The organism is Corynebacterium sputi DSM 45148 (genome assembly GCF_000427865.1).
GTDB lineage: Bacteria > Actinomycetota > Actinomycetes > Mycobacteriales > Mycobacteriaceae > Corynebacterium > Corynebacterium sputi.
Genome location: NZ_ATYV01000020.1, coordinates 1 through 57,671, shown reverse-complemented (window position 1 = coordinate 57,671; position 57,671 = coordinate 1). Strand labels below are relative to the sequence as shown.

Genomic DNA, 57,671 nt, shown 5'->3' with positions numbered 1-57,671 from the left:
TAAGGAATGGCTATGGGAAGAAATACGAAAATCACCGCGATTGCAGGTATCGCACTGACCGTGCTGGTTGGCTGCGGCTCTGATGAGCAGGAGGAGACGGTGGTGGATTTGTCTGCCGCTCCGGAGCAGATCAGCTGGGTGGATGTGCACGGTGTGCAGCTGCCGGTCTCTGATGCGCACGGGCCCGAGCAGCACAACCTCGCCGGTGGCGTGGGTGTGCAGGGTTTCGAGCAGTCCCCGCAGGGGGCGTGCTTGGCTGCGATGAACCACCCGCTGCGTGCGGTAGCTGCCTCTGACCAGAGCTGGGGTGAGGCAGCACGATTGGCCTTCGCACCTGGGGCTGGCCGGGATATCTACTCAGTGAACCGAGCGCAGATCAGCATCGATGGTTTTGATGCTGAGGCGATACCAACCATGCGTGGCTGCCTCATTGCGCAGGACTACTCCGCCGAGCAGGCAACGGTGGAGGTCTTCACGCAGTACCCGGATGATTCGCTGGCGCAGAACACCTACGACATGACCTGGTCTGGACAGGATTGGCAGATCGTGTTGCCAGAATCCGGCCAGGGCCAGGTAGTGGCCATCGAGGAGCTTCCGCAGGCAATGCTGGAGGTCACCCCATGAATGAGTCGACTACCTGGTTGAGCAAGTCTCGTGTGATCGCGTTGATTTTCGTAGCCGTGCTGGTGGTGGCGGGCCTGGTGCTGTTCTTCGCTCGCGGGTCGGAGGATTCGCCTACCGCTGCCCCTGCCACACACCCCGATGGTGAGGACTCGGTTCAGGCTGAACAGTGGGCAGGCAAAACCGCTGATCGCTGGGGAACGATGGTGTACTTCCCGGTTGATTCTCGAGGTCAGATCCTCTCGGAGAGGCTCACCAAACGCGATCCGGCTGATCCGTCTGCCCAGCTCATCGCCCCGGAAGGTGTGGTGATGCAGTACACCGATGTCGGCAGCACCGGAATGCCGGTGCCGTTTTCTACCACTGACGGTCCCACCGGGTTTGACGGCACGTTGCCCACCGGCTTTTCCCAGTCCGGTGCCGGCGCGGGCCTTGCCGCCGCGCACTGGGTTGCCACGATGTGGACTGAAGACACCGATGTGGTGGATGACTACGCGGCAATGGCTGACGGGTTCTCCCAGAAGAATATTGAGCGCCGCAAGCGCATGGCCCGTGGTGAGACCGGCGGAAACCTTTCTGACGAAATGCTTAGTATGCCGGCAGCAGAGGCATACAAAATTACCGCGTGGGATGGCGATTATGCCCGAGTGACTGCGTATTTTCGAGATCATAAGGACGATGTTGACTTCTACCTGACCTATGACATGGATTTGCGGTACAGCAATGGTCAGTGGATTCCTTTGCATTCTGATACCTCCACCAGTGGAGAGGCCGGAATTGCTCGGTCGCTGGATCCGGGTGCTGTGCGATGGGCATTGCGATGAGAAGGTTCCTCGCAGCGCTCATTGGCGGATTATTGCTCATGCTGGCGGTAGCAGCACCAGCATCTGCTATTCCCCAGAACGATTTGCTCAACCCCAATTCGACCACCTCCACATCAACCACTGATGACGAGGAAAGCACCTCCTCTAGTGCCGATGATGAGGATTCGTCGGACTCTGATGATGCCGCTGCAACCTCAGAGGACGAGGAAGAGGAGGACGACAGAAACGCGGCAGAAAAACTGCGGGATTGGGCTGTCGGCGGCGTTGGAGATGCGGTTTCCTCTGTAGCCGGTAGTGCCTTTGCCAATATGGTCGGCTCCTTCGCGGAATCCTCACTGCAAATGCTTATTAGCTTGATGACGTTTTGGGCGCAGATGCCCTCCAATGTATTCATTTCCGCAGCCGAGCCCGATGGAAACTCGCTGATCAGCCAGGTTCATGAGTACACCAGTTTCATCCAGATTGGCCTGGGTATTGCCTCGGTGATGTTCGTGGGTCTGAAGTTCGGTCTGGGACGCGCCCGTGACCTGGAGGAGACAACCCAGGACTCGATGATGACGATCGGTCGCATCATGTTCACCTCCGCGATGTGGGTGCCCATCGTGGTGCTGGCCACCCAGGCAGGAGATGCGTTCTCCGCGTGGGTGATTGAAGAGTCCTCCAGCAGCGCCTCAGAGGCGGCCAGGGGATTTGTCACCGGTGTGGTCGAAGAGAACTGGTCGGTCTCCACAGCCTGGATGTATGCAGCCACGGCCTCCTCCGGCGGGTGGACTGCCATCGTGCTTCTGGTGGCCATCCTGGTGATTATCACCTCGGTGATCCAGCTGGTCCTGTTGTACGTGCGCATGGGATTTTTGATCATTCTCGCTGCGATCATGCCGGTGATCGCCGCTGCCGGTGGCTTGGAAAACGGCAAGGAAGCATGGGGCAAGGCCAAAGCCTGGACCATTGCGTTGATCCTGTTCAAACCCGCTGCGGCGCTGGTCTATGCCATCGCGTTTTGGACTATCGGCAACATCGAAGAGGACGACACTGAGGCTGTCTTAGGCGCTTTGATCATCATGTCCATGGCGGTGTTGGTGTTGCCATCGTTGGTGGCACTGATTGCTCCGCCAGCAGCTCAAGCACCCCAGGGCGGCTCAGGAATGAAGGTTGCCGCCGGTATGGCCGCAGCCGGTGCAATGGTCGCTACCAAGGGAAAGATGGGCGGCGGCGCAGGAGGGCCGTCCTCCCGGCATATGGCCGGCAGTTCCATGGGTGGCGGCGCATCCGGCGGTGGTGGTGGTGGAGGAGGTGGCGGTGGTGGCCCGGTGCCCACTGCGCCGAACTCCGGTGGGGGAGCAGCGGCTATGTCCGCATCCGGCGGTGGTGGCGGTGGCGGTGGTGGTGGTGTGTCACCGACAAATGCCGCAGCAGGCGGTGGAGCAGCAGCTTCTGCTCCAGCAGCCGGAGGCGGAGGAGGTGGCGGTGGTGCAGGTGGTGGCTCTGCCGGAGGCTCCAGCGGCGGCGGCAGTGGCCGGGTGAGCTCCGGTGGATCTGATTCGTCCTCGTCCGCGGCCTCTGGCCAGGGCGCGGCGGTCTCTGCCGGAGCGGGAAGTACAAGCGGCGGCGGTGGTGCAGGACTGTCCAGCGCACCGGGCTCTTCCGGGTCCGCAGCGGTGTCTACCCCACACGCGGCAGCAGGAGCGGCCGCTCACACGCCGTCTCCGCCGGTGAATCGACTGGCCCACGCAAACCGACCTCCAGGAACAGGTGACATTCCACGATGAGCAATCTACGCACAGTTCGCACGTATGGCGGATGGACCGTTCCTCGGTCAGAGGGAATGTTCGGTCTGACCGGACCGATGACGTATTCCTTCCTCGGCTGGATTATCGGCGTGATTCTTTCATTCGCCATTTTTGGGGTTTGGGCAGCGCTGCTGATATTGGTTGCCGGTTTCGTTGTCGGCGTCGCTCTTATTATTCGCCCGCAGGGGCGCACATTATACGAATGGGTGTATTTGGCTATGGCTTTTCACAGGGCAAAGAAAAAGGGAAAGACTACGTACCGCTCCGGTCCGTTCTCGGCAATTCCTGGAGGCAACTACAAACTTCCCGGCGCACTGTCGAAGTTTGAAATGTTTGAGGGAACCACCGTTGGTGCCCAACCGTTCGGCATGATCTACAACCCCGGCGCTGGTGAATACACCATCGTTTTCCGAGTGTGGCCGCAGGGAGATGAGCTCGTCGACGGCGACACCGCCGATGCCTGGGTGGATATGTGGGGAGCTTTCCTGGCAAACCTTGGCAATGAGGGTGATATCGCCGGGGCGGTGGCCACTATCGAGACGTTCCCCGATACCGGGGTGACGGTGCGCTCAGAGGTGGCCAGTTTGGTCCATGATGACGCGCCGTACTTGGCGCAGGAAATTCTGGTGCAGGCTGCTGAGCAGCAGTCCACTCAAGGGTTGGACTTTGAAGCGCGGATGTCGCTGACTTTTCGGCCCTCCACGTCCAAGCGCTCTGATCCGCTGGAGATGAGCACCGAAATTGGCCGGCGCATTCCGATCTTGCAGAAGAAGATGGGTGCGGCTGGACTGCGCTCGGAGGCGATGAACCCTGATGAGATCATCCGATTCGTCAAGCGCGCCTACGACCCTTCCACTCAGTTGGATGTGGAGTTGGCTGATACCACCGCTGAGGGCCACCAGATCTCGTGGGACGATGCTGGCCCGGCAGCGGCGAGCCAGTCAGTGAACTACTACAACCATGATGGTGCGATCTCCACGACCTGGGAGATGCGCGAGCCGCCGCGAGGCTATGTCACCTCCGGAATCCTTGCTGGTCTGGTCTCTAAGACCCCGGACATCACCCGTAAGCGGATCTCGGTGATTTACCGTCCGCATACCGCTGGTGAGGCTGCCTCCATCGTGGACAAGGACGCTATTGATGCACGCCAGGGCACCAAACAGGAGCGCCAGCGCAAGGGTGTGGCCTCTGCTCGTAAAGAGCAGCGAGAGGTCGCCGCTGAGATCGCCCGTCAGGCAGAAGCGCTCGGTCACGGATTGTCTCGATTCGGTGTGCTGATCACGGTCACGGTGCCGGCACCTGATTCGGCTCAAGACAAGAACATGTTCCGTGAGTCGGAATTGCCCAACGTTGAGGCCATTGTGAAGTCACTGACCCAGCAGGCGCGGTTGACCATTCGGCGTCGGTTTGCCAACCAGCAGTTCTCCTTCGGTGCAGGGCTCGGGATCGGTTTGCTGATCCCGGAGCACCAGGACGCAGCCACGATGGTGCAGGGGTAGTGCCATGAGCCAGCCGAGAAAGACTGCGAAAAAGCCCGTGCAGCGCCCTGGTGCTCGTAAGAATCCCCCGCGCAAGCCCACCCATCAGGGCAAGCGGCCTGCACAGAAGCGAGGATCTTCTGCGCAGGGGCCGAAGAAGGCGCACAAGCCGGTTAAGCAGAAGAAGCAGAAGAAGACGGCCCAGCCGCAGCTGTTGTCTGATCAGCGGCGCGAGGAGCTCTACGAGCTCGCCTCTGGTCGGGGTTTTAAGGCAGTGAATGCTCGGGCTGCATTGCGCCGAGATGAGCACGCACGCAACCGTATTGAGGAAGAAAAGCTCGGTGAAACCTGGCGGCCTAAGCGACCGCTGAGTGCGCGTGGGCGCGATGGCGACGGCGGTGGTGAAGACTTCGCGGTCGGCTCGACCATCGAGGCTCGTGCCACCACCGATGTGCTGGCCGGTTTTTACCCGTGGGCATTGGGTGCAGGCTCGCCGGTGGTGGGAACCCCAGTGGGCCAGCACCTGCTCACCGGAGCTTCGGTGCACTTCGATGCGACCAACTGGATGGTGCGCGGTGGCTTTATTACCGCGCCGATTGTTCTGGTTCTTGCTCTAAATGGCTTTGGTAAGTCCTCGCTGATCAGGCGGATGCAGACCGGTGCTGTGGCACAAAAGCGCACCTCTTTGGTCCTCGGTGATGCCAAGCCGGATTTTCGCGATCAGACTGAGGCGTTCGGCGGACAGATCGTGCAGCTCGGCCATGGGCTCGGGCACCTGAACCCCCTGGACGTTGGCGCACTGGGACGGGTGGTTCCGCAGCTGGAGGCTGCGGCCACGGCCCTGGAGGCGGTGATCGATGCAGATGAGACCGATGAGGTGGCACAGGCTGCGGTGGGTACACATCTTCACGGGGTGGCCGCCACCCGGTGGTGGCAGTGCGATCAGCAGATGCGCGAGGAGAAGATCGAGGAGCTGCGAGCTAAAGCGCGCGAGGTGCGCCTGGATGTGCAGATGCGTCAGCAGATGATGATCGGCTCGCTGGTGCAGCTGGTGCGTAAAAACCAGGTCAACGACTTCGAGGAAACGATGATCGCCTCTGCGATCAAGTTGCTGTACAACCTGAAGCAGTTCGATGAGAACAACCCACCGCTGCTGCAAGATCTCTACGACATTTTGCAGAGCAATCACCCGGTGCTGATGGAGGACGCGGGAGTTGACGTGCCTCCGGAGGGCTCCTGGGATGATCTCGAGGAGAGCGTACGGGCGGATTTGATGGCTCAGCAGGCCCGTGCGGTGGCTGACTATAAGCATGAGGTCCGCGGTCTGCGCCGGTCTCTGCGAGCGCTTCTACAGGGTGAGTTCGGTGAGATCTTCAACAATCACACCACCACCCGGTTGAATCTGGATGCGCCGGCCATTTGCGTGGATGTTTCGAAGATCCCGCACTCGGAGGCGTCCTCGCTTCGTGCGGCAGTGCTGCTGACGTGCTGGTCAGATGGATTCGGCACTGTGGAGGCCGCGCACGTGCTCGCTGATGCTGGCATGGGTCCCAAGAGAACCTTCCAGGTGATCATGGATGAGCTCTGGCAGGTGCTCAATGCCTCCCCGGCGATGGTCTCCAAGGTCAACCAGCTCTCGAGGTTGAACCGTGGACTGGGCACTGAGCTGATCATGATTACCCACTCCATCGTGGATTTCGATGCTTTTGATTCAGCACAGACACGCAATGAGGCCACCGGGTTGGTTGAGCGTGCTCGTGTGAAGATCCTTGGCGCTTTGCCGGCGAAGGAAGTGGCGAGGTTGCGCAGTGTCGTGGAGATCTCCGATGAGGAGGAATACATGATCACCTCCTGGTCGGCTCCTCAGTCACTGACCGGCAATGGCGTGCGCCCTGGCGAAAAGCCACCGCCGGCACCTGGTACCGGAAATTTCCTGATCAAGGTCGGTGAGCGTGGACCTGGCATTCCCTTCCACCTGTCCTTCGTCGCCGCTGAAGTCGATTCAGGGGTGCACAACACCAATAAGCGCTATGACGCGGTGGATGCGATGAATAAGCCAGGCCAGGGTGATCTGACATGAAAGGGGCCAAACTCGCAATCGCCGGGATTCTTAGCATCGTGTTGTTGTTGGTGCTGATCATCACTCTTCTTGTCAGCAGTGCCGAGGAATGCAGCATCACAGGGTCTGACAGCGGGGGTTCACTTGGCGGGGGAACGGTCGGCGGAGTTCCTGATGGGGCGTACTCCTTGCCGATGAAAGATGCGATGTCGAAAATCACCAGCCAGTACAAGAGCGCGAGCCGACCTGGACACCGTGGAATCGACATCGCCTCAGCCCAGGCTGATGAACCGTTGTATGCCTTTTACGACGGGGTGGTAAGTGCCGCTGGACCCGCCTCGGGTTTTGGAAACTGGATCATCGTTGATCACCAGATTGATGGAAAGTTGATTTCCACCGTGTACGGGCACATGTGGGATGACGGCGTGCATGTATCTGTTGGAGATCAGGTCAAAGCAGGACAGCACATCGCTGACCAGGGAAGTAATGGGCGGTCCACCGGTCCTCATTTGCACTGGGAAGTATGGGAGGGCGGTCGTCTTTCCGGTGGCATCGAAGTCGACCCCAATCCATGGTTGAACAACGCGGTCGAACCAGGGTCAGCACCGCAGCCCAGTGACGATGATGACCAGGCCGTGGACGAGGAAGAACACTCCGATACGGACACCAGGGCTGATAGCCCTCTGGGTGCGCCGGAAAGTCGCCGTTCAGGAGGTGAACTTCAGCCCGACCCGCGCTTTGCTGAAGCCAACATGCAGGTCGATTCGGTCAGGATTGGCCGTTCAGTGGCAGCGCGGTTCCCTCAGCTGGAAACCATCGGCGGCTGGAGACCATACGACGACTACCCCGACCACCCGTCAGGGCGCGCTGTGGACATCATGATCCCGGACTTTCAAAGTGCCCAGGGAAAGCAACTCGGAGACGATATCCTCGCATACCTCTACGGGAACAGGGACTACTTCAATATTCAGTACTTCATCTGGCGACAGCAATATATCCCAGCTGAAGGAACACCGAACATGATGGATGACCGAGGTGATCTGACTCAGAATCACTTTGACCACATTCACGTCACTGTCCACGAGGGAAGTGGATATCCAAGTGGAGGCCAATCCTTTGGCACTGCGCCAGAGGGAGGTTCGGCAGTTCCCGGTGCAGCCAGTGGCACAGCATCTGAAGGATGCGTACACCTCCATGTGGACGGAACTCTTAATGATGGAAGTGTCCCACCGGAATACATCAAATGGATTCGCCTCGGAGCAGCACAGTGTGAAGCGGTATCCGAGCCGCTTTTGGCGTCTCTGATTTACCAGGAATCGCAGTTTCAACCTTCTGCAACGTCGCATAGAGGAGCGATGGGTCCTGCTCAATTCATGCCTGGTACGTGGCCTGGGATTGGTGCTGAGATTGATGAAACGACCGGAGAACGAATAGGTCCCACAGGGTCTGGAGACCCACGCCATATTCCTGATGCGCTAATGGCATCCGGTGCGTACCTCTGCGAGAACTGGGACATGACACAGGCATGGAAAAAAGAAGGACGGATTCAAGGCGATGATATTGAACTCATGCTCTCTGCCTACAACGCCGGCCCTGGATCCACACTCAACGCAGGTGGAGTAGCACAAAACGCGGAAACGCTGGAATACGTAAAAATTATCCCGGAACGCGCGCCACAGTTTGCACGGCAGTTGACCTAAACAAAGGATTCATCATGAATAAGAAAGCAACGACAGCGGTGGCACTGACAACGGCAGTATGTGGGTTCTGTGGCGGTTGGTCAGTCTCAGCCATGACGGATACGTCACAAAATCAAGAAGACACCTTCGTCAGTACCGCAGATCGACAGTGGGTCCACAATGCCGAGATGCTGAAAAGCCACGTCGGAAGCCAGTTGCCCATCAGTCAGGCCAGTTCGCTGTTTCAGAGTCCGGACGAAAGGCTCAACGGAATCATCATCATTCCAGAGCACGAAGAACACAGCTTCGACCGGGAGATCGTAGATAACACCGTGGACTACCTGATTGACGACGCGGAAAGGTTTGGAATTGAGTACGTGATGTGGGATCAGTCCTACATTCCCGCAGTAGGTGAACCACAGCAGATGGAAGATCGTGGATCGGATTGGGATAACCATCGCACGCGACTGTTCATTGCTCTGTCCGATAAGGAGGTGATCAGCGATGCAGAGTAATCAGAAGGTGCTCATCACAGCATTAGTAGGTGTACTTGCCCTACTCGTCGTTGGAGTATTTCTATGGAATGTTCTGACCGGCAGCGAAGAAATAGATGAACACGGGCACCACGATCATGGCATCGAGGGCATAGACCCGGTTCGTGATGATCCCGAGAATGCCGCAATTGCAGCAGTGTCGACTGTGTGGACGCTCTATCCAGCAGAACAAGAATCGGCACTAGATTCGTCAAAGCAAATTGAAGACCGATTGACGGGGAAATATCTGCAATGGCTCAACTCAGCGGACCCGGAAGATGAACTCCCTGATAACTGGGATATCTGGGCTGACGCGGGAGATGTTGTGAAGACTGTAGCTACTCCGGCTAAGGGAAGTCCCAAAATTGTTGACAATGACGAAGAGGGAACTGTCGTTCTCGATGTATCACGAATGATTCTTCACGCAGATGGCACCTCTACCCCGTACTCGAAGGGTGTTGTTAATGCGCACATGATAATTGAAGACGATATGTGGAAGTTGGAACGTCTCGAATATGTCTCTGTGCAGTACTAGCGACACATAATCTTTGCCGCTTGACGATGAGTTCCTTCACCCGAAGCAGGTCCCCACCGTTCTTTGACTCGTCTCTAAATCCTCTTTCATTTCACATAAGGAGTCGCAATGCCGATGTCTCGATCTCATCTTCTTACCACCGTCGCAGCCTTTGCGTTGGTGTCCTCAGAAGAACTGTCTGAAGAACCAGATCATCCGCGCTCACCTGATCTAAGCGGGGGATAGAAGGCCCCCGACGACAAGCACCTCGTAACCCGATAGCACATCACATCACCTCATAGCAGAACAGGACATAATCACCATGGCAATCACACAGGACGTTAAAGACCGGTGGAACCTCATCGACGGGATCGTCAAGGACAACAAGAAGGATCTCAAGGCCGCTGAGACTCACGAACCGCTCAAAGAATTCGCGAACGAGCAGGGCTGGGATAACGGCAGTGATTTCGCACAGTTCAAGCGCTCGCTGATGAAAGTCGGCGTGAACTACGACAAGCGCCGCGAGGTCGGCATTGAGCGTCAGAAAGCCGCTCGAGCTGAACAGATCAAGAAGATCGAAGAGAGCTCCGACGATGTGGCCAGCGTGCTGCTGTGGTCAGGGGCAGTTGAAGGAGAAGACGGATCTGGTGCGTTCGCGGTGGTCAACGATGATGACGAGCCGATTTGGTACGGCAGGTTCTTTGACGATGACCGAATCCGCACCGCAGGGGATCTGATCTCCGCTGAGCAGTCAGCGGCGAACAAGGCCGTGTGGCTGGCCAGCAAGGCACTAGAGGCCGCCGGCCATGACAGTGGCCGCGTGATCATCACCACCACCTGTCACGAGTTGGACGAGCACAAGCTCAAAGAAGACGGCGCACGATTCTCCATGGCCGTGGACGTTCTGGTTGACCCGGACGATGAGAGGGCCGTGGATGTGGCATCGGCACCGGGTTTTAAAAAGTGGCAGGACAACGACCTGACCGAACTGGTTGAGGAGCAGTGAGATGAGCACCAACGTGCGCAATATGCGCCAACCCGCCAGCAACGACTGGGCCATGCTGTGGCTTCTACTCGGGGCTATCGGCCTGTGGTTTTTGATCTGGGCGGCGCTGCGTGCTGCCCCGATGATCGGTGGCCACGATCAGGCTGTCTCGGTGAACCCGGTGGCCATGCTCAAGCAGATCCTCGATGGGGATGTGCGATTCGGAGCCGCCGAAGCCATCGCAGTGGCGCTGGCTCTGATTCTGGTCATCGGCGGGGTCTGTTTCATCATGGTGCGCCTTCGCAAAAGTCGCACGAAGAAGCCCGGCAGTTCGGTGCGACACAGCACCCGGTGGTTGGCCTCTCGCAAAGACATCGAATCCATGTCGCACCGCTCGGCGGCCGCGGCGTCTAAGCGCATGGCCCTGGAGCTGCCAGAGCAGTCGGCACCAGGGGTGTTCCTGGGCAGGGAACTAGGCTCTGGCAAACCCATTTGGGTGGACTACGAGACGCTGACCACGCATTTTTGGGCAGCACGGCGAGGAAAGACCACCACGCAGGTAATGCCGCAGATCTACCACGCACCCGGTGGTGTGATCACCTCCTCGAATAAGCGCGACGTGGTGGATGACACCCTGGCGCTGCGCGAGCAGCTCGGGACGTGCTGGGTGTTTGATCCGCAGCGGATTTACACCACCGAAGAGCCGGATTGGTTCTTTGACCCGCTGGACTACATTCGCCGGCGGCCACAGGATGAGTGGGACACCGCCGCGAACGCTCTGGCGTCGCTGTTTCGTGACGATGCCGGCATGAACAGCGAGAACGCACAGAAGGACGTGTTCTCCGAGGGCGGTCAGGCACTGGTCTCGGGCATGTTGCTGGCAGCGTGCCTGGATAACCGGCCCATCAGTGATGTGATGGAGTGGTCGAGCAATGAGCGCGACCCTGAGCCGGTGGAGATTTTGCAGAGGCACGGCTGGGGCTCGAAAGCCGCGAACGTGCGTGCTCGCTATGAGCTCACCGACAAGACCCGCTCAGGTGTGTTCGCCAACGCGGTGCAGATGGTGCAGTCACTGGACCCGCAGATGGTGCGCAAATGGGTCACTCCCTCTGCCGGCAAACGCCGGTTTGATGCAGATGAGTTCATCGAGCAGTCGCAAAGGGGCCAACGACCGACGATGTATCTGCTGAGTAAGGAAGGCCCGACCAGCGCTTCGGCGCTAACGCTGATCCTTCTGGTGACCTTGATGGATGCTGCCGAGGAGTTCGGTGAGAAAAATCGCGGAGGCAGGCTGACCACCCCGCTGATCGTGCCACTGGATGAGGCGGCCAACACCGTTAAGTGGGGCCAGCTCTCGAACAAGTACTCCCACTACGGTTCTCGCTCGATCATTATCTCCACGATCATGCAGTCCTTCACCCAGGGCAAACGGGTGTGGGGTGAGGATTCGGTCAAGGACATGATGACCAACTCCTGTGTGATCTACGGCGGAGGCATTAAGGATGAGCGGTTTTTGACTGAGCTCAGCCAGATCGTGGGCGATCACGAGGAGGCCCGTGTCTCTCGCTCGCATGGCGATGGAGCCGGTTCGGGATCGACGTCTACTCAGGTGTCGGAGAAGCGGACTCTCAGTGTGTCAGAGCTGCAGTCCCTCGAGCGCGGTGTCGCGCTGGTAATTCCGCAGAACGCTGCACCGATGCTGGTGCGCACGGTGTTGGTGAAGGACCAAAAGTTTAGCCCTGAGATCCGCGATCTCATGGCCACTGCGACAGGAGCGTGAAATGAGCAATATATTCCAGCAGACCTACGACAGCGCGTTCCAAAACAAGCTCAAAGAAATTGCCGGTGACATTGTCATCTCAGAGGTTGCTCGGATTTCCGATGCTCCTGGGTTTGAGGAAATGGTTCTTGAGGCTGCTCGTCGCGGCGCGAAACTGTGGGTCCAAGAGCTGCTGGGAAGCCCGCAACGTACGCAGTACGAAGACGTGTTCGACTTCGTTGATCGTTACGTGTGCATGATGTGGCCGAAGAACGCGACCCGTGCGTGGTGTCCCAAGTGGTGGGATCACCCTGAGGTTGTCCGCCGGTTCACCCTGATGTGGACCACGTGGGAGTCGGCAGTGGCGCAAAAGCCGGCAACCGGTGAAGAGCAGTGGCTGCGCACTGTGGGTGATCCTCACATGAAGTTGTTGGCAGATAAAGACGGATCGTTCATGCGCTGTGACGAGAACAAGCACCACAGGGCGCAGCCCCTACAGGTCACCAACAAGGATGAGGAGCAGTAATGTCTGACAACCCAATGATTGATGTGGACCATGAGTTCGAGCAGGTCAGCGGCACAATAGGTCGAGAGATGCGCAGTGCCCTCGGCATGATGCGAGCAGGGTCCACACCGAAGCCTCGTAACTCCCGGAACCGATCGCTTAAGGGCGCAACGCCAGGGCAGATGCTCCGTCGCTACCGAGATTCGCTACTCAGGCGCGAAAACGGGATGGATGTGAGCGCTCAGGCTGAACAGTATGGCCAGGAGCTCACTGATCGGGGACTTCCCAAGACCGCCAAGACGTGGATGCAGTCACTGGAGGGCAAAGACATTTGGGGCAATGGTCGTATCGTGCAGCAGCGGCAGGATCAGCAGATGATCGACGCAGTGCAGCAGGCTCGCCTGGCCCAATCAGAGGCGGAGAGTGCAGCTCTTCAAGGACAGCAGGGAGCACAGGCGGCGCAGCAACGCGCACGTTCCCAGGATTCGGTTGCTCAGGCTGATCAGTCTGAGGAGCAGTTGCGCTCGCGAGCACGTGCGGCTCGGCAGGAGCGTGATGTTCAGGCATTGGGCGCTGTGGAAATGCAGCGTATGCGTGCATCTGCTGAGCGGGAGAAGGCCCAGGAGCAGGCAACGCAGCGTCAGCTCGCTGAGCGCGAGCGTGAAGAGGCCGAGAAGGCTCGGGCGCAGGCGCAGCGTCAGGCTGAGCAGAACAAGTCTCAGCAAGGCCAGTCCGGCTCTGGGTTAGTCGGTGCGGCGATTTCGGCGGGTGCGGCGGCAGCTGCTGTTTCTGCTCTTGCCACGGCTATTGAATCATCTTCGCAGAACCAGCAGTTTTATGACTCCTGGATGGACGACATGCTGGCCGCGCAGAGTATCGAGGATGACCAGGAGTACTTCGCCACCAGGAAAGGACTGATTGCCTCGTTCGATGAGCGGTTCGGTGATGTTCCGGAGTATGCCGACAATCCGATCTTCGCTACTCCCGTCGAGGACACTGAGGCGCACCTTGAGGGCGCTCCCGAGGAGATCCAGAGTGCGATGGCGCGCATGGAGGATCTGTCGTATCTGGATGAGGCTCAGGATGCGATGAGTACCGATCAGGCCAATGACTATCTCCAGTCTGTTGATGAGTTTGCAGACAAGTACGACCAGTGGTGTGAGGATCGAGGCATTCTGGGTGAGTTCGCTGAGTCCTCTGACGATGGATATTCGTTGCCGGTTTCGGCTGAGCCCAGTGCAGCGGAGGAATTCGCGCACCCTTTAGCCGATATTGATGTCGCTGGGGCTATTGCAGAGGAAAATGCAATGGGAAGCGATGACCTATTTGAATCCGTGTCGATGGAAGAGACTGTCGGTTCCCAGGAGGCATTGGAGGCATAAATATTGAAGTAGGGCGTGATCACTATCTAATAGTGGTCACGCCCTATTTTTATAGGCCGAGGTCGAATCCGTCTTCATTTTCTTCGAAGAGTGATGACGTAAAGAGAGGTTCATCCTCACCAAAGATAGTGTTCTCCTCGGCGCGTTGCTTGAACGCATCATCGAAGGCTTGGTCGACTATTGCGCGGAGCTTGTCCTTCTCGCTCGGCTCTGCCGGCGGTACCGGCTCCGGGTGCTCCAGTCGCATCCGCAGCTCCCAGGCAAACAGCCTCAGGTCCGCATCAGCCCCAGCGTGCGACGGTGCGATGCACGCCAGATCACCCTGCTGCTGTGATGGCAGGTCTCGGATCCGCGCGGCGATCACCGCCGGCACATCCCGCTCAGTACCGCTCATCCGCGTCACCGTAGCCATACGCTCTGCCACATCCGTTCCGTCAAGTGTCGCCGTGGCCACGGTACGAGCAATCATCTCCCGCTGCACATCGCTGATCTGATCCGCCATCCTCGCCGGGATCTCATCGAGAATCTGCTGCGCCACCACCAGCCCATAGTCATGCGCCAGCGCAGCGGTCGCCGCCTTGTACAGCCTGCTTGCGCGCTCATCAGAGAACTCCTCGGAGTGCAGCTCCTGACGAATCTCTTCGGCTGTGACAGCGCCAGTATCGCGGGACACAACCGATTCAAGGATGCTGCGCGCATCCGGTGTTTCATCACCACTCATGTGCTGGTGGCCATCTTCGGCCTCGGTATCCGGGGCGATATCGGTGACCACCCACGCACGGGATTCGCGCTTGGCGCGGGTCATCGCCACGTAGAAAGCCCTGCGGTCCACGCTCGGGTCAACCACCGCATGGGCGGTATCCACCGTCGCGCCCTGAGCGCGGTGCACCGTCGCCGCGTACCCGAGCTGAACATGCTCGGCCACATAACTGGCAGGCAACTCCACCAATCGGTCGGCCTCGGATTTGGCCAGAATCGACCCGTTTTCCCGCACCTCTACAACACTCATGCGTTGTCCGTTGAGCACACGCTGACGGTCGTTTCCTTCTCCGATGTACTGGTTACGCCGCGCCAGGATCATGTCGCCGGCTGTTGCGTTTCCGTGCGCCAGAGCTACCGACGGGCCCTCAGCGTTGATGGTTCCGTCAGCGATCAGTGCGGCTTGGATAAGACTGTTAGCGGTGTTGACATCCTCGTTCGTTGCCGCCATCAGCAAGCTCGTGCGGCCCTGGCGCACATCCTCCAGGTACGCCTGGGCGGCTTTAGTGAGCATCTCTGAGCGCGCTCCATCGCGCACCCAACCGCGCTCAAAGAACAAGTCCAACCCGTCCACATCACCGTGGCGTAGCTTCAATCCAGCCTCTGCTTGAGCGGTGTCATCACCAACTCGCATGACCTGATCCAGCTCTACCGCATCGGTGCGCTTGCACAGGGTGCGGAACAGTCCACCGGTCTCTACCGCATCCAACTGTTGGGGGTCTCCGACCATTCGCACGACCGCTCCGGTGGCGGTAGCGATCTCAACGATGGCCGCAAGATCATCAGTGGTGGCCATGCCGGCCTCATCGACCAGCAGCATATCCCCGGCAGAAATATCCACACCCAACGCACTGATATCCCTTGGTCTGTTACCGACCGTGCCGCGCCACCGGTAGGTCACGGACGCCAACGTGGTGGCCTCCGCGTCGATGTCCTCCCCGAGCTGTTTCGCTGCCTGAGCTGACGGTGCTAGCGCGTGCACCTGGTGCCCAGCCTCACGCCACAGGTCGGTGAGCACGGACATGGAGGTCGTTTTACCGGTGCCGGCCGGGCCAACTCCAGCGACGGTTTGCATCCCGGAGGTGCCCAAAGAGCGGACCATTTGCGCCTGGCCGGCGTTGAGCGAGAACCCTTTCTCGGTAGCGAATCGTTCCAGTGCGTCATCAACAGCAGCGCCTGAGATCAGGTGCGCGGTGGGCTCTGCGGCGGAGTCCAGTACAGTGTTCTCGGCCTCTAATGTGGCCGGCAGTGTGAAGCGCTGGTGGTCCGCATCGCGGTCAAAAACCGTTCCATCTTCGGAGATAAGTCGCTGTGGTACCTGCCACTGAACCTGCGGATTCAGACTCACACACTGGCCCATCGCAGTCTCAAGAGCCGCCGCGTGTGCCTGTGCGCGGTGCTGCTCGCTGGTGAAGCGGAAGGCGTGCAGCTCTTGGGAGATGGCGGTATCAACGTGTCGGCGGGAGAACTCCGCACGCCTGGCGGACACTGCAGCCAAGGAAGCATCTGCGACAGACGCGAGCTGACTGGCCGCTGATGTACTGCCGTTGTCTGCGAACATCGGGCGCTGATCGGTGGAAGTGCGGCACCTGGCAACCATGTCCGCAACTGCCTCTGAGTCCCCCATGAGCTCCGCAGCTTCCGACGCCCAATCGTCCCGCAGCTGCGCCAGGGATAGGCCCTCGCGTTTGTGCTGGCGGGTATCCAGGACTGCTTGCTGCCACAGGTCGTAGACGGTGCGGCGCGAGGGTGTGCGCCCGAACTTCTGCCGGTAATCGCTCGCCAGCTCCTCGTAACGCACCGACGCTGCGGCGCGCCTCTTGGAGAAGGAATCAAGGATTCTCTCGTCAATTCCGGCGACTTCCCAGGTCGGCTGTTTACCGTTCTCGCCTCCTCGGGCGTAGAAGGACAGACCCATCTGTTGGGTCAAACGCTCGGCCAGCATCGCGTTGTAGCGTTGCGAGGCAGTGGCTGAATGCTTGAGCATCATCCGTGAATCCACCGAGCGCCACACCCCGTCCGGTCCTTGCACCTTGTTGCTGACAAGGCAGTGCGTATGCAGATCCGGGTCGCCTGCGCGGGTGTCGTAGTGGGTGAACTGGGCGGCAATCATTCCGCCGGTCTTCGTGATCTGCTGCACCCCACCGATCTCGCATCGAGTGCGCAGCACGTCCGATTCGATCCACGCCAGGGTGTCGTTCACACACGAAGTATGGATAGCCTCGATCTGCTTTCGGGTCTCATCATCAGCCACCGACCACAACACCGAGATGCTCTTCGTCGGCGAAAAAGTCAGATCAAAACCACAGTTGGCCTGCTTGGTTTTCTGCTTCACATCGTTGACCCAACCGAGCACTTCCCGCGCACCAGAGTGCTCGTACCCGGTGGTCTTCTCGTAGAACGGGCGTGCAACCGCCAGTGCAATCTCATTTCGCTCAGCCATATCCGGGCGGCGATCATGACTCTCGCGGAAGGCTTTCTCAGCGGCAGAGAGTGCCTTCAACATGTCGTTGCCGCCGGTGTACAGCGGGAACTTTCGACCCAACTGGGTCTGCTTGACGCTGGCTCCGGCGCGGATCATCTCGTCCGCGTCCGGGTGCAGACCCTCGCCATACAGCGCTGCCATTTGGTCCTCGGTGACGGTGTTACCGTTGCTCGCCCCGTCCGACTTTAGGGCTTCAAGTCCGCTACCAAACCAGCGTCCAGGTGGTGTTCCCTTCGCGTCGTAGTAGTCCCCGAGCCGTGTTTTGCTGTCAGTCCTCTCATCATTGGTGGCCACTGAGCGCAACAGGTAGGCGTAACCGTCGCCTGCGTTGACTACTCGAATGGACATCATGATTTTCAGTCTAGGGCGCTGAGTCGTACTGGAGAAGCGGTTCGCTGTGCCCCTTGGCGTTACCGCAGGTCAGAGCCTACCGAAAAGTAGCAGATATATCTGCCAACGGTGTGGTGTCAGATCTTTGAGGTTTTTCTAGATCCAAGGGATCGTGGTTTTGTTCTCGAAGAGGACCAGCCGGGCAAGTTGTGTCGGCTCCGTAGAGCGCTCATTGGGGCTTCATCGCGGTCATTCCGACTGTCGCCATCATGTGCACTGTCTCGTTGGTGCATGTGCGTCGTAACCTGAAACTGGTGTGCTCTTCATTCCCCGTTTGTGGCGGCCCGATCTTCGATCCCCTAAGGTGATCATTAGTCTGACCGATCTCCTGCGTAGAAGTTTGTGAGTGTTAGGCCGTTGGTTTTTTGTTTTTGGGTAGGATCACTGCCATGAGCATCAAAGATCGCCGGCAAGCAGCAAGAGAGAAAGCCCGTCGCCTCCAGGAGGAGGACGAACGTCGCCTGAAGCAGATTCAACAGAGCAGGCAGAAGGTCTTCCTCGCGCTGGATGAAATCGCTGAACGCGAGGAGAACATCGCGTGGGCAATGTCCGACATAATTGAAGCTGGCATCACGAAGAAGAAGATCCAGCAGGACTTCGCTATGACGATGGCTGAGGTCAACCGGTACCTCGCTTTCCTCATTAAGGACAACGATGAGGACACTGACACGTCTGGCTCATCAGATCCCTCTGATGCGGACGAGGAGCGCACGCAGCAGGCTGAAGCAACTTCGCATGAGGACTCTCGTGAGGGCTCTTCCGTCTAAGGCACCGTTGAGAGCTCGCAGTGCATTCTGGTCGAAGGTCGTCAAGTCCACCGATGCTGATGGGTGTTGGATCTTCACTGGAGCGGTGAGCTCACCGGATGGGTACGGGCGGGTGAACTTCACGGTCAACGGCTCTCAGTTCACTATCTCGGCGCACCGGTTCGCTCTCTGGCTCTCGGGGGTGGATATCTCTGACTCAGAGATTGTTGGCGATCATCGATGTCATGAGCCACTGTGTGTGCGCGTAGGCCCGGAGCACCTCATTGCCTCATCTCAATCAGCCAACGCGGCGTACGGCCGCCAGAGTGGCCGCGCACGCGGGACTCGACCGGGTCTTGCCACTTCTGACCGCACCAGAGCACAACGCTCTATCGATGTGCGCGCAGCAGTCAAAGATGGATGGGATGAGCAGGCGTATCGCACAGCAGCGCGCGCACCGCACAATCCGGTGCATGAGCCCACACTGTTCGACGTATGAACAACGTCTAGATGTTGCGGGTCATGAGGTTGATGACGCGGACGGTCATCTGATCTCGTTGTCCGGATGTTGCGCGTCGTAAGCCTGGCGCGCATGGGCGATGTCGTCTCGGTGCTCAAGTGACCAGTCCGCTAGCGCCTTGACAAGATGGGTCAGACTCGCGCCGGTTTCGGAAAGTCGGTAATCGACTTGGGCAGGCACGGTCGGATACACGGTCCGGAGTACCAGCCCATCGCGCTCCAGCCGGCGCACCGTGAGCGTCAGCATCCGCTGGGAGATTCCATCGACGGCGCGCTGAAGCTGCCGGAAGCGGCGTGCTCCATTGGCAAGCTCGACGATCACGAGGACCGACCACTTGTCGCCCACGCGATCGAGGACATCGCGGATCCCGCAGTCGGGGTGGTCGGGTTGGCCGCACGGGTCGAGCTCTGCGGGTCCAGCGGTTACCTCGGTGTGCGTCACTGACATCAAACTGCCTCCTTGTGGGCGGTCCTTGATCGGTCGAGACTCATCGTAGTTACTGATGAGAACCACCTAGGAGAACGACCGCAATGATTATGGTTACCGGCGCGAACGGACAGCTCGCATCCCTCACGCTTCAGGAGTTGGCCGACCGAAGCGTGCCCGCCTTGGGCGGCAGCAGGACTCCGGCCGATGGGCAGCGTCACCTGGACTTCGACGACCCCGCCAGCCTGGACCTCACTGGTGTCTCGACGCTGGTCCTGGTCTCAGCCGGGTACGCCGAGGATGACCAGGTCATCGCCCGGCATCGGGCCGTTCTTGATGCCGCTGTCCGTGACGGCGTGCTGCATGTGATCTACACCAGCTTGACCGGAACCGGGGATCACCTCGGGTTCGCCCTTGCCCACCGCGTCACTGAGGACCTGGTCAAGGACAGTGGCCTTGCCTGGACGATCCTGCGTAATGGTCTCTACGCCGAACTCTTCGGCGCGCTGTTGACGTGGACGCCCAACGGTCTGGAGTCGGCGTTCGGCGATGGTGTTCTCTCAGCTGTTGCTCGTGTCGACCTGGCTGCCGCAGCAGCCATCGTCGCCAGTCAACCGACCGATCACGCTGGCAAGACCTACGAGCTGGTCGGCGAACCGATTTCCACTGGGGGCGTCGCCGAGCATCTCGGGATCGCTCACCGATCGATCGGCCTTGGCGAGTACCGCGCCCGTCTCCTTGCCGACGACGCCCTGCTGCCGTTCCAGCCGCCGATGCTCGCCTCGATCGCCACCAGCGTCCGACATGGGCAGCTCAGCAACTCCAGCCCTGACCTTGCACAGCTACTCGACCGGCCGCTGACCGATGCGCTGGCTGTAGCGGCGGACACTGCGGCTGCGATGCGTCCGGGCGCTCGCTGACACGGATGGTTCATCGCAATGCGCCGCTGTCCCTCGAAGGTCGTCGACGGCTCGTAGAACGCTGCCGCACCCGTCCGATCGCGCACGTGGCAGCTGAGATGGGCATCTCTCGGGCGTGTGCATCGAAGTGGGTCAACCGCTACCGCCAGGATGGGGAGCTTGGCCTCCTGGATCGCTCCTCGACCCCTCGCCGCCAGCCGACAGCGACTTCTGCGGACACCGTGGCACGGATCGAGGACCTACGTCGCACACAGAAGTGGTCCGCCTCCCGGATCGCCTTCGAACTCCAAGACGAGGACATCAAGATCAGCCGTCGTACGGTCTCTCGTCACCTTCATGCCCTCGGGCTGAACCGCCGGAAGTTCATCGACCCGAACGGAGATACAAACCGCGAACCACGCAAGATCATCGCCCGCCGGCCCGGCCACATGGTCCACATCGACGTGAAGAAGGTCGGCCGAATCCCTAACGGCGGCGGCTGGCGAGTCCACGGCCGAGGAACCGACCAGGCCAAGGCAGCCGAGCGCTCCAAGAGGAAGACCAAGCGGGGCGGCTACGTCTACCTACACTCCGCGATCGACGGCTATTCACGGCTCGCTTACACCGAAGCCCTGACAGATGAAAAGGCTGTCACCGCGATCGCGTTCATGCACCGCGCCCGAGCGTGGTTCGCCGCCCACGGCATCACCCACGTCGAACGGATTGTCACCGACAACGGAGCTTGCTACCGCGCCGACGCGTTCGCTCGAGCGCTACTCGGCGCGCGCCACCAGCGGATCACGCCGTACACGCCTCGACACAACGGAAAGGTAGAGCGCTACAACCGGATCCTGTCTGAAGAATTTCTCTACGCCCGCACATGGACGTCAGAGGATCAGCGCCGTGAAGCGCTCGGCGTGTGGAACGTCCACTACAACTACCACCGGCCGCACAGCACCGCCGACGGTGAACCTCCAGCATCGCGGCTACGCCAAGGCGTCACCAACGTCTTGACCTCCTACATCTAGAGCACTTGACCGCTTATTACCGCGCGATTAAGGAAAATGACCATGAGTGCATTCAGCTACATCCCGGCGACCCCCGCCAATCCTCCGGTGGTCAAGGTTCCCACCGTCGCGAAATCTCTCGCGATGGGTGAGGCGACATTCCGCAAGTCCATTGACGCCGGATTCAATCCGCCGGACATCGACACCCTCCGGCACGCCGACCTCCTGGAGTTGGACTCAGTCTCGTGCATCGAGATCGAGCATCCGACCGACGGCGGCGGCACGGTCCCCTACATCGCTCCGGTTCTGCGGCCCCGTGTGGCCGAGCTGGCCAGCGATCAGTCGGGCCGCAAGTATGTAGGCGTCAAGGAGGACATGACGGTTGACGAGTTCGAGGACGCCACCCTCAAGTACTGGCCTCCGGCGTGCAGCCAACTGGCAGTGGACTCGGGCTACCTGTTCGTGGTTCTCGGCGGTTTCATCGTCGGCGTGCTTCGAATCGACAAATGGAACTTCAACCCCGGCGACGAGAAGGGCTACTTCGAGGGCCAGCTGATCGCCCGCTGGCGCGGCCACATCACGACCGGACACGCCGTACTCGAGAACCCTGACCCGCTCGCCGATGACCTGCTGTCCTTCATGGGGCTGCGCGCACCTGGCGGGGGCGGCGGTTCCATCACCCCCTGGAACGCTTAAGTTCCGGTGACGTGATAGCCACTCGGCAAACGGCTCCCGCATTTCGGTGCGGGGGCCGTTCGTTTCTCTGCCTTGCGCGCCCATCCCGCTGAGCATGCCCATTTAATCAAACAGCTATTCGATCATCTGGGGCGTGCTCTATTAGAACATTTAGTCTGATCATTGCGCAGGATCACCCCGGGCCTTTTGCGTCTGTGAGCCTCGAAGGTGCAGATTCTGTACTTTCGACATGGCATGGATTTTGGCACGGTCCGGCGTAAAATTCGCCACCAGGACCGTCGCGGCACAGCTCTCCACCTGACCGGGTACATCTAGGGCGTGTCAAGCCCCGGGTTTTGTAGAGGGTGATTTACTTGTCGATCAGGCCGCGTAGGCCTGACACTTCTGCCATTCCTGTTGAACTTCCTTCGGCGGGCGATGAGCCAATGCGGAGTGCAGTCGGCGATTGTTGTACCACCCGATCCACTTCGAGGTCGCCACGATCACATCTGTCAGCGCCGGCCACGTCCTGCGGTCGATCAGCTCGGCCTTGAACACCGAATTCAACGCCTCGGCCATCGCGTTGTCATAGGAGTCGCCGCGGGATCCGACCGAGGCCACGACCTTCGACTCCGCCAATGACTCGCCGTAGGTAATGGAGCGGTACTGCACTCCACGGTCGCTGTGATGGATCAACCCGGGAACGTCCTCACCATCACGAAGCCGTGCCGACAAAGCCATATCCAACGCATCCCGCGCCAGCGAGGCACGCAGATGATTCGTCACCTGCCAACCGACGATCTCACGCGAGTAGGCGTCCAATACAAACGCCGCATACACCCAGCCGACCCGAGTGGGAATATAAGTAATGTCGGCGACCCACAACATATTCGGCGCGGTCACAGCGAAGTCCCGGTCGACCAGGTCCACCGGACACTGATCGGCGTCCGCGCTGCGGGTCGAGGGCTTTTTCTTCCTTCGGCGGATACCCGCCAGGCCGTCGGCGGCCATGAGGCGTTCGACGGTGCAGCGGGCAACGTGGCCGAAGGTGCCTTCGCGGTTGATCTCCGCCCACAGTTTCCGGGCACCGTAACATGAGTAGTTGTCCTCGAAGATGCGGCGTAGCGCCCGGGTGATCTGCTTGTCCCGGATAGACCGGGCTGATTCAGGCCGGGATTTGTGGGCGTAATACGTGCTCAGGACTATCTTCGCGCTGGTGGTAGCCAGGACACGGATGATGGGCTCGACCTCGAACTGGGCACGGTTGTCGTCGATGAATCGCACGATCACTTGTGTGGGCGGTCGAGCTCCGCCGCGAAAAAAGCTGAGGCCTTCTTCAGGATATCGTTGGCGCGTTTGGCTTCGGCGAGCTCAGCCCGCAGCTGGCGGTTTTCTGCTTCCAGGTCGACCGACTCGGCCGGGGTGCCAACACCGGATTGTTTGTGGGTGCGAACCCAGACGCGCAGTGTTTCCTTGCTCACGCCGAGCTCGCCGGCGATGCGGGTGACCGCACCCCGGGCCGTGTCAGGGTCGGCTTGGGCGTGGAGCACGAGTTCTATGGCGCGCTGCTTGAGCTCTGGGGTGTACTTGACGGGCATGTAAGGGATTCCTTTTCCAGTTTCCTACCCTCCATTAAACCCGGGGCGAACCACTACGGGCGCAAGCACAACCGGGGGTCGCGTGAGGTCGGGACTACTTCTAGGCGGGAGGGTAGTGCCATCCCGGGACTGGAAACGACAGCATGCCAAGGTGAAATCGACCGTTGGCAGGCAATTGCCCATGGGAGTCGGTAGTTGGTATCGTCAACGGCATGTTGATTTTGGGAACCGCTTCGCTGCGGTTGCGCCGCAACCGCTAAAAGCGGTTGACCTTCCCGTAACGGTCGCCGCTCCGGCAATGAGCCGGGCGGTCTTTTTCCCATGCCCGGCTCCAGAACACTCATTCTCGGAGGATCCCTTGTCTGCATATTCCCACGGCCGTCATGAACACGGCCAGAATTTCCTTACCGATTCCCAGGTCATCGCCTCTGTATTGAGGCGTGTGGAGGCTACCACCGGCCCCATAGTTGAGATAGGGCCCGGCAGCGGCGCGCTAACTCGTCCACTACTCCGCACAGGACGGCCCCTCACTGTCGTGGAGATCGATCCCAAGCTGGCAAAGTCGCTGCGTCGCGTGCTTGACCCCACTGTCACCGTCATCAATGACGACTTCCTGCGATACCGCCTGCCTACGCACCCCCATGTGATCGTGGGCAACATCCCCTTTCACATCACAACCGCCATACTGCGGCGCCTCATGCGCGCTCCTGCTTGGACCGATGCCGTTCTCCTCATGCAATGGGAGGTTGCCCGCCGACGTGCCGGCGTCGGAGCTTCGACCATGATGACGGCCCAGTGGGCACCGTGGTTCACCTTTGAGCTTGGCGAACGAGTCCCCCGGGCGGCGTTCGAACCCCGCCCCAGTGTGGATGGCGGCATTCTGCACATCCGGCGCCGGTCAACACCTTTGGTGCCAACTGGAAAGCGCAAGTCGTTCCACGCCCTCGTACACGCCGTCTATACGGGGCGAGGTCGCGGTGTCGTGGAAATCGTGACACGAGCGAGAATCCTCCCCTCACGTCAGTCGGCGCGGGCGTGGGCTGAGAGATCTGGAGTTCGCCCCGCCATGCTTCCTTCCGACCTGTCCGTGGCACAGATGGTCAGCCTCTTCGAGAGTGGGGGGTAACTCCGTTTTGGTATTGCAAATGGCAGAGGTCAGGACGAGTTACTGGTTCTCGGCCTGGATGCCGTAACGAGAAAGGTCCACGACGCTACCTGGACGAGCCACCCCGCGAGTGCTCTCGGATGCACTGGTCCAAATAGGGGCGGACTGCTGACGTTCCAGATGGCTTCCTTCTTGTGTGCCCCGCTCAGCGGGGGCGACACGGCATGCCCACGCCGCCGGCGTGCGCTGGTGACAGCCTGGACGGACTTGGGCCACCTGAATCACGTTAAGGCTGTAACCGGGGCATCAGGGAGTGAAGGGCAAAAGTGCTAGCTGTCACCCTTGGGAGCCTGCGACTTAGTGGGCTGCTCGGCGTCTCGGGCGGTCGTCAGGTCACGTGCAGCCTGAATCAGAAGGGCTGTCGTCTCGCGTAGTGCGTCCCGGTCGAGACGGCTTCCACCGTGTTTCCTTGTGGTTATCAGAGCCTGCCGACCGTCTTCGGCGGTAATGGTCACTGCGTGGGCCACGGCGTTGCGGACGTCGATTGCTTCCCCACCGATACCGTCAGCCCGCTCGACGATCCTCGCGGCACCGGCGGAGGCGGCCAGTTTCCGGAGCGTCTTCTTGACTCCTCCCAGGGTTTCGTCGAAGGGAGCATCGGACGGTTCTCGGTGGAGGAGATTGAGGGTGTCGCGCATCGTGAAGTGCAGTCGTGCGGTGGCCCACTGCACCCGCCCGAGGTCTTCCAGCAACTCTTCATCGCACGGCATCCCGTTGATCAGTTGGGCATCGGCGTTGTTCATGGTTCTCCCATCTCGGGGTCTCGGTTACTCGTCAGCCGCTTGTGAGGCGGTGCCCCGCAGTGAATCACAGGGCGGTGACTTGCTCTTGTGGAGCGGGCTGGAGACCGCTAAAATGAAAACGTCGGAAGCGGCCCCCACGGGGGCTAGCCACGCACCAGGTGACCACCTCCCGGCACGAGTCTTACCAGCTCACAGCCCTCTCATTAGGGCTTTGTTGTTGACCGTGCCCTTTTGGGAGGTGGTTTTTGTGATTGAGATTCCCCCGAGCGGATTCGGGCCCAGCGCCTCGCGCTTCGTCGACGAGAGTCAGCGCTTGCGGCTGATGGTGCGCCTGCCCGCACCGATGGTCCGCGATCTGACGCTGGCCGCACGCAGCCGCGGCTGTTCGATCACGCGGGTGCTCACCGACATCCTCGACGCCACTGACATCGGCGCCTACGGCTTCACGCCGGACGGTGATGTCCCGGCGTAGCAGCGCACAGACAAAAAAGAAGCGGCACCGATTGGCGTCGGTACCGCTTCGGCCGAGACAGCCCTTGCCGGGGACTCGTCGGCAATCGCTCCTAAAACCTGCAACAGTCTTCAAGGAGGAGACGTGTCTACTTTGACATGCCCAAAACACGAATGCAATAGCCAGTTCGCAACCATCGGGGGGTGGAGGTGATGGGGCGACACCGGGCCATGGTCGCCAAAATTGCACATTCCGAGGACGCGATCAGGCACCTGACCATAGATGCAGAGCCTGCCACGAGGCGCCGGCTGACCTCTCGTACGGTCCCCGACACTGGCCGGTGGCGCAGTTTGAAGTCGTGTGGGATTCGGCGCCCGGATGGGCCGCTGCGCGATGCTGCAATCGAGGTAGCGGCGTTGGTGTGGGCTCATACGCCACCGCGATCTGCGCATGCTGACGGCACGGGCGTGAGAAATCTCGCACAGTTTCTCTACGACGAGGCGGTGTTGTTTGGCATCGTCGACGAAGAACGGGCCTTGACCAGAGAAAAGGTTGATGAATGGCTCGGCCACCAATGCCCGGGAAGTTTGTGGTCCCTGAGGACGTACCGCACCGATTTGTACGCGGCAGGTCGTGTGCTCTATCCCCGCGAGTATCCGGAGCCTCAGTCGCCGTTGGCGCCAAGGCCACGCGTCACACAACCGGCGCCAGACTCGCGTGTCGCCGAGCTTTACGCCGCGGTGACTCACTTGTCGGATGTGCATCAGCAGCAGGCGCTGGTAATCCTTGACCTGGTTACTGGCGCCGGCTTGTCTTCATCGCAAATCAGGGCCCTGACTGGGACGGGTGTCAGCGGTCTTGACACCCCCATGGGGGCCGTGGCTGTGGTGTCGGTGTCCTACCTGGGCACGATCACCAGGCGTACTCCCGTGCTGTGTCCCGTACGTAGTCGACGTCTGCTGGACAGGGCAGCTGAGGTCGGTGAGGGGCGCCTTCTCCCGGGTGCGCGCGACCGTAACGGGGCAAATCGCGTCAATGAGGTGTTAGCTCAGCGTGGCTTGCCGACGATCGATGTTCCGGCACTCAGAGGCTGGTGGTTGGTCAGTGTGGCGAATCGTCCGGGGATGACCGTGGCGGGGTTTCTCGCGATTACCGGGACGACGGGTGTCCGATCGATCGGCGAGATCTCCGAGTATCTCCCAGTTGCCGACCTTGCGGAGCTGGCCACGCGGCTGATGGCGGGGGAACAGCGATGATCTCGACCCATGACAGCGCCTACAAAGTGACCGACCAGGTGTTTTTCAGCTGCGTGAACATCATCCATCGTGCGGGTATCGGGGCAATCATCGCGGAGGCCCACCGGAAGCACCACGGCTCGGGGGGACGGCGCCCTCAATGCCGGTTCACTTGGGATGCGGTACTGGCGGTGGCTCTCTGCATCATCCACGTGGGCAGGGTGCCCTCAATGGCCGAAATCTATAGGCTCATGCGAACGCTGACACCCGAGCAGCTTGCCGAAGTTGGGATGGACGCGCGGGAATTGGCGGCTCAACAGCCCGGGCCGGGGTACCACGCCCTCATAACTTGGATCCACCGGCAGTGTGTAGTTATCGATCCCGGGGCCGATCTGCCGGCCCGTCGGGTCAGCAATCTCCAACACCGTCAGATGGTGGCGAGGCGAACCGAGGAAGCGCGGGAAGCTAGCGAAGTTGCCCAGCAAACCCTGGACCGGGCGATAAACGCCATTGTCGCGGCATCTGTGGAGGAGAAGGTGCCGGAAGGATATCACGGTGATGTCGTCGCCGACGAAACCATCATCGATTTGGCGGGCCCATCATCGGGGCTGGGTGCCCGTGATGAGAAAAACCGAGGGGCTGCGTATATGGGCCGGTACTATGTGCGCGATGACCGCGGGGTCCCGCAGACGACGGCACTGCCGGTGTACATCCGGAAATCTGGGTTCGGAGTTGGCCTGACGGCGGTGACTCGGGTCGGTCCTCCGGGAGCGGTCGAATCCGTTCCACCAGTGATCACTGGAATTGCCATCCATCCGCCGACTTCCGGATCGGTCGAGGGTCTGTGTTCGGCGCTCGATGCGCACAACAAGAGCGGTTTCAGCGGATGTCGCAGCCCTCGGGCGCGATGGCCGTTCCTCGTCGTCGATATGGGGTACAACTCAAAAAGGGCCTTTGCCCGGGCGATGCTGGCCCGACAACTGTCGCCCGTTGTTCGCTATCCGCGGCACTGGAAAACGCTGTACGGCACGTCCGGTGGCTCGGATACGAAAAGCCGATTGGTACCGGGGCCGGTGCAGATCGCAGGGGTCTTCTACTGCCCTGCTGCAGCGTCAATCGTCGAGGACAAGAGGGTGGTTCGCCGTACGACGGAGTTGCTGGAAACAGATGAGTTTCGGGCCCATGACCAGCTGATTCGGCGTCTTTTCCCACTTCTGATGGGCACAAACGGGCGGCCCAACCTCGGCGTAACGACATCGGGTAGACCACGACACGTCAAGACGCAATTTCCGCCAGTACGCCAGGCGCTGGTCTGTCCTGCTGTCCAGCGTCGCGTCCGGTGCCCGCTGAAACCGGAGTCCATGATCTTGCCGCCGAAAGGCGCTCCGACCGTGGAGCCACCCGCTGGTGCCGACAGATTCCAATGTTGCAGGAACTCCCAGGTCACTGTGACTTTTAGCGAGGAACAGATTCGCATGATGCAGCCGGGATTGGTGCCGGGATCTTGGGAGCATGCGCTGTACTACGAAGCAGCTCGGAGTCTGACTGAGCAACGATTTTCGATCATGAAATCGGAACACTGCACCGGATTTGAGAGCCTTAAGTGGGCGCCGAGACGTCAGCCTATGATCAGTATCATCCTGGCTCTCCAAGTAGCTGAGACCAATCGTGTGATCCAGCGACGATGGAATAGCAGGCGAAAAGGCTATACCGGGTCGACGGCGCGAAGGTGGGAACAACTGCGAGCAGATCTTGGCCATGCGCCGATGTTGACACCCCCGCGCACGTAGAGCCGCCGAAGGAAAAGTGAAGGAAGAGGATTATGAGCTTCTTTGTCCCTGAAAAAATACCACGATATCGATTTATGCGCTATATTCGACCGTCGGCCCCTAAAGGAATGGGGTCCCGCGAACTTCCTTCTCTTTTTCCGATGCGACCCGAGACCCGGCAAATTCGTGTGGGTGTAGATGTTGAGACTATTCGCGTGCCCAGTGTAGAGCTTCTTGAGATCTTGAAGCGCGATGAAACATTTCCGATCTTGCTCGTGCATAACGAGGATAGTCCGCCGGATGCGTGGCTGAACTGGGTAAGCTGCAGTGAATGGTACCAGTGGGAGTATGGATCCGATGGAGAATCATCAAAGCTTTTGGATTCTACGCTCGTCCCCGTTGCTGGGTATAACGGCGACGAACTCTTCTTCGCTTCACAAGGAACATTCTTCGATGTGTACACTCAACTCGATGAAATTGCGCATACTGATATTCCGTCCAGCTCACTCTCGTTAGAAGATCGTCAACGGGCAGCGGCATTGACGGCTGCCGCAAATGCAATTGGTGTCGATGTAATTGTCACGTACGCGTCCACTGCGATGCGGCACGATGTTGCTGACAATGACACAATCCTGAGCGTAACACCCTCCCAGCTTGTCCCACTTTACGGCCACTATCTTCGCATGACCGGAAACGCGGTCGTCGAAACCCGAAGAGGAGAACTTGTTGGTGGAGGGACCGTTAGATACTCAAGTCGATCGCCAAGCATCATCGACCTCCGTCTTAACGGAGTCAAGGCTTCTGTGCCGCATTTTGACTCTATATTGCTTATGGCGCGATGTGCTGGAGATAACAATATTGTTCAGTCAGCCCAGGCAATTGAGTTGCGTTTGGCTCGCGCTTCGAGGGCGGTAGATGAACTTTTGGCAGCATTGGGAAATGAGGGCCGTTCTCTAAGTGGAAAGGCTGACGTTGCGGAGGTATCGGCTGAGGCCTTTGACAGGATCATGTTGTATCTAAATTCGGCACTGGAGCGATATGCACGGTTGATCAGAATGCTGTCTGATACGGAATTGAAGAACGAGCCGACACATGCAAATCTTACGTCAAGAGATGAATTAGCCAGAATAATTTCAAACTTTAGGCCTAGCGTGGCTGCTGATGAACTGCGTTCTTTACAGTCCTACGCGCGTTTAGTTGGACAATTACGGCATATGATCCACTCTCTTCCGCTGGATACCCGGCATCAACTCTCCAGGGGATATGGATCATTTCGATCGGTCGCGCTGACGGTTGAGGGGATCCCCGAGTTTAATGAGCTTGGGAATCCGTTGAATCAGGAGCAGTTCGATCGTCTTGGTGTTTGGCTTGCTGACAGCTCCAATGTCGGGTGCGGTAAGACCAGGGTGGCTGATATCGCAACAGTTTCCACGACTCTTTTTGGTATGGCCATCCGCTATATTGATGAGTTGTCGCGATTCTTGCTTGTGGGAGAGGTCGATACTTCGGTTTGGGCGAATCCACATCCCGTACTTGGTTGCCTTCGGGGCGGACCTGAAAACCTGTTCGAGGAACTTCCGGACGAGGCGATGTACCGAAAAATGCTGGGATGGGCGGAGTTTGACTAAGTCATCGAGCTGGTTGAGGGGCCGAGGGTCGTCGGCGTATCGGAGAATTCGGTTTTAGGGATCGAAGGTGACCGTCCAAAAGTCGCGGGAGATCTGCGGCTTCGTGCCGGGATCGTGTCACTCATTTCCGCATCTGACCTGCGTTCGTAATCCGCTCGGCCCGGTCCTGGCGGGTGGACGAGACCTATATCCGGGTCGGGGGAAAGTGGTGCTACCTCTATCGGGCCATCACCGCGGGCGGGCATACCCTGGATTTTTACCTGTCCCCAAAGCGTAACGTCGCCGCAGCGAAGCGTTTCCTGGCCAAGACCCTGAGGTCGAACACGATAACCGGGTTCCCGCGGGTGATCAACACCGATAAAGCACCCTCCCTAGCCAGGGCAATCGCGGAGTTGAAGTCAGAGGGAATCTGCCCGCAGACCGTGGAACACCGGCAGGTGAAATACCTCAATAACGTCATTGAAGGAGATCATGGGCGGCTGAAACGGATCCTCGGACCGAAGGGGGCGTTCAAAAACCGGACCTCGGCGTACCGGACGTTGAAAGGGATGGAAGCGATGCACTCATTACGGAAAGGCCAGGGCGCGATGTTTGCCTACGGGCAACCGAACCCGGATGCGGTGATCGTCAGCCGGGTGTTCGAGGCTGCCTGAGAACGCCGACCCGCAGCGAGCATCAGAGGATGAAGACTGGGTCGTCACGGCTCTCCGCCTGAAGTTTGCAACAGCACCATTACTACTATCAGATTAAATGTGCAAGCATGGGGGCCGGTTTCAGATGGATCGCTCTTAGGACCGCTAAATTCCGCGACCGTCGCCCGGTACTCATGGTCAACGCTTTCGAACAACCTGCGGAGACGCACGTCGGATGCATCTGCAACATATATCACCGCAGACAAGAACACGCCGTCCATCAGAACGTTTAATGCGCCTAAATTGAACACTTCGCCAACCCTTCCGGATGCTGAGGTGATTAACGCGAACGACTACCAGTTGAGCGAAGGTATAGATATCGTACCGCTATTCCCATCAGGAACATCCCCGGAGGAAATTGAAGCAGCATTAAAGGGTGGTGATATCCCGGTGGCCTCGGAGAAGGAACCCTCTGCACCACACGACACCAGTACCGATATTCAACCGGAACCCATGACGCCAACAGCCGAGGCCGAGAAGTCCCAGCACAATCAAACCGAGCAGGAAGGCACAGTGAATCTTAACTAGCAGATTCTAAACATACCTATGATCTACGTATTTTTTGGCATAATAGTCGCACTATTCATTGCCCTATGCATCCTGGTAGTGGGCTACCTGATCCATGTTTCAACCGCACGGAAAGTAATTACGCCAAGCCGGCTCTTACCCATCATGACCCTCCTAGCGCCCGTCTTTTTGATTTATGACGTGCTCAGCGATAGGTCATGCAGCGGTTTTTACAATTACGCCGTCAGTGGATATTTAATTACTGCAGTCGCCGTCAGCCTGTCATGGAGCATGGCTGCCACAGTCTCTAGACATTAATTACTTGAGGCTTAGCGGAAGGAACAATACCCTACCCAGTTCTCCCCTCGAGATATTTGTAAAGGGTCGTTCGCCCGACGCCCAGTCGACGGGCCACTTCCGCTTTAGGCACGCCATCGGCCACCCACTGCTTAGCCTGCGCTACTTGAACACCGGTTAGCACCTTCGCCCGCCCCTTGTACACGCCGCGGGCTTTCGCCCGAGCGATCCCCTCTGCCTGGCGCTCTTTAATAATGGAGCGCTCAAACTCGGCGACACTGCCCATAAGGCCCAGCATCAGTTTGGCGATCGGGTCGGCCTTCGCTGAATAGGTCTGCCCCTCACGTAGGAACCTCACCGAGACACCGCGCCCCACCAAATCTTCGACAATCGTGTGCAGGTCCACCAGTGAACGGGCGAGACGATCCATGCTCGTAACAATGAGCTGATCCCCCTTACGCAGATACCGCAGTACCTCCTCTAACTGGGGACGATGCAGAGTCGAGCCACTGATCTTCTCTTTGTAGATTTGCGACGCGCCCGCCGCACGGAGTTGATCAAGTTGTCGGTCCAGGTTCTGTTCCATAGAACTCACCCGGGCATAACCGACTTTTTGTCCCACAACAACGTCCTGGTGTTCATCAATCTCTAGAGGTAATGACGGTTCTGTTCCACTAGCCATAAAGCAACCCTACCGAACAGCTAAAACTTGTAATTCAGATCTGTCCATTTAGGGTGTACCCCAGTGAGACACTTCTCGACCTAAGCCTTTACCCAGTGTCGGCGGGTGCCGTTTCATGGTTTTGATACGGTCCCCACTAAGGTCAATGACCTTTCGAGACAGAATTATAGGTAAATTTATCAGTAACGGACCAATACGGCCTCAGATCCAGAGGACCTTGAGAGGGTGCAGATCAGGTTGCGCAGACACCAACTCCTGTTCGCCACAATAGCTGCGGCGGCAGTTATCGGAGTCGTAGAGGTCGCGGTTCGTCAGCGCACTCGCGTCCTCGAACCCATCAGCGGTACAAGTCAGGTCGACGGAGACACTGCCCTGGCGGCCACCGTGCTGGAGCTTCTGCCGCCCAAAGGAATCCATGCTGTGGGGATCGCCTCGGTGACCGAAGACGCCATCCGAATCGCGACCATCGGGACGGCGCTGAGATCGACCTTCGAAATCGGGTCGATCAATAAGGGCATCACGGGCTTACTCTATGCAGATGCACTCAACCGCGGCGAAGTTCACTCGAACATGACGCTAGGTGAGCTATTCGACCTGGCTGGTTACGACGCGGCCGGCATCACTTTGCAGGAGCTGTCCCAACATCGCTCCGGGCTTCCGTCACAGCCTATGGAAATCTCCGATGTGGCTCGTTTAGTAAGTAGGACTATCCAGGCGAAGAATCCGTTTGACGGCAGGACTGTTGACGAGCTCTTGCACGATCTGCGTCGCTCACCCGTTCGCGCGAAGCGGACTGCTTACTCAAATCTGGGGTTCGCCGCTCTCGGCCACGCACTGGCAGTGGCAGCGGGGACGGACTATCCGACGCTGCTGCGAAACCGTATCTCTGAGTCTTTGGGGCTGGAAAGATTCTACGTACCGGTAGGCGGGGAATCGGGACTAGATGAGTTTGCAGTCCAGGGCCGAGACTCCGATGGCCGTGCTCAGCAGGCTTGGACCGACCTGCAGTACGCACCTGCTGGCGGCATACGTACCGATGTAACGAGCATGGCTACTCTGGCGCAGGCGCTCCTTTCCGGTACTGCCCCAGGTGCAGCCGCCCTTGTTCCAACCGCTGACTTCTCCTTCGATGGGGCAGATCGTGTGGGCGCAGGATGGATCACCTCACAGATTCAAGGGCGCACCATCACTTGGCACAACGGCGGCACAGGTGGCTTCTCTAGCTGGATCGGGCTAGACCATGAGCGCGGGAATGCGATCTTTTTGGTTGCTTCCACAACCCTCATCCTCGATGAGTTCGGCGAGGCGCTACTGCTGCGTCAATGACGAGACCACCGGCCGGGCATAGTTGATAGGACATCCGATGTCAGCCGGACTCTGCTGACTGTTGCTCCTGCGCAGTCTTTAGATGCCGGTACAGCGTTGCCCTGGACCATCCGACCAGGCTCGCGGCCTTCTCCGCGCTGCGACCTTTGGCCCTTTCCTCCATGGCGATGGCAAGTTTTCGGTTAATCACCTCAGGATCCACCGGTGGCCGGCCAAAACGCGTTCCCTGCAACTTCGCTGCGGCAATACCGGCATTAACCCGCTCAGCAATGAGCTCTCGTTCATACTCCGCCAAAGTCGCCAACATCCCCAGCATCAACCGACCCGAGGATGTCTCCGGGTCGATGCCATCAGAGACCGACTTAATCTTCACATCCCGATCGCGCAGAAGATTCACCGTATTAAGCACATCAAGCAATGAGCGGCCCAGCCGATCAATGCGCCACACCACCACAGTGTCACCGGCGGTTGCATACGCCAGAAGATTTTTCATCCCCGGCCGATCCGAAGCACTCTTCGCTCCGGAGGTGACATCACTGAACACATCACGGTCCTGAACTCCGGCAGCGCGCAACGCGTCCAGTTGCAGTGCCGGGTCTTGACCGACGGTGGATACCCGTGTATAGCCCAACAGTCTCATTAGCCCATAATGCCTCACTAACCTCCAACATGGAAGAAGGCGGCACAGATTGCTGTAAGACATGTTAGCGAGACAGTTTCCTCACCGTTTGTCGCAGGAACGACCAAGTTCGAGGGCCTCCCGGTACGTGTCTTATAAACCTTAAGGTTTATAGGCCACTGGTCCTTTCGGAGGAAAACGATCTTGCACTCTCGGTCATTGTGACGCGGAGTTGCTTTTGCCTATCGAATGATTCGAATAATCCGGTTGTCTCTTTCACTGAGCTTCAGCGTTCGTCTATCTGTTAACTCTTGGGCGAAGGGATCGCGGTAGCGAAGAAGGTCGGCAAATACTCCGGCCGCAAACGCGCCCTCTTCCCGAGCAGGTGAGCCGGGCACGTGCAAGGGGGGGCGCTGCTGGGGAGGCGAAAGCAGCCATCGCTGGAGACCTCGGAGTCGGCAGGGCGACTCTCTACTGGACACTGGCTCAACCTGCTGTTCAGCGTCCCTCCATTTTGTCGCCAGTAAACATCATCGGCTATACGAAAGTAGAGAAAACTTGTCGTGTTGTGTTGAAAACACGGGGACGTGACACCTACGATGAGCAGTACAGCGGATCGGTCGCTACGCCACCAAGCGAAACCGATTCGACCCGCTAAAAGAGCCGGCACCGTTGCGACCGGTACCGGCTCAGCTCAGACGAGCAAGTTGGAAGCTGATGCGCTGATCGAGATCAACGAGTCCGCTACCGAGAGAACGACAACTACCGTTGCCACGATATTTCGTCCTCTTCTTGCTCGGCCCCTACCTGGACTATCACGTCCGGTAGGGGCTTCTTCATTTCCATCGTCACCTAATGGCTCCGGAACTGTCATCCGAACCACCTCCCTGCCTGCCAGAAGACTGGCTGGCGGTCTGCCTTGAACCTTGCGGCAGGGCACACCACGGCATTTCTGCGGCGTACTCATGGCCACCGCAAGAAGGCAAGAATCAGAATAACCCCCAAGGGGTGAGTCGACGAACGCCGGTATTCAACGATGATTCCTAGACATTTCCCGCAGTCATCTCGGTGTAGCGACGGAACAGGATCTCCAGGCGCTGACGATCATCAGAGAGCAGCCGCTCCGCGCCGAAGGCCATGTCGACGGCGCGATCGAGCTTCTTATGCGCCTTCACCAGGGCAGGGTCTGTGTTCAGGGGGTTATAGGCGTCTGCGAGGCTGCGCTCAGGGTGCAAAGAACGCGCTTCGAGTACGCCTTGGCCGGCTGTGATGATCTTCCTCTTGGTTGCTTCATCCAAGCTCGGTACCGGGAAGGTATTCCAGGTCAGGGTGTTAGAAAACCGTAGATCAGATTTGATGCGGCCACCGACGGCTCGTTGCCACGTGATGAACATCGACGATGAAATCAGCGCAAAGAGTAATCCATCCTCGTCCGGGGCAAGGAAGTTCGCATCCCCACAGATCACATCGGGCTCGTAGCGCGCAGCAGTCCAAAATCGACGGCTCTCACTGACATGGCGCGGGATCGCCAGATAAGGGACATCAGGTTGACGAATCTCAGTGAACAAAGCAGGAGTCTCTGCCGCTTCCTGGGTTGCCTTTTTTGTGCTTGCTTCTCGCACGGCCCGTACGGCTTCGAGATGACTGCGGAGGCCAGCTGATGCTCGAATGTCTTCCGAGGCCAGAGCAGGCAGCCAGAGACACCAGCGCTCTGTGTTGTTCAGCATCTCTTTGGCCCCAACGAACTGACGCAAATACTTGGCGGCGATAGGATCCTGATCTAGCCCTTGTGCTCCGTCGGTCGCTTTGAACACGAGGTGTCCCCCGTCTGTCGGTTGAGACCCCTTAGTGACGAACGGAAGCTCTGGGGACACTGGCTTGCTGGACTTCTTCACCAACGTTTTCGGTCCATCGACCAGGTACGCGTTGATCCCAACCGATAGCGGCACCTCTGCCGGCTCGCCCCTTTGCCGGTCGTAATCCCACAACCTCTGCCGCACCACCTCCGGTGCTCGGAGCGCCTCGGTGTACCTGGGAACCACCGGGGTGCGGGTAAACCCAACGATCACACAATGCACCGCAGCCTTACCAGGGGCCTCCGAATCCCACGAGAAAGTACGGTGCGCAAATTTAATATTCCACCCCGCCCGATACAACGGGCCGAACAGCGCCGGAACGGGTTGGCCTTGAGTGATGGAATTCGTCGTCACATACGCAAACTCACCATGCCGATCTGCCAGCAGATCAGCGGTCTTAGCGTGCCAGGCGGTGACGTAATCCAAATACCCGTCATAATCCTCACCCCACGCCGCCTTCATATCAGCGGTCTGCTCAGAGGTCTTGGTGTACTGGCCAATAAACGGCGGGTTACCGAAAACATAAGTCGACCCCGCACCTGCCGGGACCTGCTGGGCCCAATCCAATGCCAGGGCATTGCCGTGGTTGATATGCGCGGTAATAGAGATCGGCAGCCGCTCCGGAGCATCACCGATAGCCGCAGCCAAAGCCCGGTTAGCCTGATGATCCACCAAAAACATCGCAGTCTCCGCGATCTTCGCCGGCCACCAGTTGAGCTCAAAGCCATAGAACTGGCCAATGTTCATCCGCTGATCAAGGGACACATCCATCGACGCGGTGGCCTGGTGCTCCTTCTCGCGCAGCGCGACGATGATGCTGGTTTCAATGGCACGCAGTTCCCGATACGCCACCACCAGGAAGTTCCCGCAACCACAGGCAGGATCCAGGAACCGCATCTGCGCGATCTCATCACGCAAATCCCGCAACTCCTTCGCCTTAGTAGTCTTGTTGCGAATCAGCCGACTTGCCTTCTCCCGTAGCTCATCGAGGAACAACGGCTCAATGACCTTCAAAATGTTGGACTCGCTGGTGTAATGCTCCCCATCAGCACGACGCGCCTCCTTAGACTTGACCAACTGGAACATCGAGCCGAACACAGCCGGGGAAATACGAGTCCAGTGGAACCTGCAGGCTGCCAACAGAGCCTCGCGCATATCCGCATCCAAAAACTCCTGCTCCTGATGCACAGCAAACAGCGAGCCGTTGACATACGGGAACCGCTCAAGCTCTACCGGCACCCGGCGACGACGCGATACCGGAGTGTTGAGCACCTGGAACAACGTGTTCAGCCGGGCTCCAAGGTTTTCCCCCGTCGTGTCGTAGAGCACGAACCGGTAAAACAGGTCTTCCTCCCACAGTCCTGCATCATCGCCGTAGAGCAGGAACAGGATTCGGGTGAGGAAGATTGAGGTGCGCTGCACCTGCACGTCCTCATCCTCCGGGTTAGTCGGCGCATCATCCCCCACTTGCTCATCGGCAGTGTCATCACCAATCATCGCGGTGTACAGATCCGCCATCAGCGCAGCAGCATGGGCCGAGGCTTCCTCCTCCTCCGCCTTGGTGATCGTCTCCTGCCCTGCCAAGAACATCAGTTGATCGATGTGGCCGACCACCTGGTCGATGGTGAACCTGACCGTCCAGCTGTCCTCGCCCAGTTTGGTGACCTGGAGGTTCTCAAAATCAGAGACGATCACATACCGCGGCCACTCGTGCTGACCGATAGAGCCACCGGAGAGATAATCCAAAGCCTGGGTGTACGCGGAATCAAGGTCCCGCCCCAGAGACTTGGCCTCTCCCAAGACCACACCGGACCAGAACAGATCGACGTAACCGGTGCGCCCGGAGGAAGCTCTGGTGGCATCTCGTTCAAACAAGTCAATGCGCTCGGGGATCACACCAAAGCAGCGCAACAGGTCCGACCAGTACTGCTGCGCATAGGACTTCTCGGTGTGCCCGGCCCCACTTTCCCGCCAGCCGTTGATGCGCTCGCGCCATGCGAGTGAGAACTTATCCAGTTCGGTGCGGATAGTGCCGCGATCAACAACGGCCGTCAAAGAAGAAGTCACCCACCAAGAGTAGCCGTGGCACCTCGAACATCACCCCACACCAAAGTCGAACGTTCGTGCTACTACTTCGTCCATGACTGATGACGTGTGTCCCCCGCCTGGGTACGTTTATGCCTTGCTGGATGTGCGCTCGATGTACGTCTCCTGCGAGAGAATCTTCGACCCCTCCCTAGAGGGCAAACCCGTAGTGGTCCTCTCCAACAACGACGGCTGCGTAGTCGCCAGATCCGATGAGGCCAAAGCCCTGGGGATCGCCAACGGCACCCCGTGGTTCCAACTCAAAGGCGACCCGAGATACCGCCAGGTCATCGCGCGGTCCTCAAACTACGAGATGTACGGCGACATCAGCGCCAGGATGATGCGACTTCTCAACGATCACGCCGCGTACGTGGCTCCATACTCCATTGACGAGGCCTTTCTGCTTTTGCCAGCAGAGCGTGCCAGTGCCATCGGGCGACAGATTCAACAGCAGTTGCAGCAGTGCCTAGGTGTGATGTCCAGGGACGTTGTTGAGTCGGTCGAAGGGTACGCCGCCAATCGCAGAGTGGTGTCGGTGGTGGTTGTAGAAGTGGAGCCAGCCGGGCAGCGCCAGGCGTCGTTCGGCCTCTGAACCGTAAAACCTGGCATAGGCCCAGCCGTCCCCGAGCGTGCGGTGGAATCGCTCGATCTTCCCGTTCGTCTGCGGCCGGTAGGGGCGTGTCCGCTTGTGTCGGATGCCGAGCCGAGCGCAGAAGTCCCTCCATGCGTGGGATCTGTATGCCGACCCGTTGTCGGATAGGACTCGCTCGACGGTCACGCCTCGTTCGGCGAACCAGGCCACGGCGCGTTCGAGAACTCCCACCGCTGTGCTCGCCTGCTCATCCGACCAGATTTCTGCGTATGCGACGCGGGAGTGGTCGTCGATGACTGTGTGAACGAACGCCGTCCCGGTGCGCGGCTTGTGATCTTTTCCTCGTGGTAATCCCGGAGTCGCGAGCTTGTTCCGTGCGCCTTGCTGCCGACCTACGTAACGATGTCCACCGCCGTCGGGGATGTTGCCGAACTTCGTGACATCGACATGAATCAACGATCCCGGATGAGGATGCTCATATCGCCGCAATGGCTCGCCAGTGACACGATCGATATGCGAGAGGCGGTTCACGCGGCAACGGACGAGGACCGCGTGAACAGTCGACGTCGAGAGACCAAGTCGCGCAGCGATCTGGGCTGGCCCCAGTCGAAGCCGCCAGCGCAGGTTGATGATCTTCTTCTTGACATGCTCGGGCGTCCTGCCTGGGATCCGGTGCGGCTTGCTGGAGCGATCCTGCATCCCAAACTCACCCTCTTCCCGGTAGCGGCCTGCCCATTTCCGGGCAGTGATCGGGGAGACCATGAACATCTTTGCGGCGATCGTGGCCGGATAGCCGTCTTCGACAATCAGCCGAGCTAACCGGAGACGGGCACGAGGAGTGAGAAGAGCGTTCGGATGGGTCATCAATTGGCCTCCGCCGCGGTCTTCGTAAGCGCGCGTCTGGTGAGAAGCATGATGACGAGAGCGATCGCTGTCAGCACCGAAGCGACCCAAACCGGCGCGAGCAGCCCCAGCCCGGTCGCGAGCCCGAGCGCACCAAGCACGGGCCCCGCTGCAGCTCCGATATTCAATGCTGCGGTTGCGTACGAACCGCCCATCGTTGGCGCACCCGATGCTGCATACAGCACACGCGTGATCAGAGTACTGCCGACGCCGAACGACAGGAATCCCTGAACGAGGACGAGGACGATAAGCGCAACGGGATGAGATGCGACCACTGCCAACACGATCCAGCCTGTCAGCAATAGCGGTCCGCCGACTGCGAGCACGAGGCCAGGTCGTTGATCTGATAGTCGTCCTGCGATCGTGACGCCAAGGAACGATCCGATGCCGAACATCACCAGCGCGACGGACACCCACGCTTCGGCCAAGCCCGCGGTCTCGGTCACGATGGGTGCCAGGAAGGTGAATGCCGCAAAGGTCCCTCCGTTGATCAGCGCTCCGAGTGCCATGGCCAGGATGAGCCGCGGCGTCGCCAACTGGCTGAGCTCGACACGGAGCCTTGGTGAGGTCGCGCTAGTCTCGCTCCGACCAACATTGTTCGTGACGCCACGAATGACTCCAACGGCCGCGGGAATACAGAGGATGGCGATCGCCCAGAACGTCGTTCGCCAGCCCAGCGCTGTGCCGAGCAGTGCCCCGGCGGGGACGCCCACGACGGTTGCGATCGTCGTGCCGGAGAGCAGGATCGACAGTGCACGCCCCTTCTGGTTCGCTGGCACGAGGGTAGTGGCCGTGCTCAGTGCTACGGCGAGGAATCCTGCGTTTGCGAGAGCGCTGAGCACCCGGGTGATGAGCAGGAGAGAGAACACTGGTGTCATCGCTCCGATGACGTGGCTTCCCGCGAACACGAGAAGGCAAACGATCAATGTGAGCCGCGGTGGCCAACGGCGAGCGAATGCCGCCATCACTGGCGCGCCGACGACCATACCGACTGCGAATGCGGAGGTCAGCAGGCCCGCAGTGCCGACCGAGACGTCAAGTTCGGTCGCGATCGCGGGGAGCAATCCCGCGAGCATGAATTCTGAAGTGCCCATGACGAAGACCGCCAGGGCAAGCATGTAGAGGGCAAAAGGCATCGAGTACTCCGAGGTGTGAGATCAAGAAATGGTTCTTCTTGTCACCACGGCCAGCGCCCCGGGTACGCCAGACATACGCCCACACAGATCGTGGGCGTCGTAACTAGTGGTTCAAGGGGCTGGCGGTGTGACCGACAACCCCTGACCTGTCTGATTCGGGACTCGACATGCCCCAAACTCTAACATGCCTTCAATGGCAAGCGGTCTGGACAGATACTTCTTGAATCGGCACGGTGTCATTACGGGCGGGGGCCAGAACAACGTCCCTGGACATCACACCTAGGCCTTCCCACCACAATCGGTATCGGGCCGACAAAAACGCTATGCAAGATCGCCTCAGTCGGAGCGAAAGACCACCAGGGATTCGGCAGACTCTGCAACATCACCGACTGGCCCAATGACGATCTTCACCAAGTGCTGGACCGTCTGCCTGTCTCAGAGACCTGGGGCGTGGGCCGTAAACTCACCCGGCAGTTGAACGCGGCGAGGATTCACAGCGTTGGTGATCTCACCCGCGCGGACCCTGGGTGGATCCGCCGGCGGTTCTCTATCGTCTTAGAGCGCACCGTCCGGGAGCTCAATGGAATCCGCTGTATCGGCTTCTACGAGCCGGAGGCTCATCCCACGACGGTGATTCACAGCCGCATGTTCGGCCATAAGCTCACCGAGCCTCAGGACGTCCTGGACGCACTGGTGGGGTTCTCGGCGGTGCTGGGTCGGCGGATGCGCGATAAGCAGGTTTCAGCCTCGGTGTTCACTATCTCCGCCTCCACCGGGTGGCACGTCGACACACCGGTGCGCTCAAGTACGTCGGTGACTGTGGCTGATCCCACTGCCTCTACCCGCGCGATTATTCGCGCCACCAGAGCTCTAGCCCCGGAGTTGATCGAGGGGGTGCGCTATGCCCGTGGGGAGATCGTGGCTACCGGATTAGTCCGCGATGATCGACAGCTTCGCCTGTTCAGTGCCGATGACAGCATCGACACCGGTATTGATGCTGCACTGGATGCGCTGCCGGCTGGCAGTGTCCAGGTGGGTACCGCCGCGCTTAATGACAGGTGGACAATGCGCAGGGAGTTGATGTCAGCGCGGTGCTCAACCAGATGGGAGGAGCTGTTGACCGTCGCCGCATAGAACCTCTCATGTCGAACTTGTGTGCTAACAATGAAGTCATGAGTCACCGCATACCGATAATTGCCTCCGAGTCCGCCAGCTCCCGTGTGCCGGTGACCTCTCAGGCGGTGGCGTGCGGTTTTCCCTCTCCTGCGCAGGACTGGATGGATGAGGGCGTTGACCTGAATGCGCATCTGATTGCCCATCCGGCGGCGTCATTCATTGTCCGCGCCTCCGGGGAGTCGATGGAAGGCTCGGGGATATTCGACGGCGATGAGTTGATTGTCGACCGGTCCCTATCGCCTGCTGATGGTGATGTGGTGCTGGCGGTGATCGACGGAGAGTTCACGGTCAAGCACCTGCGCCTGGATGCTCCACGGCGGCTAGAGCCTGCCAATGAGCAGTTTCCCACGATCCTGCTGGAGGGTCGCGAAGATGCCCGGCTATGGGGAGTAGTGACCTACTGCTTACGACACCTGCGCGCTTCCGGAAAAATCTAAACCAGTTGTAACCTCTTATACGCTTGGCTTATCCGATTCATGACGCATTCCTCAAATGCATCATTGGAAATACCAACATATTTGCCAATTGCAGAAATGGACCGCAGGCTAGTAAAAAGTACGGGCAAGTACATTGTGTATATTTCCGATTCAGTGCCACGCAAATCTGAAGTGAACCAGCTGCGCGAGTGTGTGGCACCTGACCCAAGCATCCATGGAAATTTCTCTAACTTGTCCATATTTTCCGCGGTTTCAGTAATATTTATTTCAAGGTTAGTTTTCGCTCCCTCGAACTCAACTGCCCTAATCTTTTCTTTGTTCGGCGGTCTAAACATGGTGAAGCCTACTTCTTCGAGGTATCTCTGCACCGCAAGATACGTATTTTCCGCATTTGCGTGATCCTCTGCCGAATTGGGAGCGAGCTTTCGCGCAGGTATGACATCGCGACGATTCCCGAGAATCAACGCGGCGAATCTGCCCATCCTCGCCTCAGTTGATTCCCCCTCTGCTGCACACCAGTACATTCCCAATAAGGCCTCCTGTACCGAACGCAGCAGGGCCAGCGTAGGGATCGGCAAGAGCCTATCGACCTCTACAAGATGAGCAATTGCGTCAATATACTGATCTATGGCAGCGCATTTCAGTAGAACTTCATTGAAAGCAGAATCGCTTAGAAATTGGAAGTGACTGTGATGGGCTTCATCCCTGCCGTGGATCCACTGTAGGTCTTGGTATCGAGGAGAGCCGGGAACTGGATTCAAGTATGCCTTGCGCGCTAAGAGCAGCTCGGCTTTTGCCTCCTCCCTATGCTCGTGGATTGTTTCTAGCAATATCATTCGGTGATCTGTAGTCATTGTCAGTACCTTTCGTTATCTTGTGCAATCTATGTTCCCAAGCTCAAACCCCTAGGGAGCCGGACGCTCTCCCTAGGGGTTAGAATTATTAGTTGCTCTTGTGGAGGATTTGGAAGATTCGCGCGGTCCCCACTCCCGATGCCCGAACCAAGTTGTGAAGCTCTGTGCGCCCGTGCAGATCAACGATCAAAGAGTCCCGCTCTCGGCGCAGATCGTTGACCTTCGCCAGATGACCTCGGATCTCTTCCAGTCGCGCTAGTTTCTCCTCCACGCTTGGGGCATCACTCATCGCGCTTACCTTCCTGTTCAGCCTGTGCCCAATGAGACATCATGACGGTGAACACCCCGGCACCTGCGGTAAGTCCGTCGGTGATGGTATTGGAAAACAGTTCATTCACAGTCGCGTTACGCATAATTTTCTAGTCCTTTTCAGAGTTTGCCGCTAGTGCTTCTCGCACAGCATCGAGTCTATTCTTCGCGGTTCTTTGCGCTTTTCCCTCCTCCACCATCTGGGAAAAGAGATCACTCTCGCTGCCGCGTTCGGCATACAACGATAGTCGTTCGGTCATGCTAATAAATTGGCGGCGGTAGGACACGGTAATCACCTGCTCGGCGTACGAGCGGATGAACACTGGATCTGCCCCGACGGTGGTGATGGCCTCTAGGCCTTTGCGCAGTGCCGGCTGCGGCACTTCCAGCCCGTCGCCTTGACGCATTGCATCGCTGAGCACTGATCCAGGATCATGCGGCCTACCTGCCGTGTGCGCTTGGCTGATCAAAGCCCACACAGTACGGTTCGTCCGATCTCGGAAGTCCTCACACCTCAGCACCTCCAGCACCGTGGCGATGTCATCGTTGGACCTATTCCACAGCAGTGCGCACAGCAGCATGACCTCAGGGTCGGTCTCAAAGAGATATCCAGGGACATGGGTGGCAGCCTGATCGACGGTCATGAGTGCTCCAAAATTGGTAGCCATGCCCCTTGTCGGGGCGGCTGGATCGTACTGGTGGACTAGATCTACTTTCGGTACGAAGTTGGACTAGTCAGGAATTCAGGGTTCAACGCTTCGAGAACCATGAGAATCGGGCGATACACCACCGCAACTCCCACGATGAAGGTCGCACATACAGCAAGGTACAACACCGGCACTGGCGCAGTGGCGAAGAAATAATAGATGAGATCAAGCATGAGTTTCCCTTGTCGGGTAGTCGGATTGGAGGTGAACAATATCCATCTCCAGTCAGGAACTGTGCGTTCCTGATATAAACGATTCTAGTCTATAGAATCTGGCCATGCAAGACATATTCAACTAATTCTTGTGAATACTTTTTTAGTTCGATCTCACATCGAGTTTTCACAGTACTATTATCCAGGTCCACACTCCCCTTCCTGCGTGTGCCTATGCTCCGCCGGACACCGGACGATAGTCAGATAGCGCCGCTGTTCCCGCTGCTTGCCTCCACTGTTCCCCACACGCAGTCTCAGTGAGAATGGTCAGGAAATCGAGACTGACCCCCTGGACATAGGGCGGATTCTGACATTCGGGAATCAACCATTTACCATCGCGTTTTTCCACGATAATCCGCGCCTCAATCTGCCCCGTTCCCTCATGCGCCACTGCGTAATACCGCGCTCGATACCACTCAGTTCCCCCGGCGCACGCAGCGACGATCATCTCCTTCTGCCCGCGCAAGACGTGGTGGAAGTCTCTGGCCACAACACTCAGTGGCAGTGCTGTGATGGATTTTTCAATCATGATGTTCCCTTATGTGGGTGGTCGGATTGGAGATAATGCACAGACACCTCCAGTGAAGAAGTCACATTCGCGATGATGGTAAATCCGTATCCGACAGGGACCGCGCAGAGACCCGAAACAATATTCGACACCGCAGCCGGTTATGCGCAGCCATCTAGGCCACGACTATCACCGCGCACCACCCACACCTGTCCGAGACAACCCACCTGAAAATCCGTACCCCTGTGCTGTTGTCACCAGCTATCTTTTCCCCTCCCACTTCCTCACCGGTAAGACTGCTGCCTCCGGCGAATCTGGCGCGCAGAAAAGGCCACCAACAACCGTTGATGGCCTTAAGGAGAAGGTGCCCTATATCTGCCTGTACCCGCGAAGTTGAGCTTCAGTGGACACCGCATACCGCAGATTCTTGCCCTTGGACTTCGGCAATGATTGCAGCAAATCCTCCGCCAACCGCTGTGCCTGCTCCAATGACAGATCAGCAACATCAAGTCTCGAGGTATCAATACTCACCCGGTCGCCATCACATCTAACCGGCGAGGACTCCACAGGCCTTTTCGCCACGATCCGACCTGCCAGTGTCGATCCATCGACGGTGGCGGAAATACGGTCCCCAGCGGTGAGGTTGGCCGCCTGCAGGGCAACATCATTCACCGCCGTTAGCCGTAGCCTCGCTCCCCGACCATCCTCCGGGTCGCCTTTGCGTGGGCACAGCACGTTCAGCGAGATAATCGGCGCACCACGCAGTCGGCGCAACGGGCCGACATAGGTGATCACAACATCGACAAGGAACGTGCTTTCCACCAAAACTCCTAGCTGTAGTACTCAGAGGCAACGATCCTCGACGGGGCGGCTAGTGCCATACCGGCACAACAGATGATGCCTGCCAGCGCTGTCAGTGCGCTGAAGTTGCCCACCATCACACCGGCAAGGAGTACCCACACGATGGAGGCGATGACAGCCCCAGCGTAGATCACCACCTGGAACATCCCCTCGTTCGCCGTATCCATCACGGGTATGAACAGCACTCCGGCGACAAGTGCCACTAATGCAGAGATCACAGCCCAGCCGAAAGCCGCGCTGCCGGTTCCTACCGGTGCACCGGTGAGGGCGGTACTGATGATCAGATCTGCTACCCACACCACCGCTGCACTGACCACTGCCCCGAGAATGGCGAGCACTCCCAGGTTCAGGGCCAACTTCTTCGGGCACAGTCGCCCTGCGATCAGCCGTGGCTGTTGCGGTGCCTCGCCGTTGGTGGGCCACTGCAACGGCGGTTGCTCAGCGTTGGTGGATACCGGGGTGAACTGCTCGGTGTTGGCATGTGCCTTCGGTGGACGTCCGGTGAGCTCTTCGTAGGTTTGCTCCGGGTACGGGCTGCCCCACGCGTTGTTGCCTCCGGGGTTTGTCTCAAAAGTCATGTCTTCTTCCCTGTTCTTTCTGGCCTACAGTTCAAGGCCGTCGGTGTCATAGTCATCGGTGGCGGCGGTAACAAACAGGTCATTAAGCCCGAGATCATCGCCGCTATCGCTTTGTTGGTCCTGCTCATCTGGTCCGAATGCCTCAGCAATGGAGGCAGCGACTATCTGACTCAATACGTCCTGCTCGGGCCTAGGGATGCGGGACATCCTCGCGCTATAGGTGTCCTCATCGATCAGCCCATACTTGAACATCGCGGAGACCTCCTTCCGCCTAGCCTGGTGAACCACCTCGTCCTGGCCGGTGTCCTTCACATGCTTGGCATAGGCCGGTGTCGGATTCAGATCCAACGTCCACCCTGGTTCTCTGCCATGGGCGGCCAGCCTCTCGCGCCGGCGGTTGCGTAGCTCCACCATCTGGGCGCTGGAATCGACCTCCTCAAGTTCCCGACGGAGCTTGCCCTGTGCTTGGCGTGCATCGGCCAACTCTTGGGAATGCTCGAATGTGGGCGTCGCGGTGGCCTGCAATTTCGCCAGCCGCCGCTCAGCGGAATCGAGCTGTGCCTGTGCTAGTTGGTACATCCCCGGCAACTCACGGATTGGTCGGTCCACACGGGTCAAAATCGCCCTGGCCTCCTGTGAGGCGGTGCCCTCAGTTTTGAGATTGCGCTGGGCCTCACGGGCGTTCATGATCTTCATCCCGTCGATGAACCCGCTGCGCTCGGTCTCCCCGTCGACGCGCAACTCAATGCCCAGATCATGATTCTGGCTCGTGCGGTCAATGCCCAGCGATGCTTTGATCGTCACCCCAGCCACGCTCATGACTTCCTGCGGCTCGCTCTGGCGATCACGGAACATCTGGTGCAGCGTGGAGGTAATCCGATCAGCGGCCACAGTGACATCGGTCGTTGGGGACCAATCGGGGAACTCCCACAGCGCACCGCCATCTGCTGCCCACTGCTGCGCCCGATCAAGCAACGGCTCCATCGTCGCCATCCGTGCACTGGCGCTGTCGATATTCATCTGCTCGGAGCTAATCGCAAAGGAAATCGAGGCCCTGGCAGCCTGCCACTCACCCTGCAGCTGCTCGAAATGCTCCACCTTCTTATCCAGCTGCATCAGATCGACATAGCGTGGATCACCAGTGGCAATGGCCTTGTTGTGCGCCGCTGCATTGACCGAGTCATCGCCCAGCGAATCCATCCGTCGCATCGACCGATCAGCCTTCTTGAACTGGGAGATAAACATCTGTTTGCGATGCAGCACCTGCCACTGCACCGCATCAAACGTGCCGGCGGCAACATAGTTGTAGATCTCCACGCTTTCGTTCTGGTTGCCCTGGCGGATAATGCGGCCCTCGCGCTGCTCTAGATCCGCCGGCCTCCAGGGAACATCCACGTGATGCAGCGCCACTGCACGATCTTGGATATTCGCCCCGGTGCCGAGCTTCTCGGTCGAGCCGATCAGAACATCAATCCCACCCTCGCGACACCGCCTAAATAGCTCGGTGCGGTCCTTATCCCACTCATGCACAAAGGCAATACGAGAGGCGTCCATACCGCGCTCGGCGCACTCACGGCGGATCGCATCGTAAACACTGAAACTGCCATCCTGCTTCGGGGTACCGGCATCACAGAACACGATCTGAAGACCACCAGGATTCGGTGAGATATCCCCCTGCTTCGTGCGGTAGACCTGATTGCGGCTGCGGTGCCACTGATCGAGGATATTGCCGGCTACCGCCTCCACCCGCGCACCTGCCCCGTCGATCTCCATCCCAGCCAATGCAGGGTGCAAGGTGGCTTTGCGCCCATCAGAGGAGATCTTCAAGCTGTTGTCGATCGTTGCCCCGGATTTGTCCAACGGCACCTGAATCCGCTCCTCCGGATCCTGATCCCAGTCATACTCATCGCGCAGCGCCAGATCAGAGATGAAGTCCTTCACCTGGGTTTCCACCTCAAACTCCACAATCCGGTTACCGGCACCAGAGGCGCGCTCCGGGAGCTTCGCGGTGATCTGATCAGCGCCAACAACATCCATGAACAATGACGTGGCCGCCGCCAAATCACCGGTATTGAGGTAACCGCCGACCCGGTTCATCGTGCGCAGCCCCGACCCGGAGGCATTGACCTCCACCGTCTCCACCTGCTCAGTGAACTGCGCGGCAAAACCGTTGATCGTCTCCATCTGGAACTTCTCGGTCAAATCCGGGCGCAGGTACTTGTTCATCACCCAAATCTCCGCCAAGTTATTGGCAATCGGGGTCCCGGTGGCGAACGTGACCGTGGGAGTGGTCTGCGGGTTGCGGCCCTCGGACCGGTGCTTTTCACGCAGCAGGTCCAGTTTCATATCCAGATCAGTGGCCCGGTTAGAGCCAGGATGGTTGAGCTCATCGACCCTCGACTGCCGGAAGAGGTTCTTATACAAATGCGCCTCATCAACAATGAGGTAGTCACACCCGGTGTCATTAAAGGTCAGCCCCTCATCGCGGTCGCTATCGAGGAGCTTCTCTAACTGCTGCTCGCGCTTGATCTTTGCAGCCTGCAACCGTTTAGTGGTCCACGCTGAGTCGTCCTCTCCTGCTGCTGAGCGCTCGGCCAGATCTGTGTTGATCTGATCTAACTGAGCGCTCATGTAGTCGATTTTCGTCTCGGTGTTCACATCCACCGCCTCAAACACCGACTGCGGAACCACCACGAGATCCCAATCTTGTGCGGTGGTTTGCGCCACAAACTGCCGGCGCTGCTGAGGGCTCATCCCCGTGGATGCCGAGAGCACCTTCGCGTTGGGGTACCACTGCTGCGCCTCGCGGGTGATCTGCTCAGCCAGATGATTCGGCACCACCATCCATGGCTGATGGATCACTCCCAGGCGCTTGAGCTCAGCGGCTCCCATGAGCATCGTGCCGGTTTTACCAGCACCGACCACATGATCGAGCAGGACACCGGATTCACGGGTCATCCGCTCCACCGCGTTGAGCTGATAGGTGTACGGGACGAAATCCTCCCCCAACCCCGGCATTTTCCTTGCGGTGCCGTCATAGACCGGGGCGACAAAACTGTTGTAAATCTCGTTGTACCTATCGACCACACTGGCCCGTCTGGCCGGATCAGAGAGCACCCACGTGGAAAACTCATCGCGCAGGTGCTCTGCTTTGCGAGCGGCAAACGATGATCCCTGCGCATGGGTACCGGAATACCCGTACTCCTCGGCAGCACTGGAGTACTTCACCGTCGGGGCAGACAAATTCAACACCGACTCGTACATCCGCAAAGCACTCACCGCCACACCATCAGCGCGATTGGTGGCAACTCCCTGGTTCTCCATCCCAGCGGCTTTGCCGGTGGCCTGGAAGTTAAAGCGCACACCCCGGCGATTCTTCGCGGCGATGAGCCCATAGGAATGATCGGCCTCACCGCCATACTGATACTCACCGGAGTAGGACACCGACCAGACATCCTCGGCCCGGTCGACCACTACCCTCTCGGGATTGAGCCCGAACTTCTCGGCGGCGAACTGGCGGTACAGATCAGAATCCAGCCACTGCACACCAGGGCGTACGGTGATCCCTTCCTCAATGCGATCCGGCTGGACCTTCTCAAGCGCCTGCACGTTAGCGGCAAAACGCTCATCCGATACCTGCGCCATGATCGCGTCATTGAGTTTGGCCACGACAAAGCCGGACAAGTACTCAGTGGCCGGCACAAAAGAGTTCGGCTCCTGCGGGTCACGGAACGCCAGATTCTGCTTCGGTAGCTGCTGGGCCACCCAGGACGGGCTCTCATCAGTGAGCTCAGCAATCACGTCCAGGTCCAGACGTCCATACCGGTCCTGAGTCGCGGTGACCGCCTCCGCAAGATCATCGGTATGCAGCAACGCTGGGGTGGCTCTGGCCGGGTTGGAGGTGAAGATCGCGGCCTTGGTGGCCTGTTGTGTCTCATCATCGAAGATTTCCAACGCTCGGACCTGAGCGAAATACGGATCTCGATCCAGCACCCCGATATGATCGCGAACTTTCGTTCGAGAGATCGCCTGAACAGCCGCATCAGCGCGCAACTGCTCCCGGATCTGCTCTGGTGGCTGCTCGCTGGCCGGCACGGTGTTCTCCGAGCGCCACTGATCCACCAACTGGTTATAGGTGCGCTCTAACTTGGCCTTGGAAGGCTGGCGCTCGCGGATTTGGAACCGGTTAATCGCACCGAATTCACCGACATACCCGTCATACTGCTCATTGAGTCTCTCCCGCAGCTCCGCAATAGCCAGTGGATCGCTGTCTGAGGCCAACTCCTGACGCAACTGCACCGTGGTATCGCGCAACTCCAACAACTGCACCCACTGCTTCGACAACGCCTTTCGTTTCGGTGTAATCGACTCCCACTGGCCATCGGTGAACTGAGAGAAGTAGTAATCAGCCCGATTCTTCCCATCAAAAAACACCGCCCCAGGCAAAGGCGCAGCCTCCTGCGAGACCAACTCCTGCACCGACTGCGCAGCAGAGACCACCGGTACCGCACTGTGACCCAACCCAGCGGCCACCGCCTCGGTGATATCCGGGCGCAACCGCTGCACAATCCGCTGACCCAACCCCTCAGCGGTGCCATCAACGCGCAGTGTGGGCGTGCCAAAACGACCGGTAGTGATCTTCGCCTCTCCCAGAACATGCTCAGGATTGCGCACGAAAAAGGCATTAACCTTGAGCTCCTGGCCCTCGTCCATTTCCAAGGTGTCAGTGATCAAAAATTGCTTCGAGCGCTCAGTGGGCTCAACACCGGGCTCGCGAACCCGAAATAGCAACAGATCAGCGGTGACATCAGTGCCGGCAACCCGGCGGAATGTTTGCGAGGGAAGACGCACCCCTGAGACCAGATCAGCACGATCCACCATCTCCGAGCGAGCAGCCCGTCCCTTGATTGGGGCATCAGCGGTAGATGAAGAAGTCACCACCGCGACATATCCACCAGGGGCCACCGCATTCAGCGACTTCATAATGAAGTGGTTATGAATACTGTGGCCGGCAGGATTGCCCACCGGGTCATACAAGGTCACATCCCCGAACGGGACGTTGCCGATAGCAGCATCAAAAGCACTGGACTGCAACGGTACTGACTGCATCGGCTGATTAATCACCGTCGCGCTGGGATAGAGCTGCTCGGCAATGCCGGCGGCAATTGGATCAACCTCCACCCCCACCATCGAGGTGCCCTGCGGGGCAGCACCAATGAACGCGCCGATACCACTGCCCGGCTCCAGGACAGTGCCCCCATCAAGGCCGGCATCCTCCAACGCCGTCCACATCGCCTCGACCACATCCGGTGCGGTGTAAAACGCTGTCAGCGTCGAGCGAGCCAACTCATCGAAAGTGGCCTCATCAACCACACTGCGCAACTGCTCACGATAGGAGGTCCAATCCTGACGGGAGGTATCAAAGATTTCTTGCGCAGCACCCCAGGAGGAGTACTGCGCAAGAATGGCCTGCTCATCGGCAGTTGCCCACCTGTTTTCCCGCTGAAGACGCCGCAACATCTCAATAGCGGCGATATTTGCACTGGCCCGCACCCGTGACCCCGACGGGGAAACTATTTGCTGTGGCGGCGACCACGTCACCGGCTCGCCGGAACGCGGTCCTACTGCAAGAGCTCCCGCTCCATCTCCTCGGTTTCCTGCTCCATCTGTTGCTCCAGAACTGCCATCACTGGCTCGTTGATCAGCTCCTGGATCGCTTCGTTGATCGCCCGGTTGCGGACCCTGGTCAACAGCATCAATCGCTCCTCCCCATCGATTGCTGTCCTGGGGGCGATCTTCGCCAAGAACTCCTGCGTCAGCTCCTCTTCGAGGATCTCGCGCCTCTCGTCGAACAGTTCCATCAGTTCCTGGTTCTTCTGCCGGATCGCTTCCTGACTGGTCGATAGCCCCAGCGTCCGGTGCGCTTCCTCGATCATCTGGCTGCTGAACATCGTCTCTTCCCTTCTCGTTCTCGTCCTCGATCTGCTCAATGAGATCGAACAAATCCACCTGATTCGGATCAGGCTGCTGACTTCTCTTTCGGCGTGCCAATGAGTACACCTTCCTTAGGTCAAAAGTGCCGACCTAAGGGTACTATCCTCGCTTTATATATCTGCTTCGTTTATTCCCAGATATAATGTCTGGCATCCTGGATCATGGTCACAAAGCTGCCTCTTGGCTCCTTGCCTCAAAGGAGACAAGTGTTCCTACCGCCTGTTATCGCGAACGTACTCAATGAGTGCCTGCTCGAGAACATCCTGGAAAGTAGTCCGATTTTGCTTAACCAAGATGCTTGCCTGGTGATGAAGGTCTTCATCAATTCGGACCCCTAGCTTGACTAGCTTCTGCGGATCCCTGAATCCCTTCTGCATGTCCACTGAGCTCTGTGCGTCTGATTCATCCTCTCTACGTGGTGCGCTTCTCGGCGCAAGATTGTTCTTCTTATCGTTCATTTTGACCATCTCTAGTGCTCCTCATCATTTCCAGTAGTGCCGGCCAGGATCTGCTCAAGCTCCAGGATCTCACCTGCGACCTCTACGTAGCCTGCATAGTCTGTTGGCCTCTGACCAAGAGACTTCCGGATCGCTTCACGCATGTGGACCACATTGTCGAACCGATTGATGCCATATTCATCAAGAACTTCGACCGTCTCACGCAGAAGTGTTGTTCCTGATCGAGCTGCGGTGAGCAACACAACCGCAGGCACTTGAGTCCCGATACTGTCCAGCGTGATCCAAAGCCGTTCCATGTCGTGTGAAGACGGTGCTGTAGGGACTATCACCACATCTGCAGCAGAGACTGCTGCGCTAATTGTTTCAGGGTTACCAGGAGGACAGTCCACGAGTACGTATCTGTCATCGTCCATCTGGGAAAGCCTTCGCAGGAGATGATTATTGGAAGCCTGGACCTCAAAACCAAGTGGTGTCCCGTCTTCTTCTGCTCGCTCAGCCCAAGAAGTAGCAGTCCCCTGCGGGTCCGCGTCAAGGACAAGGACCTGTTTTCCGTAGTGATCCACCAGAGCCTGACCGAGATGAATTGCTGACGTTGTCTTGCCTACTCCACCTTTAGTGTTCGCGATTGCGATCTTCATCTGAGCACCCTTCCTAGTTGAGATTCTCCCCAACACCATATGCCGCATTGTCTCTTTGTCGCAAGTCTCTCTGCCTCTCTGTCTCTCTGCCTCCCTGTCTCTAACTGCTACGTGCGCGAGTGGTCTGGGGTTCGTTACGGAGCAAGACAGACAAAGTCTGTCGCGGTAGCAACACAGATGCCTCATTGTCGCATTGTCTCTTGTCTCATTGTCTCTTGCCTCAACGTCGCATTGTCGCTTCTGGCTGAAAAACAGGTCCAAGCAATCTGGCTACCGGGTTGGGCACGAGCGAAGCTGTGAGCCCTGGCCCTAAAGCCTCTTTGTCGCAAGTCTCTCTGTCTCTAATTGCTGCGTGCGCGAGTGGTGTGGGGTTCGTTACGGAGCAAGGCAGGCGAAGTCTGTCGCGGTAGCAACACAGATGCCTCGTTGTCGCATTGTCTCTTGTCTCATTGCCTCCAAGTCTCTCAGTGCTATAGGGCTTTCAGAAGTAGACCAATCCTCTAGGTGGCTCAAACACGAGTCGCTCATGGCACTGGGAGAGTTTCCACCGCCACCATCCCTCGGGGTTTTCGTATTTCTGCGGTGATTCCCAGCCCTGGTTGGCTGTGTGGGTATCAAACAGCCAGAAGAGGGCGCTACAGGACCACACAGTGGGGTCTAGGTACTGCTCCAGGAGCCTGGCGAGACCTGCACGATGGCCATTCCACAGTTGTGGGGCCCGTCGGAGGATTTTCGCGGTCAGTTTGTGAGCCTCAAGAGATGGTTGCGGGGGAGCGGAGCGCCTTTTCTTTCGAGTTGATGTCTCTTCAGCTCGGTTTTTTGAGCTTGGTAAGGAGTGATTACCAGAAAGAGAGTGATCAGCTAACCCCTGACGGGGTGGGGTGCAAGTGTCCTGGTCGCGCGGTGTTCTTCTTAGATACTGGGCGCTGTGTTTCGTGAGGGTTAGTGCCCAGTTTGATGCTGCTCGGATCTGACGGCGACCGTGGTGCTGTAGAGCGGCGATGCGCTCGAGGCGAGTTAAGTGCCGGCCTCGGCAGACCTCGACAGCCAGCTGTAGGGATTCCAGTACCCGGCGGGCATATCCAACAGCGCGCACGCTGCAACCGGCATTGCGGGCGATTGTGCGCCGGGATAGCGCTGAGTGATCTCCGGTTCGATGATCGGCAGCCTCTGCCATAGCTTTGGCCACTGCCGTGACGGTGCGCACAGAGACTTTTCCGTTCCTGGCTGTGTCGCCAGCGGCGGTGGCTAGCGCTGCTGAGACAGCAGTGAGCCATCGACTTCTGCTAGTCCAACTGGCTGTTCGGCGCTTCGGTTGAGTCAGGACGAATGAATGGCCTTGCCCTTGGCCGCGGATCTGTTCAGTCGATCCTGGTTGCGCGGTGCAGCTCAGGTGCCTGTCGGCAGCGGAAAATACGGCCATGAGCTGCGTTGCAAGCTCAGGCCCGTCGGCGTCATTGGTGACACCGTAAACGGCCTTGTAGACGTGCTGCGTTGATAGCGTGCAGTCCTCTGGCCAGGTGTTTTCCAGATTGGTGGCGTGTCCTGTTGCAAAAGGCAAAAGGGTGCAACTAACCTGGGCATCAGCATCTCGCACTGATTCCCTTTCTTGGCTGGGAGGGAAGATCGAAAGAAAGTTCCCGCTTTCTTTCCCACTTTTAGAAATTGCCCCGGTTTGGTCACCGGGGCTTTTTCATGTCTCCACCTGGTTTTCTCTCATCGGGGCTGGTCAAGGCGTGATGAGAGAGACCTATGGGGTGGTTTTCCCTCCGCTATGCAGTTGTTTGAACGATCTTTCAGTCAGATACCTGATGGTCTCCTTGATATGACGGTCTAGGTGGGCATAGCTTTGCACACCAAGACCTAGACTACAGGCACCGACATACCAAGACATCATACAGCGGGAGTATATTGAACATATAGACCGTGCTTGTGTGGTCTGTGTCGTTGGTGGGCGAGCGCGGTGGTCGCGTTACCTGATTGTTACGATTGCCTGGTCAGCAAAAAATCCTTTGGGAGGATTCTTGTTTTCTGTTTTCGGTGCTGCGCTGGCTCTTGGCTCTAGATGCACCTCGATATTTCGCGGTGCATATTCAGCCAGGTGTGCAGTCAAAGCAGGCAGTGCTCTTGTGCTGTGTGATGAGCAGCCGTTGACTATCCAAACACTGGTTAACAAGGTCGCTGAGATCACCGATGTAGAGGTGGTGATCGATTATGAGGCCGTACTGCCTGAGTCTGTTGATGGCTCTACCTGCCTGGTGGCAGGGCGTGCCCTGATCTCCGTTTCCGAGAACTCCCTGCAGCCGGAATTCACTTTGCTGCATGAACTGGCGCACCTGGCACTTGGGCATTGCTCAATGATCAGGCACAGCTGCTCTGATGACGTGGAACGCCAGGCCAACGCTCTGGCTTCACGCTGGGCGGCGCTGATTCAAACCGGTGAGCTTCGCAAAGACATCGCTATGGTTTTTAGTTAGGGGCTCTTATGGTCAGTGATATCGCCGTTCGATTGATGTTGGTGCTGTTGGTTGCTGTACTGCTCACACGATGGTTACGCGGTTCCTCCAGGAATGGTGCTATCAGCCAAGGATTTTCTCTCCTTGTTTTTGCTGTGGTTGTGCGTTCAGTCATCGTTGATATTTCAGTTCATACAGCCCTGACATCGGTGAGCGGATCTGTCCTTCTTTGGCTGATACTGGTGGATCTGACGTATCTCATGGCTGTACTGGCGCTGCTGTGGATTGCTTATGGCCTGTGGAGATCACCGTCACTATCTCCCGTGGTGGGATTGTGTACGACGGTCCTAGCGGTGCTGTTTGGCCTAATTAACTGGCTCCTTCTGCGGGAAGCGGCATCAAACTGCGTAGCTAGTGATGCCTACGTGGACATTGAAGTCTGCTCCACCTCATCGACGGGCGCGTATCTGGGTGTAAAAATCTTTCTAGTTCTCATGCTTGGTGCGCTTTCTATGCTGGTGGGGGCCGGTTTCTTTAGGCTTTCCACCAGTAGCATGATGGCCCGTGCCTCGTTCATTCTCCTGGGTCTTTCCGGGTTTTTCGTTGGTGTTTGGGCTGTTGTGCACTGTGCCCAATTGCTCGGTGCTTCGGGGGTGCACTGGATCAGCGTGCTGCGTAGTGTGCTGAGTTTTTCGGCCGTCGTGTGCCTTTCTTTGAGTTTGGTTGTCCCGGCTGTGTGGATGACCACTGTGACTGCGTGGCTGCTGCTGGTTACCCGGAAACTGCGCTCTGCGCTCCGGATGCGCTCATGGGAGGTCTTACGGGTTGCTCAGGGGATGCGACCTGTTGAGGTTCTTATCGATAGGCTCGTCCCTGTGTCGGAGAATGTTTACTGGCACTCAGATCCCCACTGGTCAGCTGAGGGGTCTGCTGCACGTGTAGGTGACATCTGAGTTGGCTTGCCCGGGAGGGTGGGCTGGAAGGATGTCATTGTGCCGAAGCCCTATCCCCGAGAGTTCCGTGACGACGTTGTGCGTGTTGCGAGGAGTCGTGAACCAGGTGTGACGATCGAGCAGATTGCGAAAGATTTCGGCGTTCACCCGATGACCCTGCAGAAATGGTTGCAGCGCGCCGCGGTGGAGGACGGTGACCGGCCAGGGCAG

53 protein-coding genes, 2 pseudogenes and 1 other annotated feature are annotated in these 57,671 nt (G+C 58.5%); of the genes and pseudogenes, 32 read left to right on the top strand and 23 right to left on the bottom strand.

Features of this window, described 5'->3' with window-relative positions; genetic code table 11:
* Nucleotides 1-12 precede the first annotated feature (12 nt).
* The 12 genes from YWU_RS0110780 (at nucleotide 13) to YWU_RS0110725 (ending at nucleotide 14,129) form a co-directional block, all read left to right on the top strand.
* Complete coding sequence (locus YWU_RS0110780; protein WP_034647720.1) at nucleotides 13-624, top strand: DUF8175 domain-containg protein; 612 nt, start codon at nucleotides 13-15, stop codon at nucleotides 622-624.
* A complete protein-coding gene (locus YWU_RS17665) occupies nucleotides 621-1,445 on the top strand; it encodes a DUF8175 domain-containg protein (protein WP_027020475.1) in 825 nt (274 codons plus the stop codon). Before YWU_RS0110780 ends, YWU_RS17665 begins: the two co-directional genes overlap by 4 nt.
* Nucleotides 1,442-3,214, top strand: coding sequence for a DUF2207 domain-containing protein (locus YWU_RS18235; protein WP_156892813.1), 1,773 nt, complete (start codon nucleotides 1,442-1,444; stop codon nucleotides 3,212-3,214). Before YWU_RS17665 ends, YWU_RS18235 begins: the two co-directional genes overlap by 4 nt.
* Nucleotides 3,211-4,734 carry an SCO6880 family protein gene (locus YWU_RS0110765; protein ID WP_027020474.1) on the top strand — a complete coding sequence of 508 codons (1,524 nt, stop codon included), beginning with the start codon at nucleotides 3,211-3,213 and terminating at the stop codon, nucleotides 4,732-4,734. Before YWU_RS18235 ends, YWU_RS0110765 begins: the two co-directional genes overlap by 4 nt.
* A gap of 4 nt (nucleotides 4,735-4,738) precedes the next feature.
* Entirely contained in the window at nucleotides 4,739-6,793 is a 2,055-nt protein-coding gene (locus tag YWU_RS0110760; RefSeq protein ID WP_156892812.1) for a hypothetical protein, read from the top strand.
* Complete coding sequence (locus YWU_RS18810; RefSeq protein ID WP_034647719.1) at nucleotides 6,790-8,472, top strand: VldE C-terminal domain-containing protein; 1,683 nt, start codon at nucleotides 6,790-6,792, stop codon at nucleotides 8,470-8,472. The genes YWU_RS0110760 and YWU_RS18810 overlap by 4 nt, the downstream gene beginning before the upstream one ends.
* Before the next feature lie 14 nt (nucleotides 8,473-8,486).
* Nucleotides 8,487-8,966 carry a VldE C-terminal domain-containing protein gene (locus tag YWU_RS0110750; RefSeq protein ID WP_156892811.1) on the top strand — a complete coding sequence of 160 codons (480 nt, stop codon included), beginning with the start codon at nucleotides 8,487-8,489 and terminating at the stop codon, nucleotides 8,964-8,966.
* Nucleotides 8,956-9,519, top strand: coding sequence for a hypothetical protein (locus YWU_RS0110745; protein WP_027020470.1), 564 nt, complete (start codon nucleotides 8,956-8,958; stop codon nucleotides 9,517-9,519). The genes YWU_RS0110750 and YWU_RS0110745 overlap by 11 nt, the downstream gene beginning before the upstream one ends.
* A 301-nt stretch (nucleotides 9,520-9,820) precedes the next feature.
* Entirely contained in the window at nucleotides 9,821-10,504 is a 684-nt protein-coding gene (locus YWU_RS16445) for a hypothetical protein (RefSeq protein ID WP_034647718.1), read from the top strand.
* 1 nt (nucleotide 10,505) lies between these two features.
* On the top strand, nucleotides 10,506-12,263 hold the full coding sequence (locus YWU_RS16440) for a type IV secretory system conjugative DNA transfer family protein (RefSeq protein ID WP_051260283.1): 1,758 nt from the start codon (nucleotides 10,506-10,508) through the stop codon (nucleotides 12,261-12,263).
* A 1-nt stretch (nucleotide 12,264) separates the two neighbouring features.
* Nucleotides 12,265-12,768 carry a DUF4913 domain-containing protein gene (locus YWU_RS17655; RefSeq protein WP_051260282.1) on the top strand — a complete coding sequence of 168 codons (504 nt, stop codon included), beginning with the start codon at nucleotides 12,265-12,267 and terminating at the stop codon, nucleotides 12,766-12,768.
* A complete protein-coding gene (locus tag YWU_RS0110725; protein ID WP_027020469.1) occupies nucleotides 12,768-14,129 on the top strand; it encodes a hypothetical protein in 1,362 nt (453 codons plus the stop codon). Before YWU_RS17655 ends, YWU_RS0110725 begins: the two co-directional genes overlap by 1 nt.
* Before the next feature lie 49 nt (nucleotides 14,130-14,178).
* Here the strand turns inward: YWU_RS0110725 and mobF are convergent, their stop codons facing one another.
* The gene (gene mobF, locus YWU_RS16430) at nucleotides 14,179-17,724 is read right to left on the bottom strand and encodes a MobF family relaxase (RefSeq protein ID WP_051260281.1); all 3,546 of its coding nucleotides are present in this window, start codon (nucleotides 17,722-17,724) and stop codon (nucleotides 14,179-14,181) included.
* A 428-nt stretch (nucleotides 17,725-18,152) separates the two neighbouring features.
* Between mobF and YWU_RS0110715 the strand changes: the two genes are divergently transcribed.
* Both YWU_RS0110715 and YWU_RS16425 read left to right on the top strand, forming a co-directional pair.
* Nucleotides 18,153-18,530, top strand: coding sequence for a hypothetical protein (locus YWU_RS0110715; protein ID WP_027020468.1), 378 nt, complete (start codon nucleotides 18,153-18,155; stop codon nucleotides 18,528-18,530).
* Nucleotides 18,499-19,008: a hypothetical protein gene (locus YWU_RS16425; protein WP_169718910.1), complete on the top strand. Its 510-nt coding sequence runs from the start codon at nucleotides 18,499-18,501 to the stop codon at nucleotides 19,006-19,008. The genes YWU_RS0110715 and YWU_RS16425 overlap by 32 nt, the downstream gene beginning before the upstream one ends.
* Before the next feature lie 45 nt (nucleotides 19,009-19,053).
* Here YWU_RS16425 and YWU_RS0110705 read toward each other — a convergent pair whose 3' ends face one another.
* Nucleotides 19,054-19,476: a winged helix-turn-helix transcriptional regulator gene (locus YWU_RS0110705; RefSeq protein ID WP_027020467.1), complete on the bottom strand. Its 423-nt coding sequence runs from the start codon at nucleotides 19,474-19,476 to the stop codon at nucleotides 19,054-19,056.
* Nucleotides 19,477-19,559: 83 nt separating this feature from the next.
* On the opposite strand from YWU_RS0110705, the gene YWU_RS0110700 reads away from it, so the two are divergent.
* From YWU_RS0110700 to YWU_RS0110690, 3 genes are read left to right on the top strand one after another with little or no spacing between them, the layout of a single operon-like run.
* On the top strand, nucleotides 19,560-20,375 hold the full coding sequence (locus YWU_RS0110700; RefSeq protein ID WP_027020466.1) for an NAD(P)H-binding protein: 816 nt from the start codon (nucleotides 19,560-19,562) through the stop codon (nucleotides 20,373-20,375).
* Between the two features lie 5 nt (nucleotides 20,376-20,380).
* A complete protein-coding gene (locus tag YWU_RS0110695; protein ID WP_027020465.1) occupies nucleotides 20,381-21,382 on the top strand; it encodes an IS481 family transposase in 1,002 nt (333 codons plus the stop codon).
* A 42-nt stretch (nucleotides 21,383-21,424) separates the two neighbouring features.
* On the top strand, nucleotides 21,425-22,057 hold the full coding sequence (locus YWU_RS0110690; RefSeq protein WP_027020464.1) for a hypothetical protein: 633 nt from the start codon (nucleotides 21,425-21,427) through the stop codon (nucleotides 22,055-22,057).
* A gap of 360 nt (nucleotides 22,058-22,417) precedes the next feature.
* Here YWU_RS0110690 and YWU_RS0110685 read toward each other — a convergent pair whose 3' ends face one another.
* Both YWU_RS0110685 and YWU_RS0110680 read right to left on the bottom strand, forming a co-directional pair.
* Nucleotides 22,418-23,320 (bottom strand): IS3 family transposase, encoded by a 903-nt coding sequence (locus tag YWU_RS0110685; RefSeq protein ID WP_169718909.1) that lies wholly within the window; start codon nucleotides 23,318-23,320, stop codon nucleotides 22,418-22,420.
* Nucleotides 23,255-23,362, bottom strand: a sequence feature (AL1L pseudoknot). It overlaps the preceding gene by 66 nt.
* Entirely contained in the window at nucleotides 23,323-23,634 is a 312-nt protein-coding gene (locus tag YWU_RS0110680) for a transposase (protein ID WP_027020462.1), read from the bottom strand. (Overlaps the previous feature by 40 nt.)
* Before the next feature lie 358 nt (nucleotides 23,635-23,992).
* On the opposite strand from YWU_RS0110680, the gene erm reads away from it, so the two are divergent.
* Nucleotides 23,993-24,760, top strand: coding sequence for a 23S ribosomal RNA methyltransferase Erm (gene erm / locus YWU_RS16420; RefSeq protein WP_034647728.1), 768 nt, complete (start codon nucleotides 23,993-23,995; stop codon nucleotides 24,758-24,760).
* A 308-nt stretch (nucleotides 24,761-25,068) separates the two neighbouring features.
* Here erm and YWU_RS0110670 read toward each other — a convergent pair whose 3' ends face one another.
* A complete protein-coding gene (locus YWU_RS0110670; RefSeq protein WP_027020461.1) occupies nucleotides 25,069-25,542 on the bottom strand; it encodes a hypothetical protein in 474 nt (157 codons plus the stop codon).
* Nucleotides 25,543-25,789: 247 nt separating this feature from the next.
* Here YWU_RS0110670 and YWU_RS0110665 point away from each other — a divergent pair, with 247 nt between their 5' ends.
* The 6 genes and pseudogenes from YWU_RS0110665 (at nucleotide 25,790) to YWU_RS0110640 (ending at nucleotide 31,845) form a co-directional block, all read left to right on the top strand.
* Entirely contained in the window at nucleotides 25,790-26,014 is a 225-nt protein-coding gene (locus YWU_RS0110665; RefSeq protein ID WP_020384559.1) for a hypothetical protein, read from the top strand.
* Nucleotides 26,015-26,460: 446 nt separating this feature from the next.
* On the top strand, nucleotides 26,461-27,249 hold the full coding sequence (locus YWU_RS16415) for a hypothetical protein (protein WP_169718908.1): 789 nt from the start codon (nucleotides 26,461-26,463) through the stop codon (nucleotides 27,247-27,249).
* Complete coding sequence (locus YWU_RS0110655) at nucleotides 27,246-29,018, top strand: hypothetical protein (RefSeq protein ID WP_027020460.1); 1,773 nt, start codon at nucleotides 27,246-27,248, stop codon at nucleotides 29,016-29,018. Before YWU_RS16415 ends, YWU_RS0110655 begins: the two co-directional genes overlap by 4 nt.
* Nucleotides 29,019-29,050: 32 nt before the next feature.
* Entirely contained in the window at nucleotides 29,051-30,625 is a 1,575-nt protein-coding gene (locus YWU_RS0110650) for a hypothetical protein (RefSeq protein ID WP_027020459.1), read from the top strand.
* A 158-nt stretch (nucleotides 30,626-30,783) separates the two neighbouring features.
* Nucleotides 30,784-31,278, top strand: a pseudogene (locus YWU_RS0110645) (IS6-like element ISCef5 family transposase); the annotation flags it as partial.
* A gap of 315 nt (nucleotides 31,279-31,593) precedes the next feature.
* Complete coding sequence (locus YWU_RS0110640; RefSeq protein ID WP_027020457.1) at nucleotides 31,594-31,845, top strand: hypothetical protein; 252 nt, start codon at nucleotides 31,594-31,596, stop codon at nucleotides 31,843-31,845.
* Nucleotides 31,846-32,173: 328 nt separating this feature from the next.
* On the opposite strand, the gene YWU_RS17650 is transcribed toward YWU_RS0110640, so the two are convergent.
* Nucleotides 32,174-32,803 carry a recombinase family protein gene (locus tag YWU_RS17650; protein WP_027020456.1) on the bottom strand — a complete coding sequence of 210 codons (630 nt, stop codon included), beginning with the start codon at nucleotides 32,801-32,803 and terminating at the stop codon, nucleotides 32,174-32,176.
* 225 nt (nucleotides 32,804-33,028) lie between these two features.
* On the opposite strand from YWU_RS17650, the gene YWU_RS0110630 reads away from it, so the two are divergent.
* Nucleotides 33,029-34,129: a serine hydrolase domain-containing protein gene (locus YWU_RS0110630; protein WP_084142111.1), complete on the top strand. Its 1,101-nt coding sequence runs from the start codon at nucleotides 33,029-33,031 to the stop codon at nucleotides 34,127-34,129.
* Nucleotides 34,130-34,169: 40 nt separating this feature from the next.
* Here YWU_RS0110630 and YWU_RS0110625 read toward each other — a convergent pair whose 3' ends face one another.
* Nucleotides 34,170-34,769 (bottom strand): recombinase family protein, encoded by a 600-nt coding sequence (locus YWU_RS0110625; protein ID WP_027020454.1) that lies wholly within the window; start codon nucleotides 34,767-34,769, stop codon nucleotides 34,170-34,172.
* A gap of 1,022 nt (nucleotides 34,770-35,791) precedes the next feature.
* Entirely contained in the window at nucleotides 35,792-38,671 is a 2,880-nt protein-coding gene (locus tag YWU_RS0110615; protein WP_205618328.1) for a class I SAM-dependent DNA methyltransferase, read from the bottom strand.
* A 73-nt stretch (nucleotides 38,672-38,744) separates the two neighbouring features.
* Between YWU_RS0110615 and YWU_RS18645 the strand changes: the two are divergent.
* Nucleotides 38,745-39,146, top strand: a pseudogene (locus YWU_RS18645) (Y-family DNA polymerase); the annotation flags it as partial.
* A gap of 9 nt (nucleotides 39,147-39,155) precedes the next feature.
* Here YWU_RS18645 and YWU_RS0110605 read toward each other — a convergent pair.
* The 3 genes from YWU_RS0110605 to YWU_RS18945 are packed head-to-tail and all read right to left on the bottom strand — an operon-like array spanning nucleotide 39,156 to nucleotide 41,395.
* Nucleotides 39,156-40,145: an IS481-like element IS5564 family transposase gene (locus YWU_RS0110605; protein WP_011113072.1), complete on the bottom strand. Its 990-nt coding sequence runs from the start codon at nucleotides 40,143-40,145 to the stop codon at nucleotides 39,156-39,158.
* Nucleotides 40,145-41,320 carry a chloramphenicol efflux MFS transporter Cmx gene (gene cmx, locus YWU_RS0110600; RefSeq protein ID WP_005297378.1) on the bottom strand — a complete coding sequence of 392 codons (1,176 nt, stop codon included), beginning with the start codon at nucleotides 41,318-41,320 and terminating at the stop codon, nucleotides 40,145-40,147. The genes YWU_RS0110605 and cmx overlap by 1 nt, the downstream gene beginning before the upstream one ends.
* Nucleotides 41,321-41,341: 21 nt before the next feature.
* Nucleotides 41,342-41,395: a chloramphenicol resistance leader peptide gene (locus YWU_RS18945; protein ID WP_011113070.1), complete on the bottom strand. Its 54-nt coding sequence runs from the start codon at nucleotides 41,393-41,395 to the stop codon at nucleotides 41,342-41,344.
* A gap of 375 nt (nucleotides 41,396-41,770) precedes the next feature.
* Between YWU_RS18945 and YWU_RS0110595 the strand changes: the two genes are divergently transcribed.
* Together YWU_RS0110595 and YWU_RS0110590 are read left to right on the top strand one after the other, a co-directional pair.
* Nucleotides 41,771-42,454 carry a DinB/UmuC family translesion DNA polymerase gene (locus YWU_RS0110595; protein WP_205618327.1) on the top strand — a complete coding sequence of 228 codons (684 nt, stop codon included), beginning with the start codon at nucleotides 41,771-41,773 and terminating at the stop codon, nucleotides 42,452-42,454.
* A 38-nt stretch (nucleotides 42,455-42,492) separates the two neighbouring features.
* Entirely contained in the window at nucleotides 42,493-42,933 is a 441-nt protein-coding gene (locus tag YWU_RS0110590; RefSeq protein ID WP_051260287.1) for a LexA family protein, read from the top strand.
* On the opposite strand, the gene YWU_RS0110585 is transcribed toward YWU_RS0110590, so the two are convergent.
* From YWU_RS0110585 to YWU_RS0110530, 12 genes are all read right to left on the bottom strand, one after another.
* Nucleotides 42,930-43,787 carry a hypothetical protein gene (locus YWU_RS0110585; RefSeq protein ID WP_156892809.1) on the bottom strand — a complete coding sequence of 286 codons (858 nt, stop codon included), beginning with the start codon at nucleotides 43,785-43,787 and terminating at the stop codon, nucleotides 42,930-42,932. The two genes, YWU_RS0110590 and YWU_RS0110585, sit on opposite strands and share 4 nt — an antisense overlap.
* Before the next feature lie 88 nt (nucleotides 43,788-43,875).
* Entirely contained in the window at nucleotides 43,876-44,076 is a 201-nt protein-coding gene (locus YWU_RS0110580) for a hypothetical protein (protein ID WP_027020448.1), read from the bottom strand.
* Nucleotides 44,069-44,200: a hypothetical protein gene (locus tag YWU_RS18805; protein ID WP_276201923.1), complete on the bottom strand. Its 132-nt coding sequence runs from the start codon at nucleotides 44,198-44,200 to the stop codon at nucleotides 44,069-44,071. The genes YWU_RS0110580 and YWU_RS18805 overlap by 8 nt, the downstream gene beginning before the upstream one ends.
* Nucleotides 44,201-44,206: 6 nt before the next feature.
* Nucleotides 44,207-44,764, bottom strand: a complete 558-nt coding sequence (locus YWU_RS0110570; RefSeq protein ID WP_027020447.1) for a DnaB-like helicase N-terminal domain-containing protein — start codon at nucleotides 44,762-44,764, stop codon at nucleotides 44,207-44,209.
* A gap of 41 nt (nucleotides 44,765-44,805) precedes the next feature.
* Entirely contained in the window at nucleotides 44,806-44,976 is a 171-nt protein-coding gene (locus YWU_RS18225) for a hypothetical protein (protein WP_156892808.1), read from the bottom strand.
* 211 nt (nucleotides 44,977-45,187) lie between these two features.
* Nucleotides 45,188-45,544 (bottom strand): hypothetical protein, encoded by a 357-nt coding sequence (locus YWU_RS0110560; RefSeq protein ID WP_027020446.1) that lies wholly within the window; start codon nucleotides 45,542-45,544, stop codon nucleotides 45,188-45,190.
* 348 nt (nucleotides 45,545-45,892) lie between these two features.
* Nucleotides 45,893-46,345, bottom strand: a complete 453-nt coding sequence (locus YWU_RS0110555) for a hypothetical protein (RefSeq protein WP_027020445.1) — start codon at nucleotides 46,343-46,345, stop codon at nucleotides 45,893-45,895.
* 8 nt (nucleotides 46,346-46,353) lie between these two features.
* Nucleotides 46,354-46,962 carry a hypothetical protein gene (locus tag YWU_RS16405; RefSeq protein ID WP_051260279.1) on the bottom strand — a complete coding sequence of 203 codons (609 nt, stop codon included), beginning with the start codon at nucleotides 46,960-46,962 and terminating at the stop codon, nucleotides 46,354-46,356.
* Nucleotides 46,963-46,986: 24 nt separating this feature from the next.
* The gene (locus YWU_RS0110545) at nucleotides 46,987-52,515 is read right to left on the bottom strand and encodes a DEAD/DEAH box helicase family protein (RefSeq protein WP_027020444.1); all 5,529 of its coding nucleotides are present in this window, start codon (nucleotides 52,513-52,515) and stop codon (nucleotides 46,987-46,989) included.
* Nucleotides 52,516-52,583: 68 nt separating this feature from the next.
* Nucleotides 52,584-52,913, bottom strand: coding sequence for a hypothetical protein (locus YWU_RS0110540; RefSeq protein WP_027020443.1), 330 nt, complete (start codon nucleotides 52,911-52,913; stop codon nucleotides 52,584-52,586).
* A gap of 255 nt (nucleotides 52,914-53,168) precedes the next feature.
* Complete coding sequence (locus YWU_RS18460) at nucleotides 53,169-53,414, bottom strand: hypothetical protein (RefSeq protein WP_205618326.1); 246 nt, start codon at nucleotides 53,412-53,414, stop codon at nucleotides 53,169-53,171.
* 11 nt (nucleotides 53,415-53,425) lie between these two features.
* Nucleotides 53,426-54,052 (bottom strand): ParA family protein, encoded by a 627-nt coding sequence (locus tag YWU_RS0110530; protein WP_027020441.1) that lies wholly within the window; start codon nucleotides 54,050-54,052, stop codon nucleotides 53,426-53,428.
* Between the two features lie 1,333 nt (nucleotides 54,053-55,385).
* Here YWU_RS0110530 and YWU_RS18220 point away from each other — a divergent pair.
* From YWU_RS18220 to YWU_RS18940, 4 genes are all read left to right on the top strand, one after another.
* Entirely contained in the window at nucleotides 55,386-55,550 is a 165-nt protein-coding gene (locus YWU_RS18220) for a hypothetical protein (RefSeq protein ID WP_156892807.1), read from the top strand.
* A gap of 652 nt (nucleotides 55,551-56,202) precedes the next feature.
* The gene (locus YWU_RS0110520; RefSeq protein ID WP_156892806.1) at nucleotides 56,203-56,529 is read left to right on the top strand and encodes an ImmA/IrrE family metallo-endopeptidase; all 327 of its coding nucleotides are present in this window, start codon (nucleotides 56,203-56,205) and stop codon (nucleotides 56,527-56,529) included.
* Between the two features lie 8 nt (nucleotides 56,530-56,537).
* Entirely contained in the window at nucleotides 56,538-57,461 is a 924-nt protein-coding gene (locus YWU_RS0110515) for a hypothetical protein (protein WP_027020439.1), read from the top strand.
* A gap of 18 nt (nucleotides 57,462-57,479) precedes the next feature.
* Nucleotides 57,480-57,671: transposase (locus YWU_RS18940; RefSeq protein ID WP_205618325.1), on the top strand; the 192-nt coding region annotated here is incomplete at its 3' end.

Coding starts and splice junctions, on each gene's coding strand:
- YWU_RS0110765 (WP_027020474.1), top strand. CDS start 3,211: ATGAGCAATCTACGCACAGTTCGCACGTATGGCGGATGGACCGTTCCT.
- YWU_RS0110690 (WP_027020464.1), top strand. CDS start 21,425: ATGAGTGCATTCAGCTACATCCCGGCGACCCCCGCCAATCCTCCGGTG.
- YWU_RS0110725 (WP_027020469.1), top strand. CDS start 12,768: ATGTCTGACAACCCAATGATTGATGTGGACCATGAGTTCGAGCAGGTC.
- YWU_RS0110680 (WP_027020462.1), bottom strand. CDS start 23,634: ATGCCCGTCAAGTACACCCCAGAGCTCAAGCAGCGCGCCATAGAACTC.
- YWU_RS0110605 (WP_011113072.1), bottom strand. CDS start 40,145: ATGACCCATCCGAACGCTCTTCTCACTCCTCGTGCCCGTCTCCGGTTA.
- YWU_RS0110580 (WP_027020448.1), bottom strand. CDS start 44,076: ATGAGTGATGCCCCAAGCGTGGAGGAGAAACTAGCGCGACTGGAAGAG.
- YWU_RS0110700 (WP_027020466.1), top strand. CDS start 19,560: ATGATTATGGTTACCGGCGCGAACGGACAGCTCGCATCCCTCACGCTT.
- YWU_RS0110670 (WP_027020461.1), bottom strand. CDS start 25,542: ATGAACAACGCCGATGCCCAACTGATCAACGGGATGCCGTGCGATGAA.
- cmx (WP_005297378.1), bottom strand. CDS start 41,320: ATGCCTTTTGCCCTCTACATGCTTGCCCTGGCGGTCTTCGTCATGGGC.
- YWU_RS0110560 (WP_027020446.1), bottom strand. CDS start 45,544: ATGATTGAAAAATCCATCACAGCACTGCCACTGAGTGTTGTGGCCAGA.
- YWU_RS16440 (WP_051260283.1), top strand. CDS start 10,506: ATGAGCACCAACGTGCGCAATATGCGCCAACCCGCCAGCAACGACTGG.
- YWU_RS18810 (WP_034647719.1), top strand. CDS start 6,790: ATGAAAGGGGCCAAACTCGCAATCGCCGGGATTCTTAGCATCGTGTTG.
- YWU_RS0110515 (WP_027020439.1), top strand. CDS start 56,538: ATGGTCAGTGATATCGCCGTTCGATTGATGTTGGTGCTGTTGGTTGCT.
- YWU_RS0110590 (WP_051260287.1), top strand. CDS start 42,493: ATGAGTCACCGCATACCGATAATTGCCTCCGAGTCCGCCAGCTCCCGT.
- YWU_RS0110655 (WP_027020460.1), top strand. CDS start 27,246: ATGATCTCGACCCATGACAGCGCCTACAAAGTGACCGACCAGGTGTTT.
- YWU_RS18460 (WP_205618326.1), bottom strand. CDS start 53,414: ATGAACGATAAGAAGAACAATCTTGCGCCGAGAAGCGCACCACGTAGA.
- YWU_RS18225 (WP_156892808.1), bottom strand. CDS start 44,976: ATGCTTGATCTCATCTATTATTTCTTCGCCACTGCGCCAGTGCCGGTG.
- YWU_RS18220 (WP_156892807.1), top strand. CDS start 55,386: ATGGCCTTGCCCTTGGCCGCGGATCTGTTCAGTCGATCCTGGTTGCGC.
- YWU_RS17655 (WP_051260282.1), top strand. CDS start 12,265: ATGAGCAATATATTCCAGCAGACCTACGACAGCGCGTTCCAAAACAAG.
- YWU_RS16405 (WP_051260279.1), bottom strand. CDS start 46,962: ATGACTTTTGAGACAAACCCCGGAGGCAACAACGCGTGGGGCAGCCCG.
- YWU_RS0110715 (WP_027020468.1), top strand. CDS start 18,153: ATGAGCATCAAAGATCGCCGGCAAGCAGCAAGAGAGAAAGCCCGTCGC.
- YWU_RS0110760 (WP_156892812.1), top strand. CDS start 4,739: ATGAGCCAGCCGAGAAAGACTGCGAAAAAGCCCGTGCAGCGCCCTGGT.
- YWU_RS0110570 (WP_027020447.1), bottom strand. CDS start 44,764: ATGGCTACCAATTTTGGAGCACTCATGACCGTCGATCAGGCTGCCACC.
- YWU_RS18805 (WP_276201923.1), bottom strand. CDS start 44,200: ATGCGTAACGCGACTGTGAATGAACTGTTTTCCAATACCATCACCGAC.
- YWU_RS0110750 (WP_156892811.1), top strand. CDS start 8,487: ATGAATAAGAAAGCAACGACAGCGGTGGCACTGACAACGGCAGTATGT.
- YWU_RS17665 (WP_027020475.1), top strand. CDS start 621: ATGAATGAGTCGACTACCTGGTTGAGCAAGTCTCGTGTGATCGCGTTG.
- YWU_RS0110650 (WP_027020459.1), top strand. CDS start 29,051: ATGAGCTTCTTTGTCCCTGAAAAAATACCACGATATCGATTTATGCGC.
- mobF (WP_051260281.1), bottom strand. CDS start 17,724: ATGATGTCCATTCGAGTAGTCAACGCAGGCGACGGTTACGCCTACCTG.
- YWU_RS0110585 (WP_156892809.1), bottom strand. CDS start 43,787: ATGACTACAGATCACCGAATGATATTGCTAGAAACAATCCACGAGCAT.
- YWU_RS0110745 (WP_027020470.1), top strand. CDS start 8,956: ATGCAGAGTAATCAGAAGGTGCTCATCACAGCATTAGTAGGTGTACTT.
- YWU_RS0110625 (WP_027020454.1), bottom strand. CDS start 34,769: ATGAGACTGTTGGGCTATACACGGGTATCCACCGTCGGTCAAGACCCG.
- YWU_RS18235 (WP_156892813.1), top strand. CDS start 1,442: ATGAGAAGGTTCCTCGCAGCGCTCATTGGCGGATTATTGCTCATGCTG.
- YWU_RS16425 (WP_169718910.1), top strand. CDS start 18,499: ATGAGGACTCTCGTGAGGGCTCTTCCGTCTAAGGCACCGTTGAGAGCT.
- YWU_RS0110530 (WP_027020441.1), bottom strand. CDS start 54,052: ATGAAGATCGCAATCGCGAACACTAAAGGTGGAGTAGGCAAGACAACG.
- YWU_RS0110540 (WP_027020443.1), bottom strand. CDS start 52,913: ATGTTCAGCAGCCAGATGATCGAGGAAGCGCACCGGACGCTGGGGCTA.
- YWU_RS17650 (WP_027020456.1), bottom strand. CDS start 32,803: ATGGCTAGTGGAACAGAACCGTCATTACCTCTAGAGATTGATGAACAC.
- YWU_RS0110695 (WP_027020465.1), top strand. CDS start 20,381: ATGGTTCATCGCAATGCGCCGCTGTCCCTCGAAGGTCGTCGACGGCTC.
- YWU_RS16445 (WP_034647718.1), top strand. CDS start 9,821: ATGGCAATCACACAGGACGTTAAAGACCGGTGGAACCTCATCGACGGG.
- YWU_RS0110780 (WP_034647720.1), top strand. CDS start 13: ATGGGAAGAAATACGAAAATCACCGCGATTGCAGGTATCGCACTGACC.
- YWU_RS0110705 (WP_027020467.1), bottom strand. CDS start 19,476: ATGTCAGTGACGCACACCGAGGTAACCGCTGGACCCGCAGAGCTCGAC.